Raw genomic sequence first — 55573 nt, 5'->3', positions numbered from 1 at the left:
GGTACGGGTTCGTGCACGCGGTTCCCGCGGTGGAACCGGACATCAGACTGGAGCACGGCCCGGGCTTGCGGTCCGGCAGACCCAGGATGTGCCCAAGTTCGTGGGACGAGATGCGGACCGTGTTGTAGCCCTGGTCGACGGCCTGGCGCCCGATGTACACGGTGCCGTTGCCCAGGGTGGTGGGCAGGGCGCGCGGCCAGCCGTTGTCCGCGAGGACCCGGATGTTCGCGCGCTGACCGGCGGCGACCGGCCGCAGTTCGACGGCGTCGACGCTCTCGTTCCAGATCGCCGCGCCCCGGTCGACGGCGCTCTTGAACTCGGCTGAGCCACTGGCGTCGTAGGTCACGACGCGGGCGGCCAGAGGGGCGTCCGGGGCCTGGGGAGCGGCGGACGCGACCTGTCCACCCGTCAGGGGCAGGGACATCAGAAGGGCAGCGGCGGCGCTGCCGGTCAGCAGACGGACGTGCATGATCGACCTCCTTGTGGGGGAAGAGGGGTCGTGCTCATGACATTCTCTAGCCCCTTGCCCAACCGGGTCATCATTGAATCCGTCAACCGGAGTACACCGACGGCCGACTCGCCCCCGGCCCCGCGGCACCGGACTGGGGCGAACCATGTGCGAGCGGTGTCATGACCGCGAGGCGATCGGTGCCCCCCTCGCCGGCCTGGCGGGCGCTGCCGGACGAGGGAGTCGACGCGATCGTCGTACATCCGGACCCCAGGCTGCGGTCGGCGTTCGCCGCGAACCCCTCGGCGACACCGACGACACCGTACGCCGGGGCGACTGTCCTACTGGGGGCCGGCGAAGGGCGGGAAGGCCGTGGCGGCCGAGGGGTGGCCGTGTGCGGCCTGGAGGAACGTGGCGGCGCCGCGGACCGCCGCGGTGTGCGGGGCCGGGACGATGCGCAGCGGCGCCTTGAGGCGAGCCGAGAGGGGGTGGGTGATGTCCGGGTGCAGGGCTCCCCCGCCGGCCAGGAGGAGGCCGCGCCGCAGGGCTTCGGCGGTGAGCGAGGTGCGGTCCTGGCGGCGCATCGCCGTCAGCATCGCGGCCACCGCCTCGACGAGTTGCCCGGGCGTGGTCGTCTCGTCGAGGTCGCTGGTGCCCAGGGCCGTGCGGTGCGCGTCGGTGACGGCGCCGTCGCACAGCAGGACCGCTTCGGTGAGATGGGCGCCGATGTCCACCACCACCAGCGGCCCGGACAGGTCCGCGTCGGCGGCCAGGGCGATGCTCCGGGCGCTGGGCACGGTGAGGACGCTGCGCGGCCGAAGCACCTCGACGGCGGCGCGGGCCCGGGTGCGGTAGGCGACGCCGTCCAGGACCGGAGTGGTGACGATGACCATGGGCCGGGTGAAGCGGGGCAACCGGTGGCCGAGCAGACGCTCCAGCATCCGGGAACACCCCGCGGTGTCGATGATGGTCCCGCGCTGCACGGGGTGGATCGCACCGGCGCCGGGGAAGGTGACGGTGGGCACGTCGACGACCGTGCCCTTGCCGGCGAGCCAGACGCGGGTGCGGGCGCTGCCCATGTCCAGCGCGACGCCGCAGCAGCGCCGGCACAGGGGCCACGGCCGGTGCCGGGCGACGTCCCCGGACAGGTTGGGGGCGTCGGTCATGGCTGTGCCTCCTTGACCTGCTGGCAGCGGGCGCAGTAGCGGGCCTGCGGCACGATCATGAGGCGTTCCCGTTCCACCGGGCGACGGCACAGGTGGCAGGTGCCGTAGGAGCCTTCGTTCATGCGGGTGAGGGCTGCTTCGACGTCGGTGAGCACCATGCGGGCGGAGGCGGCGAGTTTGACACGGACCTCGATCTGCGCGGCGGCCCGCTGCCGGATCCGGTCCTCGGCCCGGGAGGTGACCGGTCCGGCGAGCATGCGCAGTTGCTCCTGGCGGAACAGTCGCTGCTCGTGGAGGTTCTCGCGCAGCGCCGCGAGGTCCTCGGCCGACAGCTGCGTCGTGCTCTCGTCGATGGTCTGGTGGTTCACCATGTCACCCCTTTGCGGCAGGGCGTAGGAGGCCGATACAGGAGGGTCAGGCGGTGCGCCGCTGGCAGGCGACGCAGTGGCGGGTGTAGGGCAGGATCTCGAGCCGCTCGGCGGGAACGGGCTTGGCGCAGCCCACGCAGATGCCGTAGCTGCCGTCGTCGATGCGGGCGAAGGCTTCCTCGATCTCTTCGAGGACCCGTTCCATCGCGGTCCTCTGCACGGACCGCAGGTGGTCGTCCGCGCCTTGCTCGGTCTCGTCGAGGGCACGCAGCTGGGCCAGCCGGGAGGTGCGGGCGTGCGCCAGGCGCCTGCGGGCCTCGTGGGGGTGGGGTTCGGCCCGGGTGACATCCAGCGGCATGGTCGTTTCCCTTTCTCGGCGGCGTACGGCGGGTCGGTCATGCGCGGCGGGCGGCCCGGCGGGGTCGCCGGGCCGCCCGTGCGCTGCCGGGTGGTCGTGTGTTCTCCACCCTGGCCGGTCGCGCGGCGGAAACCCATCGGGCGCGGGCCCCATTCGCACCGGGTCGAGGGACCCATACGGCCGCGCCGTGGGTGCGTGGTGCCCGCCGAAATGGGGACCAGGTCCCATGGACGAGAGGCGCGGTGGGGGGACAGTGTGAACGTCGGCTTGCCCATGTGCCCGTGCCGCGTACGCGGTCCGGCTCCGCGATGGCCGACAGTGGAGGTGAGACCGAGCTTGTAGAAGGAGAAGGGGAGGCGCAGGGACTGTGTCCTTGTTCTGGCGGATCTTCGCCCTCAACGCCGTGGTACTGGGCATGGCCACGGCGCTGCTGCTGTGGGCTCCGGTGACCGTCTCCGTGCCGGTGCTGCTGACCGAGGCCATCATCCTGGTCGGTGGTCTGGCCGTCATGCTCGTCGCGAACGCCGCGCTGCTGCGGCTCGGGCTGGCCCCGCTGGACCGGCTCACCAAGCTGATGACCACCGTGGACCTGCTGCGTCCCGGTCAGCGTCTGCCCGCTTCCGGTGCCGGTGGCGTCGCCGAGGTGATCCGCGCGTTCAACGCCATGCTGGAGCGGCTGGAGCAGGAGAGGGTCGCCAGCAGCGCCCGGGCCCTGCTGGCCCAGGAGGCGGAGCGCCGGCGCATCGCCCAGGAGCTGCACGACGAGGTCGGCCAGAGCATGACCGCCATCCTGCTGGGGCTCAAGCGCTCGGCGGACGACGCGCCGGAGCCGCTGCGCGAGGAACTGCAGGAGTTGCAGGAGATCACCCGGGAGAGCCTGGACGAGGTCCGTCGTCTGGTGCGCCGGCTGCGGCCCGGGGTGCTGGACGATCTGGGCCTGGTGAGCGCGCTGACCTCGCTCACCGAGGACTTCGCCACCCACACCAGGCTGTCGGTCACGCGCCGCTTCGACGCCGCTCTGCCCGCTCTCGCGCCGGAGACGGAGCTGGTCCTCTACCGCGTCGCCCAGGAATCGCTGACCAACGTCGCCCGCCACGCGGACGCCGGGCGGGTCACGGTCGCGCTGAGCCGTGCCGACGACAGCGTGGTGCTGACGGTGACCGACGACGGCAGCGGTATCGGGGCGCCCCGCGAAGGCGCCGGCATCCGTGGTATGCGTGAGCGGGCCCTGCTCGTGGAAGGCAGCCTGGAGATCACCCCGGCACCGCACGCCGGCACCCGCGTCCAGCTCACCGCGCCCGTTGCAAGGAAGCAGCCCTGACGATGCCCGACACGACCCCGCCCGCCCCGACGACGGCGCAGCCGATCCGCATCCTGCTCGCCGACGACCATGCACTGGTCCGGCGCGGTGTGCGGCTCATCCTCGACCAGCAACCGGACCTCGAAGTGGTCGCCGAGGCCGGTGACGGGGCCGAGGCCATCGAGCTGGCCCGCACCGGCGAGATCGACCTGGCCGTGCTCGACATCGCCATGCCGCGCCTGACCGGACTCCAGGCAGCCCGCGAACTGGCCGCCCTCAAGCCGGGCCTGCGGATCCTGATGCTCACCATGCACGACAACGAGCAGTACTTCTTCCAGGCTCTCAAGGCGGGCGCGAGCGGGTACGTGCTGAAGTCCGTGGCCGACCGGGACCTGGTCGCCGCCTGCCGGGCCGCGATGCGCGACGAGCCCTTCCTGTACCCCGGCGCGATCACCGCTCTGATCCGCAACTACCTCGACCGGGCCCGGCACGGGGACGAGACGCCCGAGCAGATCCTCACCCCCCGCGAGGAGGAGGTTCTCAAGCTGGTCGCCGAGGGCCATTCGTCCAAGGAGATCGCGGACCTGCTGTTCATCAGCGTCAAGACCGTCCAGCGCCACCGCGCCAACCTGCTGCAGAAGCTCGGCCTGCGTGACCGCCTCGACCTGACCCGCTACGCCATCCGCGCCGGCCTGATCGAGCCCTGACGGTGCACCACGCCAGGCGCTCGGCGCCCGCCACCGGCACCCCCCGGCGCTCCTCCCGCGTCGCCGCCGTACTGGCGGTCGTCGTGCTGGCGCTGGTGACCACACTCGGCGGTGTCACCCCCGGGCCCGGCGCATCGGGCGCGGGGCCGGCGGCCGCACCCGTGGCGGCGGACCATCACCGGTACGACGGGACACGCGCCGACGACGGATGCGACGCCGTCCGCGTCGTCCGGGCGGCCATGCGCCACGACCACCCGCCCGGTGAGCACCCGGCCCCGCGTGCGCACCTCGGCACCTGCGGCCGGGGCACGCTTGCCGCCCCGGGTCCGGTTCCGGGCCCGTACGCCGCGCGGACCGGGCACGTGCCGTCCGCACAGCCGCCCGCGGCCCAGGACCAGGAGCGGGCGCCCCCGCTGTTCTCCGGCATCTGACGTCTCTTCCCTGCTCCCTTCACCCGCCCCGCGGCGGCCCGCGACGGCCGCCGCCGTGGCGTGCCTGCCGGAGGCTCCCGTTGAACCGTTCCCTGCGCGTGAGGGCGCTGCTCGCCCTCGCCGTGCTCGCCCTGTCCCTGTACATCGCCGCCACCGTGCCGGTCCGGCTCGGACTGGACCTGCGCGGCGGAACGCAGATCGTGCTCGAGACCCGCTCCACCCCGACCACCGACGCCGACAGCGCGGCCACCGACCGCACCCTTGAGGTCCTGCGCGGCCGTATCGACGCGCTCGGCGTCGCCGAACCCACCCTGGTGCGCTCCGGCGACCACCGGATCATCGTCGAACTGCCCGGTGTGCAGGACCCGAAGAAGGCCGCCGCCGTCCTGGGCCGTACCGCGCAGCTCACCTTCCACCCGGTGCTCGGTGCCGCGGACGAAGCCGACGGCACCTCCCGGCCCCAGCCGAAACGGCCCCGGGAGCACGTCCTGCCCGACGAGTCGGGCACGCCGCTGCGCCTCGGGCCCGCTTCCCTGACCGGCGAGGACGTCAAGGAGGCCGCCGCCCGGTTCGACCAGCAGGGCGGTGCCGGATGGCACGTCACCGTCGGTTTCGAGGGCGCCGGTCGCGCCGGCTGGGCCGACCTGACCGGTGCGGCCGCCTGCAAGGCTCCGGGCGATCCGGCACGGCGGGTCGCGATCGTCCTCGACGACAAGGTCATCTCCTCCCCGCAGGTCGACCCGTCCCTCACCTGCGGGACCGGCATCCGCGACGGCGCCACGCAGATCACGGGCTCCTTCGGCCCCGAGGAGGCCCGCGAACTCTCGCTGCTCATCAACGGCGGTGCCCTGCCCGTGCCCGTCGAGACCGTCGAGCAGCGCACCGTCGGCCCCACCCTCGGCGCGCAGGCCATCACCGCCAGCGCCTGGGCCGCGGCCATCGGCACCGCACTGACCTCGCTGTTCATCATCGTCGTGTACCGGCTGATGGGCGGCCTGGCCGCCTTGGCGCTGGCCTGTTACGGCCTGGTCTCCTACGCCGCCCTGGCCGCTGTCGGCGCCACCCTGACGCTGCCGGGCCTGGCCGGTTTCGTGCTGGCCATCGGCATGGCGGTCGACGCCAATGTGCTGGTCTTCGAGCGGGCGCGCGAGGAGTACGCCGTGCGCCGCCGGCCCAGCATCCGCTCGTCGCTCGCGGCTGGCTTCCGCAACGCCTTCAGCGCGATCGCCGACTCCAACATCACCACGCTGATCGCGGCCGCCCTGCTGTTCTTCCTCGCGTCCGGGCCCGTGCGGGGCTTCGGCGTCACCCTCGGCATCGGAGTGCTCGCCTCGATGTTCAGCGCCCTGGTCGTAAGCCGGGTGCTCGCCGAGTTCGCCGCGAGCCGCCCCGGCGTGCGGCGCCGCCCCCGTCTCACCGGTATCGCCACCATCGGCGCGGTCCGCGAGCGCCTCACCCGTCGCAACCCGCGCCTGATGCGCCGCCCGCGCCGCTGGCTGGTCACCTCCGCGGCGGTGCTGGCGCTGGCCGGTTCGGGCATCGTGGTGCGAGGCGTCGACCTCGGTGTGGAGTTCACCGGGGGCCGTCTCATCGAGTACACCACCAGTGCCCCCGTAGATCCCGGCCGGGTCCGTACCGCGCTCGCCGACGCCGGATTTCCCCGGGCGGTCGTGCAGTCCTCCGGCGAGACGGGTCTGACGGTGCGTACGGATCCGCTGACCGACGCCGAGGAGGCCGAGGTCACCGGCGCCCTGCGAGACCTCGACCGCGGGGCGGACAAGGTCCGCGACGAACTGATCGGCCCCAGCCTGGGCAAGGAACTGCGCCAGGGTGCCCTGATCGCGCTGGCGGTGGCCCTCGGCGCGCAGTTCGTCTACCTCGCGGCACGCTTCCGCTGGATGCTGGGCTCGGCCGCGGTCGTCGCCCTCCTCCACGACGTGGTCATCCTGCTGGGGGTCTTCGCCTGGCTCGGCAAGCCGGTCGACGGGGTGTTCCTGGCAGCCCTGCTCACCGTCATCGGCTACTCCGTCAACGACTCCGTCGTCCTGTTCGACCGCGTCCGGGAACTGACCCGGCGGGACCCGGGTTCGCCGTTCGCCGGCACCGTCGACCAGGCGATCCTGCAGACCTTGCCCCGCACGGTGAACACCGGCATGGGCGCGGCGTTCATGCTCACCGCCCTCGCCGTGCTGGGCGGTTCCTCGCTCACGGACTTCGCCCTGGCCCTGCTCGTCGGCCTCGCCGTCGGGACGTACTCGTCGGTGTTCACCGCGGCCCCCGTCGCCATCGGGCTGCACCACCGCTTCCGGCCCACCGAGCCGTCCCGGGAGGGCGGAGCCGTCATGAAGTGAGTCGGTGCCGGGTCCTGCGCCACTGCATGGTGAAGGACCCGGCTCCCGGTGGCGCGGTGGGTCAGGAGGACTGGGCGCTCTGGTACAGGTTCTGTGCGTCCGCGCCGAAGTACGGGCCGTACATGGCGTTCGGCAGGAAGTTGTACTTGAAGCTGTTCACCGAGGACTGCAGGCCGGTCCCCGTGGTCTCGCTGAACTGGGTGAACCAGGGGCCTCCACTGGAGCCGCCGGTCATGTTGCAGGTCAGCCCGTGGTCCTTGGACAGCAGGAAGTCGCGGGTGGTGTTGCCGCTGCAGTAGATGAACTTCTCCCCGTCGTAGGGCGCGGCGGCGGGGAAGCCGAAGGAGTACATCGCCTTGTTGTAGCCGGTGTTGAAGGCCAGGCCCTGGCCGCCGACGACGTCGGTCAGCTTCTGCCCGTCCAGCGGGGCGACCACGGCCGCGCCGATGTCGTAGTTGATGTCCTCACTGGCCGTCCACTGCGGCGTGGAGAGGGTCTTGGACGCCGTCCAGGTGCCGTACGGGCGCTGCCCGTCGTGGTAGCCGGGTACGAAGACCCAGTTGGTGTGCCAGGCGCCCTCCAGCTTCACGCAGTGGCCCGCGGTGATCACCGTGCTCTTGTTGGCGCTGGTGACGGCGTTGCCGGAGCAGGACGCGGTACGGCCCTGGTAGCTGAAGAAGACCCGTCCCGCGGTCTTGGTGACCGCTCCCCCGCCGGACCAGGGGCCGCCGGAGTGCGGGAAGGCCAGGGGGCCCACGGCGGCCGCGGCGGAGGCCGGCGCGCTGGGGGCCACGACCGCCGGCTTGCCCTCGCGGGGTGCCGGTGTCCGTACGTCGGAGCGGTCGACGGTGAGGAGGTCGAGCGGGGTGGCCTCGCGCATCCGCTGCGGGGTCCAGAAGGCCAGGGCGCGTTCCCGCGCCGAGGGGGTCGTCACACCGGGGTCCGGTGCGGCGCTCGCCGGTGCGGCGGTGACGCCGGTGGCCAGGAGCGCGGCGACGCCGGCGAGCGCGCCGAGGACGGAGCGGCGGACGCGGGTGTCGCCGCCGGTCGAGCGGGCGCTGCGGGGTTTGCCCATCACGCGGTCTCCTTCTGCTGTGGGGGCCGGGTGGCGGGAAGCCCGTGCACCCGGTCAGGCAGGGGTCTCACTGCGGACAGTCAGGGGGCAGCGTGCCACCGGAGAAGCGAAATGGACAGGTGCATGTCAGGACGTTGGCCGAAAGTTCACGTCTCTCCGCCTGGAGCCGGCACCCGGGCACGGAAGAACCCGGCCTCACAGGAGGCCGGGTTCGGGGTGCGGCTGGTGTCAGAGGATGGGGCCGGGGCCGCCGGGGCTGTCGCCGGGCTGGACGCGGCCGCGCCATGAGCCGGATTCGATTCCGCGCTCCTCGATGTACTGCTTGAAGCGCTTCATGTCGCCCTTCACCCGGCGGTCGATCGTGCCCATCATGTCGCCGGCCTTCTCCACGGCTCCACTGGGCTCGACATCCATCACGAGCTCCACCCTGGTGTGGGTGTCGTCCAGGCGCTCGAAACGGACGGAACCGCGCTGGTGGGTGTCTCCGCTGGTCGTGCGCCAGGTGACCCGCTCGTCGGCCAGCTGGTCGACGATCTCGGTGTCGAACTCGCGCCGTACCCCGCCGATCTTGGTGGTCCAGTGGTTGTGGCGGTCGTCCAGTTGCCTGACCTCCTCGACGCCCTCCATGAAGTTCGGGAACTCCTCGAACTGTGTCCACTGGTTGTAGGCGGTGTGGACGGGGACGTCGACTTCCACGGTTTCCTTGATGGTGCTCATCTGAATGCCTCCGTATTCACTGATCGACTGCAGGAGGCCCATCGGCCCACTCAGGTCCGGGCCCGTGGAGCTCGGGTACCCGGGAAGCCCCGGATGCCACCTCGGATGTGATCAGACGGTGCTTCGCGCCGTCTCGGAGCGGAAGCCGTGGCCGATCTCGGGGGCCAGGGCGTGGTAGTGACGGAAGTTGTAGATGAGCGGGCTCCAGGCGGCGGGGTCGATGTGCTGGGTGCCGGGCCGCTTGGCCTCCGGCACGGGATCGGCACCGGTCAGCGGTGCGAGCCGTTCCACGTGCGCTCTCGCTGCCGAGCCCCAGGACGATGTGCCGCCCCAGGGCCCACGCGGAGGAGATGGGGCGAGATTGCTGGTGCCGTCGGCGTTCTCGGTGGTCAGCAGGACCACGGGCGTGCCGAAGCGTCGACCCCCGGTGTCAGAACCGGTCCTGCTGCTGCGGCTGCCCGTACGCCTGGCCGCTCGGGCCGCTCGTGCTCTGGGTCTGCAGGTGATCCGCCTGCTCCTTGGTCACCTTCTGCTCCGCGCCGCAGAAGGTGCACTGCGTCAGGTACTTCGTCGAGATCGGGAACAGCGGAACGAAGAACAGGGTGAACTTCGTGACGCGCTTCCTGAGCGTGTGGGCGGCGGGGTTTCCGCACTGGCCGCACACCAGCGTCAGTATCGCCAGCTGGTACAGGTATCCCTTGGTGCCGAAGATGATCACGTGTCGGTCCTTCCCGGTCGGATCTTCACCCAGTGTCCTGTATCGGGCCCGTGCCGGGCGCGCGGACCCCTCGATCGTGTGGCCGGGCCGGCGGCGGCTGGGCCACTCGGGTGACAGGGGACCGGGTGCCGCGAGGTGCGCCGATACGGTGCCGCGGTGACCTCGATCTCACCCGAAACGCAGTCCGTGTCCACCGACGACCTCGGTTCCCTCGTCGTCCAGTCCTGGCGGGGCACGACCCCCGAGGGGAACGACGTCCCCTATCTGCTGGCGTGCTCCCTCGGAGACGGGGCGAACGGTCCGCAGGGCACCGCCAAGGCCGTCGAGCAGTTGCTGCTCGGCGCCGGACTCCCGCTGGGCGAGGGGCTCGTCGACGCGGCCCAGCGGCCCAGTCTGCCGGTGAGCCTGCTCGTCGTGCCCGGGTCGGCCGTCCTCACCGTGCAGCACCTCAAGTCCCAGTTCGTGCCGCCGCAGACCTGGCTGGAGACGGTCGGCGAACTCGGCTTCGCCTACCTCATCTTCGCCACCCGGCCGTGGCCGGAGGGCGCCGAGCCCGGTGACGCCGAGGCCCTCGCCGCCTTCACCTCGGACGAGGACGCGATGGCCTCGGCGGCGCATGTCGTCCTGCCCGCCCGCAGCCTGCGCGGCTGACGCGCGAGCGGAACAGCCCGGGCCCCTCGCGGTGGCCCGGGCTGTGGTGTGTCCGAGGTCAGCCGGACAGGGCCGCCAGCACGACGGACTTGGCCTCCTCCTGGACCCTGCCGAGGTGGTCGGGGCCGAGGAAGGACTCGGCGTAGATCTTGTAGACGTCCTCGGTGCCCGAGGGGCGGGCGGCGAACCAGGCGTTGCCGGTGGTCACCTTGATGCCGCCGATGGCCGCGCCGTTCCCGGGGGCCTCGGTGAGCACCGCCGTGACCGCGTCCCCGGCCAGGGTGTCCGCACTGACCTGGGCCGGGGAGAGCTTGGCCAGCAGGGCCTTCTCCTCGCGGGTCGCGGGCGCGTCGATGCGGGCGTACGCCGGTTCGCCGAAGCGGGCGGTCAGCGCCGCGTAGTGCTCGGAGGGGGTCTTCCCGGTGACCGCCGTGATCTCGGAGGCGAGCAGCGCCAGGAGGATGCCGTCCTTGTCGGTGGTCCAGACGGATCCGTCCCGGCGCAGGAAGGACGCCCCGGCGGACTCCTCCCCGCCGAAGCCGATGGTGCCGCCGGCCAGCCCGTCCACGAACCACTTGAAGCCGACGGGCACCTCGACCAGCTCGCGGCCCAGGTCGGCGGCGACCCGGTCGATCATGGCGGAGGAGACCAGTGTCTTGCCGATGCCGGTGGTGGCCGGCCAGCGGTCGCGGTGGGCGAACAGGTAGGAGATGGCGACGGCCAGGTAGTGGTTGGGGTTCATCAGGCCCGCGTCCGGGGTGACGATGCCGTGGCGGTCGGCGTCGGCGTCGTTGCCGGTGGAGATCCGGAAGCGGTCGCGCTGCTCGATGAGCGAGGCCATGGCGTAGGGCGACGAGCAGTCCATGCGGATCTTGCCGTCCCAGTCCAGCGTCATGAACCGCCAGGTGGGGTCGGTGTGCGGGTTGACCACGGTCAGGTCGAGGCGGTGCTGCTCGGCGATGCGGCCCCAGTAGGCGACCGACGCCCCGCCGAGGGGGTCGGCGCCGATCCTGAGACCGGCCGAGCGGATCGCGTCCAGGTCGAGCACCTGGGGCAGGTCGGCGACGTAGGTGCCGAGGAAGTCGTAACGCCCGGTGGTCGGTGCGGCGAGGGCACGCGCGTGGGAGACGCGGCGTACGTCCTTCAGGCCGCCCCGGATGATCTCGTTCGCCCTGTCCTGGATCCAGGAGGTGGCGTCCGAGGCGGCGGGGCCTCCGCTGGGCGGGTTGTACTTGAACCCGCCGTCGGCGGGCGGGTTGTGGGAGGGCGTGACGACGACGCCGTCCGCGAGGCCGTCGGTGCGGCCGCGGTTGTGGGTGAGGATGGCGTGCGAGACGGCCGGGGTGGGCGTGTAACCGTCCGCGTCGTCGATCAGCACGGTCACCTCGTTGGCGGCGAACACCTCGAGGGCGGTCACCCGCGCGGGCTCCGAGAGGGCGTGGGTGTCGGCGCCCAGGAAGAGGGGACCGTCGATGCCCTGGTGTGCGCGGTACTCGCAGATGGCCTGGCTGGTCGCGGCGATGTGGTCGTCGTTGAACGCGGCCGCCAGGGACGATCCGCGGTGTCCGGAGGTCCCGAACGCGACGCGCTGCCCCGGGTCGTCCAGGTCGGGCCGGCGCGCGTAGTACGCGGTGACCAGCCGAGCGACATCGACGAGATCCTCGGGTCCGGCCGGACTTCCCGCTCGCTCGTGCTGCATGGGCCCGCTCCTCCGCATGGGTTGATCCTTCGTTTGCGGGTCTCATCCTTCCTCGTCACGGCGGTGCCGCGCGAGGGGGGCACCCCGGTGAGGGACGGATGTGCGCCGGGCCGTGCGCCGGGGAGCGGTTCGGAGCACGACGGTGCCCAGAACCCGGAGCGGCACAAGGCGGCGCCACGGGCCACCGGATGTCCGGTGGCGCGTCGCGCCGCCTTCTCCCTCGTGCCGGCACGTCCATCGCGCCGGCCGTGCTCAGATCCGTCCGCCGGTCAGGCGGGTGAGGGGGCCGTGCGCACCGCGTTCCGCGCGGCGTCCGACGGCGTAGGACGCGGCGCTCAGGGCGGTCAGGCCGGCTCCGACGCCCGCGGCCACCAGCTTGCGGTGGGCGATGACCGTCCACGCCGTCTTCGCCGTGGTCGCGACATGACCCGAGGCCGTGGCGACCGCCTGGCGGCCGGCCTCGACGCCCTTGGCCGCGGTCTGTGCGGCGGTCTTCGCCGTCTCGGCGGAGCGCTCCGCGCCGGACTTGGCCGCTGAGGCCGCCTCACCGGCCTTGCCCGCGGCGCCCTTCGCCGCCTGGGACGCGGGTGCGGTGGCCTTGTCCGCGGCGCCGCGGGCCTTGGAGCCCGCGGTCCGTACGGTGGACGTCTTCTGATTCGTGCGCTTGTTCTCTTCAGTCATGGACACCGACTTGCCTCTGACCGCGGCCGCAAACACATTCGGTCGCGCGCCGAGCGGGCCACAGCGTGCCTGAGCACGTCGCCGGCCGGGTAGGCGGCAGTACGGACAAGCGACAGCACGACAGGAAGGACGGTGTGTCATGGCCGGAATGCTGGACCGCCTCAAGCAGTTCGCCCGGAGCCCGCAGGGGCAGCGGGCCGTGGAGCAGGCGCGGCGTGCCGCGGCCGATCCCCGCAAGCGGGCCCAGGCCCAGCGTCTGCTCGGCAAGCTCAGGGGCCGCCACTGACCCTGACGCCCGACTCTCCCGGAATCCAACTCCTCGGCCTCTCAGGTGTGTTCATGCCCGGCTTGGGCACCTGGGTCGCACCACACACCTGAGAGGAGCTGATTCGATGGGCAGGGCGGGGAACGGCAGGCGGGTCTGCGCCATGGGCGTCGCCGGAGTGCTGGCGGGGACGGTGCTGGTCGGCTGCGGCGACGACGGCGAGTCCGGCGACGCCGCGCGGGGCACCTCGGCGGACGCGGGCACCGGCACCCGGGAGCAGGGCACGCGGGCGGTGCGCTCGGCCTACGACAGGACGGCCGAGGAGGACACCGCGAAGGTGCGGCTGCGGGTGCGGACTTCGGCCGGGGACGCCTCGCAGACCGCGAACGGGCAGGGCGCGGTGGACCTGGACGACGGTGACAGCGTCATGACCCTCACCATGCGCGGGCAGCGGATCGAGCAACGCGTGATCGACCGGGTCCTCTACCAGAAGATGCCCGAGGGCCAGGCGCCGGGCGGCAAGCCCTGGATCAAGATCGACCTGGGGAAGGTCGCCGCGGGGCAGGGCACGGACGGCCGGTCCATGAGCGATCCGGCGCAGTCCGCGGCGTACGCCAAAGCGATCACCGACCAGGACGTGACGAAGAAGGGCCCGGCGACGGTCAACGGGGTGAAGACGACGCACTACCGCGTCACCGTCGACGTCGCCGGGCTTCCGAACGGCGACACCCTGCGCGAGCAGGTCGGCCCGACCCTGCCGATGGACGTGTGGCTGGACGACGAGGGCCGGATGCGCCGTCAGCAGATCGACATGACTGTCCAGTCGCCTCAGGCCACGCGGCAGTCCTCCTCCGGCGGCTCGTCGAGCCCCTCGTCCGCGCCCGAGAAGGTCACGGTGCGCACGGTCATGGACTTCACCGACTTCGGCACCGAGGTGGAGGCGGACGCACCGCCGGCCGGGCAGGTCACCGACATGACCGGCGAGGCGCTGGAGCAGGGCAAGAAGAAGAACTGACCCGGGCTCAGCCCGCCGCACGGCCGCGGAGACGTCGTACGAGGTCGTCCGCGGCCTGCGGCCACTCGGGGCGCTCGAAGGCGAAGCCCGCGTCGAGCAGCCGCCCGGGGACGACGCGACGGCTCTTCAGCAGCAGTTCGGTGTCCGAGCGCAGGACGAACGCGCCGATCTCCGCCATCCCGCGCGTCGCGGGCAGGCCCACCGGGACACCCGCCGCGGCGCGCAGGGCGCGCATGAAGGCGCGGTGCGGGAGGGGCTCGGGGGCGGCGAGGTTGACCGGGCCCTCGATGTCGTCCCGTGCGACGAGGAACTCGACGGCCCGGGCGAAGTCCCGGTCGTGGATCCAGGACACGTACTGGGCTCCGCCGCCGACCGGGCCGCCGAGGCCGAGGCGGGCCATGCGCAGCAGGACGTCGAAGACGCCGCCGCGGTCCGGGCTCATCACCATGGCGGCGCGCAGGGCCACCTTGCGGGTGTGCGGGGTGCCGGCGTTCCGCTGCTCGCGTTCCCAGGCCTTGGCGATGTCGACGCTGTAGCCCCAGTAGCCGGGAACGCCGGGTTCGGTGCCGCCGATCAGGCCGGTGGCCTCGTCGTTGGGCGCGTCGAAGCGGTGCGCGTAGACGGTGGCGGTGCTCATCTGGAGCCAGACCCGGGGCGGCCGGGCGGCTGCGGCGATCACCTCTCCCACGACCCGGGCGGAGTGGACCCGGGAGTCCATCATCTGCCGGAGGTTGGCGGGGGTGTAGCGGCAGTTCACGCTCCGGCCGGCCAGGTTGACCACCACGTCGCTGCCGTCGATCTCGGCGGCCCAGGGTCCCGGGGTCTTCCCGTCCCAGTGCACTTCACCGGGTCCTGACGGGTGTCTGCTGAGCACGACGACGTCATGTCCCGCCGCGCTCAGCGCGCGCTTGAGGACCGTGCCGACCTGGCCGGTGCCGCCGGGCATCACGAACTTCATGAAGGTCTCCCCCTCGGTGTGTGGAAGTGACCCTAGCCCATTTTTGAACACGTTCAATAGTCGGTGGAGCCGTAGGGCTCAGCCTGCGCGGATGTGCCATCGGGCAAGATGGGCGCATGAGCGTAGTCAAGATCAACGTGCTGACCGTGCCCGCCGAGCAGCGGGAGACGCTGGAGAAGCGGTTCGCCTCCCGTGCGCACGCCGTGGAGAACTCCGACGGGTTCGAGTGGTTCGAGCTGCTCCGCCCGGTCGAGGGCACCGACACCTACCTCGTCTACACGCGGTGGCGTGACGAGCAGTCGTTCCAGGCCTGGATGGAGGGGCCGATGAAGAGCGCGCACCAGGGCGGCGGCGAGGGCGGCGAACGGCCGAAGCCCGCGGCGAGCGGTTCGACGCTGTGGTCCTTCGAGGTGGTGCAGCAGGCCGGACCCAAGGAGGCCTGAGACTCAGAGGTCCCCCACGCCACTGGCGTGGGGGACCTCGTGCGTGCCGACCGTCCGACGCTCAGCCGCGCCCGGAGCGCGTGGGTACGGCCGTACGGCCGACCGCGGCGGCCAGTTTGCGCAGCCGTCGCCAGTCCAGGCGCGGGGGCGCCTCGGGGACTCCGGGACGGTTGCGGGGCACGCGGACGCGCAGGGCGCGGCGCGCGATACGGCAGTGGACGGGGGCGGGCATGGTGAGTGCCTCTCCGTCGAGGCCGACGTCCAGCTGCGGTGCGTCGGCGTCGACGACGACGCGCTGGGCGGTGAGCACGGTGAGCCCCTCCGGGCGCGGGGACAGCAGCAGTTCGGCGGCCTCCACGGCGCTGTCCACACGGACGGCGAGCACGCCGAGCCGCCCGGAGTTGAGCCGCTCGCGCCGTCCGAAGCCGAAGGGGTCGTCCATGCGGTAGGCGTTGTTGCTGACCAGGATCGCCTGCGGGTCGGCGATGGTGGTGCCGTCGGCGGTGGCCGTCAGTCGCGGCCCGCTCTGCCGGGTGAGCAGGTCGGGCAGGCGTTCCAGGGCCGCGCCCACCTTGTCCTCGCGATAGCCGGGGCTCTGGACGACGGCGCCGTACACGCCGAACGAGGCGTTGTTGACGAACGGGCGGCCGTCGGCGAACCCGAGGTCGACGCGGAGTTCCACGCCGTCGGTGAGGGCGTCGAGGCAGGTGGCGGGGTCGTCCCGGTCCAGCCCCAGGTCCATGGCGAAGTGGTTGCGGGTACCGGCGGCGATGACGAGGAACGGCAGGCCGTGTTCCGCGGCGACGGCGGCGACCAGGGCCTGGGTGCCGTCGCCGCCCGCGACGCCCAGGAGGTCGGCTCCGTCGGCCACGGCCGCCTTGGCCAGTTCGGTGACGTCCTGCTGCTGCTCCGGGTCGAGCAGGACGACCCGGGCGCCCAGGGACTCGGCCTTCTCCCGCAGGTTGAACTTCTCGACCTTGCCGCCGCCGGAGCGCGGGTTGAGCAGCAGGAAGGGGCGCAGGGGTGGCGGCGTGCGGTACTCCCTGACCCGTACGCTCCGCAGGCCCGTGCTGCGCAGGGCGTAACGGCCGCTCCAGACCGCCCCGCACCACAGGACCAGGGAGACGAAGACCACCCAGAGCAGGTTCGCGGCGGCGAAGAGGGTGATCAGACCGACGGGCGCGACGACGGCCAGCGCGGCCGACGCGATGCGGACCGCTCCGCGCCGGGACAGCACCCACCAGAGCGCGGCCGCGGTCAGGGCGAGTCCCGCGAGGCCCGCCACGAGCAGGAGCAGCCCGCGCAGGCCGCCGGAGACGAGCGGCAGCAGCGCCGCCAGGGCGGCCGCGGCCAGGGCGCCCCGGGCGGCCCATCTCTGCCGGCGGTGAAACCGCTCGTCCATCGCCGATCCCATGTCGTCCTCCGCTCGAAGGCCGGCGCGGGCGGACTCCCGCCGACCGTGCCCGCCGTGACCATGGTGCCCGCCGACGCGTCGGCACGGCCACCACCATCCTGGATGGCTCCCCCGCCGCCGGGCCCGTCAGACGTGAAGATCCCTCGGGGCGGAGCCATCGGTAGCGTACGCGGCCCGTTCGGCACGGCCGCGCGCACCGGGGCACCTGCCCACGCCCCTCACCTCACCCGACCCGAAGCGGTCTTGACCTGGTGAGTCTCATGGCGACTCTGCGGCTGGGCTCGGCAGGACGATCGAACTGGTCCACGCGACCTGACGCCGAGGCGAGCGGGTAAGCTCCCCTGCTGATCATCGGCCGACACGATCAACAGGGGGCTCCGTGCGGGCCATGGCTACCATGACGACGACCGCGCTCTGCCTGCTGGCGAGCGCGGCCCTGGCCGGTTGCGGGGCCGGCGACGACGGCAGATCCGCCGGCGACATCCTCGACGAGGCCAACGCCCGGATGCGGAAGCTGGATTCCGTCACCGTCGACATCACCAACCGCACCACGGGCGGCGGCACGGTCACCAGCCACCTCGTGACCGACCTGGACGGCCGGTGCCGGTCGAAGACGACCTGGTCCAGGGGCGGGACCTTGGAGCAGATCCGCCTGGACGGATCCGACTACGTCCGCCCGGACCGGGCCTACCTGCAGAAGTGGAAGAGCAAGCCGGGCGTCACCGCCGAGCAGCGGCTCTGGGTGAGGACACCCGTGCAGCAGGCCGCCGCGGGCGGCACCGGACTCACCTCCTGCGAACGGCCCTTCGACTCGTTCGGCACCGCGAAGAAGGGCGGATCCACGCGCGTCGGAGACACCGAAGCGATCGAAGTGATCGTCACCGACAAGGCGGACAAGGAAGGCACGTACACCTTCTACGTGGCCCAGGAGGGCGAGCCGTACCTGCTGAAGACGGTCTACAAGAGCGCCGCCCAGCAGACCACGACGTCCTTCAGCGGCTTCGACAAGCCACTGAACGTACGGGCGCCGAAGGCGGATGAGGTGCTCAGCGCGGGCGGCGACGGCGACTGACCTGTTCAGGGGCGGATGCTGATGGCAGCGCTTTCTGTTGGTTTTGCGGTGACATCCGGCCGAGTGGGGTGAATCGTCACACCGGGGCTTGACGGGGTGGAGTCGGGATCGGCCTACTGGAAGGCGCGGCCGGACGTGTCGGGGGGCAGGGCCGACGTCGGCCCTGGGGTCGGACTCACTCCGTGTTCCCCCGCCGGAGCGCAGGTCAGGGGTCTGATGGTGCGGCGACGTTGGACAGCGGTGGTGGGGCTGGTGGCCTGCCTGCTGGTGCTGCACCTCGCCCTCCCGGGACTCGCGGGCGAGGGGCGCGCGACGGTCGTGGCCGCGATGGAGTCGGACGCGGCGGCGTCGGCCCCTGCGGGGAGTGCCGGGGCCGAAGGGGCCAGGGAAGCCGAGGAGCCGTGTCCGTGTGAGGGGGAGCCGTCCGGGCGCCAGCTCGCGGCGCGGGCTGCGCGGACCGGCGCGGGGGCGGCCGGAGTGAGCCCGGCGGTGGCCGGGGCGGACGTGCCGGGGCGGAACGGGCCGGGCCGCCGTGCGGTGGGGACGGGACCGTGTCCGAAGGTGGCCGGATCGGCCCCGAGCGCTGCCCGGTTGCAGACGTTTCGCTGCTGAGTGACGGCGGTACCGACAACGGCCTGCGCCGTGCGGTCTGCGTACCGCCTGGTGCCGCCTCGCGGTGATGCGCAGGCCTTCGTGTGTCCCCATGCCGATGACACTGGAGGCAGAGTTGCCTGGACAGCGTGTACTGGTTCTGAGGCCGGACGAACTCGGTCCGAACGACCTCAAGATGTGGCGGGAGATCCGGACGGAGTCCGGCGCTCCGGCGAATCCCTTCCTCGATCCGGCGTTCACCGTGGCGGTGGGACAGGTCAGGCCGGGAGTCAGAGTGGCGGTGCTGCTGGAGGACGGTACCCCGGTGGGGTTCTTCCCGTACGAGGTGGGGGTGCTGGGGCGGGGCCGGGCCGTCGGCCTGGGGGTGTCCGACAGTCAGGGGGCCGTGCTGCGGCCGGGGATCCGGCTGGACGCGCGCCGGCTGTTACGGGTCTGCGGGCTGTCGTCCTGGGAGTTCGACAATCTGGAGGCCGGTCAGGGGGTGTTCGTGCCGCACGCGGTCGAGGAGCTCGCCTCCCCGGTCGTCGACATCGGCGAGGGCTTCGAGGCGTACACGCGGCGGCTGCGGGCGCGGTCGCCGGGGTTTCTCAGACAGACCCTGGCGAAGGAGCGCAGGCTGGTCCGGCAGGTGGGCCCGGTGCGGTTCGTGTACGACGCCCGCGATCCCGACGCGCTGCGGGCGCTGATGGAGTGGAAGTCGGCGCAGTACCGGCGGACCGGGCGGCGGGACCGGTTCACGCAGGACTGGATCACCCGGCTGGTGGAGCTGCTCGGGGAGAGCGAGGAGCCGGAGTGCCGCGGGGTGCTGTCCGTGCTGTACGCGGCGGACCGGCCCGTCGCCGCGCACTACGGGCTGCGCTCGCGCACCGTGCTGTCCTGGTGGTTCCCTGCGTACGACCGCGCGTACGCCAAGTACTCCCCCGGTCTCGTGCTGCAGTTGAGGATGCTGGAGGCCGCGGCGGCCGACGGCGTCGAGACCGTCGACCTGGGCAGCGGGCCGGCTCGCTACAAGGAGTCCCTCAAGACCCGCGACCTGCGGGTGTACGAGGGAGCGGTGGTACGGCCGGTCCCGGGCGGAGCGGCCCACTGGCTGTGCCGCGAGCCCGCCCGCGCCGCCCGCCGCTACGTACGCAACCGCCCCCGCCTGGCCGGCGCGGCGGCACGAACGCTCGGGCAACTGGGCCGGTTGCGCGGCGGCTGAGGTGAGCGGCCACCGGGCGATCGGCTCGTGACGCCGGTGCCTTCGGCTCGTGCGGCACGCGCTCGGCCCCTGGGGGCCGACGCCCTGCAGCGCCGTGGACGCTCGACCCGTGAGCATGCCCCCACCGCGTCGATGACGCTCGGCCCGTGGACCGCCGCCCCCGGGCGCTCGGCGCGCAGGGTCGCGGCCCTACCTTCGGGCCATGGGCGACCTGGGCCACCGGGCCACGCAGGCACCCGGCTACCGGGCCACCGGGCCACCGGGCCACCGGGCCACCGGGCCACCGGGCCACCGGACCAGGTCACCGGCCCGGTGGTCCCGGCGGCACACATCACCCCGTGGCGTTCCAGCTGTGGGCGACGTCCACGACCACTCGGTCGTCCAGTTGCTGTACCCGGAAGGGCAGGCGGGCTCGGACGCCGAGGCCCAGCTGGGTTTCGCCCTCGAAGCTGCCGGCGAAGCGGGTGTCCCGGAAGGTGCGGTAGCCCGTGAGGTCGACGCCCGGCAGCGGGCGGGCGACCCGGCCGGGGTAGGTGGCCGCGCCGGTCTCCGGGTCGTACGCGGGCGCGGTCACCCGGACCTCGATGACGGCGCCGCCGGCGACCGCTATCTCGCGGCCCGAGCCGTCCTGGTACAGCCGGTCGACGTACTGGACCCGGTAGCCGACGCCGGTGCCCGCGCCGGGCACGTCGACGACCATGCGGTCGAAGCAGGTGTGCCGGCCGGTCCTGACGTTCGTCAGCGGCGCGACCGTGGCGTCGGCGCCGGTCTTGGCGAGGCTTCCCCAACCCGTCGGACACGTCGTGGCACTGGCGGTGGACTGTGCGCCGGCCGGGACCGCCGCCACGCCCACCATGGCGCCCACGAGTGCGAGAGTCGCGCATGCTGTTCTGATTCGTACCATTGCCGCCCCCGAGGCTCGCATTGTGCTGGTACCGGGTGAGACGACCGGGCGGACCGAAAGGTTGCGCTTGCCGCGCCGGACCGCCGACCATGGCACATCCTGGTGGGAAGCGATGGGTGTCCGGTGCGTCCGTACCGGGAGGACGCGACATGGATGAGGGAGCCGCCGTACCGGACGGGCCGCGGTCCGCCGCCGGCCGGAGCCGGGACGGGGCCGACGGCCGGGTCCCGGCCGGGGACACGAGCCGGATCGAGGATGCCCTCACGGACCCGCTGGTGGAGGCCGTGCGGGACCTCGACGGCTACGGCGGACTGGTCTATCTGCGCTCCCGCGACCGGCGCTCGCTGGTGCTCGCGATGGTCACCGGGGTGCCCCGCTCGCTGCTGAAGAGCTGGTGGCGGGTGCCGGTGGGCGGCGCCCTGCCGATGGCGGAGGCCTACCGGCGTGACGCGACGCTGTGGCTGCCCGACGAGCGGGCCACCATGGTGCGCTTCCCGCACTTCACCGCCGGGCTGCCGTACTCCTTCGGCTCCGCCTACCAGCCCGTCCGGGCCGGCGGCGAGGCCGTGGGCGTCCTGGTCGTACTGCGCTCGGCGGCCCGGCCACCGATGGAGCCGGAGGCGGTGGACCTCGCGCTGCGCCCCGCGGAACGGGTCATGGAGCAGCGCCTCGACCACCTCGCCGCGGGCCGCCCGGGCCCGGACGCCTCCCCCTGCCGCGTCGAGTACGACGACGAGCCGATCAGCGTCCGGCTGCCCACCTCCGCCGCCCGCACGGTCCGGGTCGGGCTCATCGACTGGGACCTGGACAGCGACCGGTGCTCGGCGGACGACGAGGCCCTCGAACTGCTGGGGATCGACCGGGCGGACTACGGCGGCACCATCGCGGACGTGGAAGCCCGGGTCAGCCCCGACGACCTGCACGAACTGCGGGAGAGCCGGTACGACGCCCTCGCCGGTGGCCGGGTCAGGTCGCGGCACTTCCGGGTGCGGGACGAGTCCCGGGGCGAGGAGCGGACGGGATACCGGCCGGTCGAGCTGTGGGGCCACCTCGTGCACGGCGGCGCCGGCTCTGAGCGGATCCTGGTGGGCGCCCTCGTCGACGCGGGCGGCGGGCTCACCGCGGCGGAGGCGGCCGAGCGGCTGCCCGACGGGATCTTCTCGCTGGACCAGGACGGCCGTCTGACGTACGCCAACCGCCGCTGCGAGGAGCTGTTGGGCTCGGGCCGCGAGGACCTCTTCGGCCGCTACCCGTGGGAGGTGATCACCTGGCTCCGGGATCCCGCCTACGAGGACCGCTACCGGGCGGCGATGCTGTCGCAGGAGCAGGTGTCCTTCCTCGTCCGGCATCCCGACGGGAACTGGCTGAGCTTCGTGCTGTACCCGGACGTGCACGGGCTGACCGGCCGGGTCTTCCCCACGGGCCCGCCGCCCACCGGGGCCGAGCAGGGGGCGGAGGCCGGTGCCGCCGCCGGGCCCGATCTCACGGCCGCCGTGCCGCCGCCGGGGCCGGTGGCCGCCGCCCGGGCCGGGGCGCTGTACCACGTGGTGCAGATGGCGAGCGTGCTCACCGAGGCGGTCACCGTGCAGGACGTCTGCCGGGCGGTGGCCGAGCAGCTGCTGCCCGCCTTCGGCGCCCGGGAGCTCGCCCTGTACACGGTCCGCGACGGCCGGATGTACCTGCTGTGGGAGTCGGGCTACCCGGAGGGGTTCCTGACCCCGTTCGAGGGCGTCACCCTCGACACCCAGCTGCCCGGCGTCCACGCGCTGACCACACGGCTCCCGCTGTTCTTCGAATCACCCGAGGACCTCTCCGTCGCCTATCCGGGCATCACCCTGGACCGCATGAGCGCCTGGTCGTTCCTGCCGCTGATCGCCTCCGGCCGCTCGGTCGGCTCCTGCATCCTCGGCTGGGACGCCCCGCACCGGTTCACCCCCGACGAGCGCTCCGCCCTCACCGCGCTGAGCGGCCTGACCGCCCAGGCGATGGAGCGGGCGCGGCTGTACGACTCGGAGTCCGCCGTCGCCCGCGGCCTCCAGGAGGGGCTGCTGCCGCACCGGCTGCCCGCCGTCGAGGGCCTGCGCACCACCGGCCGCTATCTGCCCGGTACGCAGGGCATGGCGATCGGCGGCGACTGGTACGACGTGATCACCACCGGGCGCGGGGTGGCGCTGGTCATCGGGGACGTCGAGGGGCACAGTGTCGGGGCGGCCGCGGTGATGGGGCAGTTGCGCAGCGCCGTGCACGCCTTCGCGGCGAGCGAGCGGCCGCCGCAGGAGGTCATCACGCACACCAACCGGCTGCTGACCGAGCTGGAGTCGGACGTCTTCGCCACCTGCTGCTACATCGAGCTCGACCCGGCGACCGGGCGGGCCCTCGCGGTGCGGGCCGGTCATCCCCCGCCGCTGCTGCGCCACCCCGACGGGCGGGCCGAGACGCTGGATCTGGTGGGCGGTGTGATGCTGGGCGTGCAGCCCGACTCGGTGTACCCGGTCACGGCGCTCACCCTGGCCCCCGGCAGTGTTCTCGCCCTGTACACCGACGGGTTGGTGGAACGGCCGGGCGACGACATCGAGACGGGCATCGACGCGGTCCGGCGCCGGCTGTCCGAGACCCCGGCGGACTCGGTGGAGCATCTCGCCGACCGGTTGGTGGGGGCGGCCCGCCGGGCCCGGGAGCGGCCGGACGACGTGGCGCTGCTGCTGACGGCGTTCCGGTGAGTCGCGGCGCCCGGCTACGGGCACGCCGCCCGCACGCACGGCCCTCCTGAGCGAACGGCCGAGCGAAGGGGCGCGCAGTACGGTGGGCGAAACCGGCCCTACGGGGTGCCCGGTTCGCGGATGGATGCGCAGGCCCGGGGTGTCAGCACGGGTGGGGCCGTTTCCCGCGGACGGCCGTGAGCGCGGGCACCGGCCGGCAGAATCGGGAGCCCTGGACGGCATCGGGAGGCCGCCTTGCTGACACTGACCTCGCGGGACCCGCTGGCCGTGGCCGTCACGGAGGCGATCCGGGCCGGGGACCTGCCCGGGCTGGGCCGGCTGCTCGCCGAGCACCCCGGTCTTGCCACGGCGCGTATCACCGAGGAGGGCGAGGACGGCAAGGGCACCCGCACCCTGCTGCACATCGCGGCGGACTGGCCCGGTCACTTCCCCCGAGGTGCGGAGGTCGTCGCGGCCCTGGTCGCCGCCGGAGCCGACCCCGGGGCCCGCTTCGAGGGCGCGCACGCGGAGACGCCGCTGCACTGGGCCGCGAGCAGCAACGACGTGCCCGTGCTGGACGCGCTCGTCGCCGCGGGGGCCGACATCGAGGCGCCCGGGGCGGTGATCGGCGGTGGCAGCCCGCTCGCCGACGCCCGGGGATTCGGCCAGTGGCGCGCGGCGCACCGGCTCATCGAGCACGGAGCCCGTGTCACCCTCCAGGACGCCGCCACGCTCGGCCTGCTCGACCGGGTCCGGGCCTTCGCCGAGGCGGACCAGCCACCCTCACCGGACGAGATCACCAGCGCCTTCTGGGGCGCCTGCCAGGGCGGGCACCTGCCCACCGCGCAGTACCTCCACGACCGGGGCGCGGACCCCCACTGGTGCGGCTACGACGGGATGACGCCGCTCGACATCGCCCGCGCCCAGGACGCCGACGACGTCGTGCGGTGGCTGCTCGGCCTGGACGCGCAGGGGGCGGCCTCCGGAGGGGCCCCTCACAGGCAGTAGCGCACGAGCCATTCGTCCTGGTTGTAGGCGGTGCGCGCCGGATCCGGCACGCTCGCCGCCCGCTCCTCGACCATGTCCTCCACCCGCACCGGCTCCGGCAGTGTCCCGAAGCGGGCCCGGCGGGCGGCGCCCTCCGTCTCGCTCCCCTGCTGCGACGTCGCCTCGTCCACGGCGATTCCCCTCTCCGGCTGGTCGGTCCGACCCTTCGGCCCTTGGTAGGCAAAGAGTGGACGTGTGACAGGGGCAGTTGGTTCCCGCCGCGTCGTTTCAGCCCGACCGCCTTGTTCGACCCTACGAACTTTCAACTCGGTTGTTCTCCCCGCGCCTTCACAGTGATAGGAAACCTTCCTATCAGTTCTGCACGGCCGCTCTTCCCACCCCCCACTCCACTCGGAGGCACCGTGAGACACCCCTCGGCCCCGGCCACCCGCCGCACCGCGCTGGCGCTGTTCGGCGCGGCCCTCGTGGCCACCCCGCTGCTCCGCCCCGCGCACGCCACGGCGTCCGCACACGCGATCGGGCTCGACGACCCGGCGAAGAAGGAGATCGCCATGCAGCTGGTGTCGAGCGCGGAGAACTCCTCGCTCGACTGGAAGGCGCAGTACCAGTACATCGAGGACATCGGAGACGGCCGCGGCTACACCGCCGGCATCATCGGGTTCTGCTCCGGCACCGGCGACATGCTGGACCTCGTCGAGCTCTACGCCGCCCGCAGGCCCGGCAACGTCCTGCAGAAGTACCTGCCGGCCCTGCGGGAGGTCGACGGCTCCGACTCGCACGACGGGCTCGACCCCGGCTTCCCCGGCGACTGGCGCCGGGCGGCGCGGGACGCGGAGTTCCGCCGGGCCCAGGACGACGAGCGCGACCGGGTCTACTTCGGCCCGGCGGTCCGGCAGGGCAAGGCGGACGGGCTGCGGGTGCTGGGCCAGTTCGCCTACTACGACGCCATCGTCATGCACGGCGACGGCGGCGACCCCACGAGCTTCGGCAGCATCCGCAGGCGGGCGCTGCGGACGGCCGCGCCGCCGGCGTGGGGCGGTGACGAGGTGACGTACCTGCACGCGTTCCTGGACGCGCGGGTGTGGGCCATGAAGCAGGAGGAGGCGCACAGCGACACGAGCCGGGTCGACACGGCCCAGCGCGTCTTCCTCAACCGGCGCAACCTCGATCTCGACCCGCCGCTCGACTGGAAGGTCTACGGCGACAGCTACCACATCGGCTGAGGTCCCGGCCCGGGAAGTGGTCCACCGAGCAGGCACGGAAGTGGACTCCTTCCCGGGCCGCCCGGCTGCCTAGCGTCGCTCCCATGAACGCCACCACCACGCGCGGAGCCCTGCTGGCCGCGCTCGCCTGCGTCCTCGTCGGAGGGTCCTTCACCGCCAACAGCGTCCTGGGTGACTACCCGTACGCCGGAGGCCAGTTCCTGCGCTACGGGCTGGCCTGTCTGTTACTGCTCCCCACGGCCGGGAAGGGCGCCACCGGCCGGTTGCGGGCCCTGACGCCCCGCCAGTGGGGCCGTCTCGCCCTGCTCGCGGCGGTCGGCATGGTCGGTTTCAACCTGGCCGTCCTCGCCGCCGAGCGCACGGCGGAACCGGCGGTGCCCGGCGTGTTCGTGGGCTGTGCGCCGGTGGTCGTCGCGGTGCTCGTCCCCCTGCTCGACGGACGCGGGCCGCAACGGGCGGTGCTGTACGGGGCGTTGCTCGTGGCCGTCGGTGCGTTCACGGTCCAGGGCTGGGGGCGCACCGACGGCGTGGGCATCGCCTTCTCGGTCTGCGCCCTGGCCGGGGAGGTGGGGTTCGCCGTGCTCGCGGTCCCCGTGCTGCGGCCGCTCGGGCCCAGGCTGCTGTCGGCGGCGGTGTGCGCCGTCGCCGCGCTGGAGTCGGCGGCGATCGGGCTGCTGGTCGACGGGGGCGGGTGGCTGCGGCGGCCCGACGGCGTCGAGACGGCCGCGCTGCTGTGGCAGGCGGTGGTCGTCACCGTGGTCGGCTTCGTGTGCTGGTACATGGGCATGCAGCGGATCGGCGCGGAACGCGCCACTCTGTTCTCCGGCCTCATCCCGGTCGCGGCGGCCTGCACCGCACCGCTCGTCGGCACGGGCTCCTACGGACTCCCGCAGGCGGCGGGCAGCGCGCTGGTGGGACTCGGGGTGGCCCTCGGGTCCGGCGTGCTCAGGCGCCCTGAAGGCGGGCGCCGCGCACGGGAGCGGGCCTTTCGGGGGAACGGGCGCCCGGAGTACCGCGGCGTCCGCGTGCCCGAAGGGCCGCAGTGATCCCGCGCGCATCTAATGGACGGCACTGACCTCCCGGCCGACACAGGAGACGACGTCCATGCCGCACAGCCGCACCGGTGCAGGGGACCAGAAGGCCGCGCGCGGGGGCGTACTGCGGCGGCTCGGCGAGTGGTGCGCACGCCACTTCGTCGTCGTCATCATCGCCTGGCTGGTGGCACTGGTGGCGCTGCAGGTCATCAGCCGTGAGTTCGGGGGCGCCTACTCCGACAACTTCAGCCTGCCCCAGGCGCAGGCCCAGAAGGGCCTGGACGTGCTGAAGGCGCACGACCCCCAGGCCGGCGGCTACAGCAGCCAGATCGTGATGCGCGACGACCAGCAGCCCCTGACCGCGCTGAGCTCCCAGCTGTCGACCACGATCGCCGATCTGGAGAAGCTCCCGCACGTGCTGTCCGCGCAGAACCCGCTGTCCGCCCCGGCCACGCCGAGCGGGCAGCAGAACGTGGGACCGCTGTCGGACGACAAGAAGACGGCCTACATCACCGTCCGTTTCGACGTGCAGCCCTCGACCCTCGGCGACGACTACCTCGACGGCGTCGACAGCGCGGTGCAGCCGTTGCGTTCGGCCGGGGCGGAGGTCGAGTACGGCGGACCGCTCGGCGAACTCGCCCGGCCGGCCGCCGACGACCGGGTGAGCGAGCTGATCGGCTTCGGCGTGGCGATCATCGTGCTGCTGGTCGGGTTCGGAAGCGTGATCGCCGCCGTCGTCCCGCTGCTGAGCGCGCTGATCAGCGTCGTCGGCGGGCTGGCCATCCTCGGACTGCTGGCGGCGGCCTTCACCTTCGCCACGGTCTCACCGACCCTGGCCACGATGATCGGCCTCGGTGTCGGCATCGACTACGCCCTGTTCATGCTCACCCGGCACCGGCAGGACCTCATCGACGGCATGGACCCGGTGCGGGCCGCGGGCCAGGCCGCGAGCACCAGCGGTCACGCCGTGCTCGTCTCGGGCTGCACGGTGATCATCGCGCTGGCGGGCCTGTCCGCCTCCGGAGTCTCCTTCATCTCCCTGCTCGGCCTCGCCGCCGCCGTCACCGTCGTCTCGGCCGTCATCGGCGCGCTCACCCTGGTACCGGCCCTGCTCGGCTTCATCGGCCGGCACATCGACCGCTTCCACGTGCGCCCGCCCATCGCCGAGACCGAACCCGGCGCCGGGGACACACCACAGGGCACCTGGCACCGGTACGCACAGCGAGTGGAGCGCAGGCCGCTGTCGTTCCTGTCGGCGGGTGTCGCCGTGGTCGTGATCCTGGCGATCCCCTTGTTCTCCATCCAGCTCGGGCACATCGGCGACGGAGCCGACCCGACCTCCTTCACCGACCGGCGGGCGTACGACCTGATGGCCGACGCCTTCGGGCCCGGCTCCAACGGCCCGCTCACGGTCGTCGTCGACCAGACGGACGTGCCTCAGTCACAACGCTCCGACCTGGCCTCCAAGGCCCAGCAGTCGCTCGACAAGGTGCAGGGCGCCGCCGTCGTCACTCCTCTGACGCCCACGCAGGACGGCGACCTGCTGGTCGGCACGGTCTACTCGACCAAGTCCCCGCAGAACTCCGCGACCACGGACCTGACCAACCGTCTCGTCGACGACACGCTGCCGGACGTGGTCCAGGGCACCGACGCCAAGGGGTACGTCACCGGGACCACGGCGACACAGGTCGACTTCCGGGACATCGTCGCCTCCCAGCTGCCCGTGATCATCGCCGTGGTGGTGGGACTGGCGTTCCTGATCATCCTGGCCGTGTTCCGGGGACTGCTCGTCGCCGTCAAGGCCGCCGTCCTGAACGTGCTGTCGATCGCCGCTTCGTACGGCGTGGTCGTCGCGGTCTTCCAGTGGGGCTGGGGCGGTCCCGCTCTCGGCGTCCACGGCAAGGTGCCCATCGAGAGCTATGTGCCGATGATGATGTTCGCCATCGTCTTCGGCCTCAGCATGGACTACGAGATCTTCCTGCTGTCGCGTGTCCACGAGGCGTGGCTGCGCACCGGGGACGCCAAGGCGTCGGTCGCGCACGCCCTGGAGATCACGGCCCGGGTCATCACCTGTGCCGCGCTGATCATGGTGAGCGTGTTCGCGGCGTTCATCGTCAGCGACAACATCGTGGTCAAGATGCTCGGGCTGGGGCTGGCCGTCAGTGTGCTCATCGACGCGACCGTCGTACGGCTGCTCATGGTGCCGGCCGTGATGACGCTGCTCGGGCGGCACGCCTGGTGGATGCCGCGGTGGCTGGACCGGATCCTGCCGCACATCGACGCCGAGGGGTCCAAGTCCGAGGCGCGCCCCGCCTCCTGACGGGCCCGGGGGTCAGTGCAGCACCAGGTTGACCAGGGCGACGGCGCCCACCGACACGATCAGCGTGCGCAGCACGGCCGGGCTGAAGCGGCGTCCCGTTCTGGCTCCGATGAGGCCGCCGAGCGCCGATCCGGCGGCGATGAGCAGGACGGCCGTCCAGTCGAAGTGGGCGAAGAACAGGAACAGCACGGCGGCGACGGTGTTGACGACGGCGGCCAGCACGTTCTTCACGGCGTTGAGCCGCTGGAGCGTCTCGTCGAGCAGCATGCCCATCAGGGAGACGTAGATGATGCCCTGCGCGGCGGAGAAGTAGCCGCCGTAGACGCTGGCCAGCGTCAGCCCGGCGAACAGCAACGGCCCGCCGTCGCGGCGCACGGGGCCGCTGTCCCTCTCGCGACGGCGGCGCACCCGCTTGGCGATCCACGGCTGGCACGCGACCAGGACGAGGGCCAGGCCCACCAGGACCGGCACGATCCGTTCGAACGCCGACGCGGGCAGGGTCAGCAGCAGCACGGCGCCCACGAGACCGCCCAGCACGGCGCCGGTGCCGAGCAGCAGGACGCGCCGCCGCTGGCCGCGCAGTTCCTCGCGGTAGCCGACGATCGCGGTGAGGGAACCGGGGACCAGCCCCAGGCCGTTCGACACGGTGGCCGTGACGGGGGGCATGCCGGTGGCGAGCAGGACCGGGAAGGTGATCAGTGTCCCCGAACCGACGACGGCGTTGACGGCCCCGGCGCCCGTGCCCGCGGCGAGCACGGCGGCCATCTCCCACGGTGTCACGCCGCCGCCCCTCCGTCGCCTGTGCCGTTCCAGGTGAGGTTCATGGGGCCACGCTAGAGGGTGGGTGTTTCGGCGACGGTCGAAGGGTGCCGGAGCGCGCGGCCTCCTCCACGCGACGGCGGCGGGATCCGGTGGATCCCGCCGCCGTCACCGCCTCACGCCGGGGCGTGTTCAGCCGCCTCACATGTGGCTGCGCCTCACCCGGCGGAGGACGACGAAGCCCGCGATGACCAGCACGGCACCCGCCGCGGCCGGCCACAGCTGGGCGCCGGTGTCGGCCAGGCCGCCCTCGCCGACCGCCTGCGGCTCCGTCCGGGACGGGGCCGACGGGGTCGGGGCGGCACTGGTCGCCTGGCCGACGGCCTGGGAGTCGCCGAGGCCGTCGCCGTCCTCGGCGTCGCCGTTCTTCGAACCGCCGCCCTGTCCAGCGGCGTTGCCGGCGTCGGCGGAGGCCGTCGCCTTCACCTCCGGCTCGGCGCCACCGGGAGCCGTGGAGGCGTCGCCGGGCTGCGGCTTGCCGTCCGGCCGCTCCGCCGGGGGCTTCGCGGCACCGTCCTTGCCGTCGTCACCGTTGTCACCGTCGTCGCCCTGGTCGCCGGGCTTGCCGCCGCCGTTGCCGTTCTGCGGGGCCTCCGGCGCCTTCGTCGGCTCCTCCTGGGGGGCCTCGGGGGACTTGCTCGGCTCCTCCTGGGGCTCCTCGCTCGGGGCCGGGTTCTGCCCGCCGTCCGCTCCGGCGCCGCACTTACGGCCCTCGTTGATGCAGTCGACCATCTCCCCCATCAGATCCTCGTCGAAGATGTTGATGAAGTCGCCGTGGTCGGTGATCGGCTTGTGCAGCTGCTCCGGAAAGGAGTCGACCGCGAACAGCGGTGTCGTACGGCCGCCGTCCTGGAGGCTCGGCGCGTCGATGTCGTAGACGATGCGCTGGACCAGCTGCGGGATGGGGCGGAAGCCGGACGGGCAGTTCCCCGCGTCGTCCGTGAACGCCACGTGGGTGCGGTGGTTGGCGCTGTCGATGTTGCGGCCGTCCCAGCAGCTCTGGAACTTGAAGGTCCGTACGACGTCGCTGCCCTGCGGGCACAGCGGGTACTTGTCCTTCAGCTGCCGGTCCTCGAAGCCGGTGCAGCTCCACGAGGCGTTGGCGTTGGCGGGGCCGTTGACGAACGACTTGGCGTCGCCGGTGATGATGCGCAGCAGCCGCGGCATGGCCGTGACCTTCTCACGCGGGTTGCCGACGAACGTCAGTGTGACCTGCTTCGGCGTGACGATCTCGCCGGCGTTGCCCTCGATGCCGCCGCCCGGCTTCTGGGCGTCCTGTTCCTGGGTGCCGTTCTGCAGGCGTATGACGGGCCAGTAGTAGGACGACTTGTCGCCCTGGTCCTCACAGCTCGTCCCGGCCTTCGCGAGGTCCTGGTCGCTGGCGAAGGCGTTGTTGCCCTGGTTGCCGACGTAGTCGTGGAAGTGGTGGGCGCCGTTGGTGACGCCCGGGGCCGCGATGATGTTGTCGGAGTTGAACAGGCCGTTCTCGTTCACGCCGCAGCTGGTCGCGAAGGAACCGCCGGACGCGCCGGCCTTGTCGTTCGCGTTGGGCTGGACGCTCTTGATGTCCGCGAAGTCGGCGGCGACCGGGCCGTTGCCCGCCTGACCGCCGTTGGCGCCCTGGCCGTTGCCCTGCTCCTGGCCGGCCTGGCCCTGCTCCTCGGCGGGCTGTCCGTCGCCGCCGTCCTGGTTCTCGCCCTGCGCGGGCGCCTCGTTGCCGGCCTCGACGGTGCAGGCGGCCAGGGCCTCCAGCCCTTCGGGGCGGTCCCCGACGCGGTCGATGGCGATCGCGATCCGCTCGAGGGTCGCGGCGCGCTTCTCCTTCAGCGGGTTCATGACCGCGTTGTCGGCGAAGCCGGGGTCCTGCCGCACCTGCTGGGCCGATTCGCTCAGCCGCTGGTAGGCCTTGGCTATCTGCTCGTCGAGGAGGGCGAGTTCCTTGTCGACCTCCCCCCGCGCCTGTTCGGGGACCGAGGTCAGCTTGCTGCCGACATCCGGGCAGTCGATCGTCGCGCCCGCGGTACGAACCCCAGCGCCGGACCGCGTCTGGGCGGAGTCACCGCCCGAACCTCCGTCCGTGGCCGAGGCATAGACATTCGCGGCCATCAGGCCGCCTCCGCCCAGGATCAGTGCGAATGCGGCGAAGGTCGCGCGTCGTGGTCCGGTAGGGCGTCTTCGCGTGTTGCGTGCCAAGGGTGCTCTCCTGCGCTTGTGGCGTGCCGGGCATGAAAATCCCCTCGCCCCATACGTACGGGAGCACCGGTGTGTTCACCCGGCTCGAAAACTTTCGGAGAACTCTCATGGAACCCGCGCCTGACCGGGCCCCGCCGGACGGTGCCGCCCGGCGGGGAGGCGCAGGTCAGCGGAAGTTCACGTCACTGCACAGGAAGTAGGTCTGGTCCATGTGCGAGGCCTGCCAGATCGTGTAGACGACGTGCCGGCCGCTGCGTCCCGAAGTGCTCACCGGGATCTCGTAGTTCTGGCTGGGCGCGTACCTGCCGGTGCGCTTGACGAGCTGGAGGTCGTTCCAGGTGAGCGGCTGGGTGGTGGGGTCGAAGCCCTGCCGCGTGACATAGACCAGGAAGTAGTCGGCGCCGTGACTGGCCTGGTCGTACAGCTTCACCGTGAAGTCGCCGGTGATGTCCGTGGTCTTCCAGGCGCCGACCGTGTCGAGGGAGTTGTACCTGCCACCCTCGGTACGGCCGCCGCTGCACAGCTGCCCGTCCGGGACGGCCGCGGGGAAGTTCCCGCCGGAGCCGTTGCGGTACAGGCCGTTCCAGTTCCACATGGCGTTGGCGTCGGCCCGCCACGCCTGCCAGCACATGGGGTCCTGCTGGGCCATCGCGGGGTTCAGGTGGTCGCTGCCCCAGCGCAGCCAGCAGCCGTAGTTGCGGGAGGCCGGGTCGACGACCGAGCCGTGGGCGACGGCGGTGCCGCTCCAGGGGATCAGGCTGAGCAGCGCGGCGACCAGGACGCTCAGGGCGAGCGTCAGCCGGGTCCTGAGTACGGGACGATTTAGATCATGACCATGACAATTCATGATCTCATTCATGATCTCTCGCTTTCGGGTGTGGGGGTGTGGCGCGCGCGGTCGCGCTTTCGATCATGTTTCGAAGCGGGAGCGTTGTGGGAGCGCTCCCACTCTTCTCCAGGCTGCACCCGATGACATGCGTCGGCAACGCTCGAATCGCGCCACTTCCGTCTCGGTCAGAGCCGTTCGAGGTCCTTGGTGGTGCGTCCGAGGCAGGTGGCCTCGCCCGGTTCGGGGACGGTGATCTCCTCGAAGCCCATCCGGTCGTAGAAGGCCCTGGCCCGGGTGTTGGCGCTCGCCATGGAGAGGTGCACGGCCGGCACGCCTCTGTCCTGGAGGGCCCCCAGGAACGTCCGCATCAGACGGCGTCCGTGGCCGCGGCCCTGCCGGTCGGGCAGCAGGTCGATGTGCAGATGCGCGGGATGGGCGGCCAGTTCGGGCAGCACCATCCGCTCCGGGTGGTGCAGCATGGCCGCGATCGCCTCGTCCGGGGTGCGCGGCGGCCGGGGCGGTTCGGGGTAGCGGTCGGCGACCAGGGGCAGCCAAGTGGTGCGGAAGGCCTCGGCGAAGCGTGGGGTGTCGGCCGTGCCCAGGATGTAGCCGACCGCCTGCCCGTGCCCGTCTTCGAGCACGAAGGCCAGGTCCGGTTCCAGGTGCACGTACGGCGCGGCGAAGGTCGCCGGGAAGATGCCCGGGTCCGCGTAGTGGGGGCGGCTGTCCTCGCCGTGGTGCGCGGTGCGGATGCAGATGTCGTCGAGGGCGGAGCGGTCTTCGGGGCGGTACGGGCGGATGGCGGGCGTTGCGGTCATGGCTGCATCGTGCCGGGCATGGGAGCGCTCCCTCAACCTCATTCCGAGCGGCGAGGACGTCCGGCTCGAACGGACGCGGCTTAAGGGGGCGGGCTGGGGTTACCCGGCTCACATGGTGAAGCTGCATATTCCGGGACGTAAAGAGCACGACGAGGCCGAGGCACCACGCTCGCGGGAGCCGCGCTCCGGGGCGGGGGCGGAGCGCCGGGTGTCGCCGGAGGCGGATCGGCGGGTGTCGCCCGACGCCGATCGCCGGGCGTCGCCGGAGGCGGACCGCTGGGTGTCGCCCGACGCCGATCGCCGAGTGTCGGCCGAGTCGGACCGGCGGGTGTCGCCGGAGTCGGACCGGCGGGAGGCGCCCGGGTCGGACCGCCGTGTCACGCCCGACGCCGATCGCCGAGTGTCGGCCGAGGCGGACCGGCGGGTGTCGCCGGAGTCGGACCGGCGGGAGGCGCCTGGGTCGGACCGCCGGGTGTCGCCCGACGCTGATCGTCGGGGGTCCCCTCCCGGCGCCGAGCGGGGTGACGGGCCCGATTCCGTCGCCGAGGAGCCCGGGCCGGGACCCGAGGTGGAGCGGGCGGCGCCGGACTCGCCGACCGAGATGCCCCGGAAGTCGTGGGGCGCGGTGCTGAAGGGCAGTCTGCGGGAGTTCAAGGACGACGAACTCACCGACCGGGCGGCCGCGCTGACGTACTACGGCGTGCTGGCGCTGTTCCCGGCGCTGCTGGTGCTGGTGTCGATGCTGGGCCTCACCGGCCGTTCGACCACGGACAAGGTCACCGAGAACGTCCGCGAACTCGTGCCCGGCTCGGCGGGCGACATCATCACCCGGGCCGTCGACCAGTTGCAGGGCAACGCCGGTGTCGGCTCGCTGATGGCGATCCTCGGTCTGGTGCTGGCCGTGTGGTCGGCGTCCGGTTATGTGGGGGCGTTCATCCGCTCCGCCAACGCCGTCTACGACATGCCCGAGGGCAGGCCGGTGTGGAAGCTGCTGCCGATGCGGGTGGGCGTGACGGTCCTGCTGCTGGTGATGGCCGTCATCAGCGCGCTGATCGTGGTGTTCTCGGGCGGGCTGGCGCAGCAGGCCGGAGACGCCCTGGGCATCGGCGACACCGCGCTGACGGTGTGGTCGATCGCCAAGTGGCCCGTGCTGGTCCTGCTGGTGGTTTCCATGATCGCGATCCTGTACTGGGCGGCCCCCAACGCCAAGGTGAAGGGGTTCCGCTGGATCACCCCGGGCAGTTTCCTGGCCCTGCTGATCTGGATGGCCGCCTCCGCCGGTTTCGCGGTCTACGTGGCCAACTTCGCCTCGTACAACAAGACCTACGGCACCATGGCCGGTGTCATTGTGTTCCTCATCTGGCTGTGGATCACCAATCTGGCGATCCTGCTGGGTCTGGAGTTCGACGCGGAGACGGTGCGGCAGCGGGCCATCGCCGGTGGGCATCCGCCGGAGGCCGAGCCGTACACCCAGCCGCGTGACACCCGGGCGTGGGACGAGCAGGACCGGCGCCGGCTGGAAGAGACCTGACCCGGCCCGGCTCAGCCCATGAGCCCGGCGGCGACGGTCGCGCCCAGTTCCCAGCACCGCTGGAGGTCGCCCTTGTCCGGCTCGCCGGTCACGGTGACGGCCTCGGCGGCCCGGCGCCAGCCGAGCCCGGTGGTGACCGACTCGATCCCGCGCACCGCGCCGGTGACGTCGTTGCCGCCGTGCACCCAGTAGCCGAAGGGGCGTCCGCGCGTGGCGTCCAGGCACGGGTAGTAGACCTGGTCGAAGAAGTGCTTGAGGGCGCCGGACATGTAGCCGAGGTTCGCGGGTGTGCCGAGGAGGAAGCCGTCGGCGGCGAGGACGTCGGAGGCGGTGGCGGACAGCGCGGGCACGCGCACGACCCGGACGTCCTCGATGTCGGGGTCCGTCGCCCCGGAGACGACGGCTTCGAACAGTGCCTGGCAGTTCGGCGAGGGCGTGTGATGGACGATCAGCAAGGTGGCCACGGCACCCGACCTTGCCGTCCGGGCCCCCGTCACGCAAGCCGGGGCCCCGTCACCGTGTGTGGTGACGGGGCCCGGGTGTCGCTGTCGTCGCCCGGCCGTCGCCGTGACAGCGGATCGGTGGGCAGGTTCAGCGGCTGCCTCGGCGGCGGATCAGCAGGCAGGCCACGAGAACGGCGCCCGCGCCCGCCAGCAGGGCGGCGCGGTGGTCGCGTACCTGCCGCGGGGCCTTGTCCTGCCAGACCTGATCGGCCTGTGCGGCTTTCTCCCTCGCGCCCTGGGCGGCGGCAGCGCTCTTCTGCTTCACCGGCTCGGGCAGCCTCCCCTCCACCGTGTGGGCGAGCTGCGTGGCCTTGGCCCTGGCCTGCTCACCGACCGCCACGGCCTTCTCCCGGGCGCGGGTCCTGACGTCGGCCCGGTCCGCCAGGGCCTGGACGGTGTCGCCGAGTTCCTGGCGGGTGTGCTCGACCTGCTCGCGCAGCTCCTCCTGGCTGCGGGCGGTCGGCTCGTCGTGCGGGGGCTGGGTCATCGCTGTGCACTCTCCTTGATCTCGGCCATGTCGGCCTTCACGCTGTCGATGGTGTGCCGCGGGGCGGGCGCCGTGCGGTGCGTGTCCGTCATGGCCATCGCCTCCCGTTCCGTGGTTCGGGGCCGGGTACCAGCGACAGCGGAAAAGACACCTGGTGGGACGAGTCGCGATGACCAGGAGTGAACCGCGCGAGATCCGGTACCCGTTCGCCGCTCACGTACGAGAGAGGGAGGCATCGCCTTGTCGCAGGTAGAGGAATCCATCGAGGTCCGCGTGCCGGTGCACACCGCGTACAACCAGTGGACGCAGTTCGAGTCCTTCCCCCAGTTCATGGACGGTGTCGAGCGCATCGAGCAGCGCACCGACACCCTGACGCACTGGGTGACGAAGGTCGGCGGCCAGGCGCGGGAGTTCGACGCGGAGATCACCGAGCAGGTCCCGGACGAGCGTGTCGCCTGGACCACCGTGGGCGGCGAGGCGCGGCAGGCCGGTGTGGTGACGTTCCACCGGATCCAGGACGACACGACCAAGGTCATGCTGCAGATGGACTTCGACCCCAGTGGTGTGGCCGAGACCGTCGGCGACAAGCTCGGTTTCGTGAAGCGGCAGGTCTCCGGTGATCTGGCGCGCTTCAAGGAGTTCATGGAGTCCCGCGGAGCGGAGACGGGCGCCTGGCGTGGCCAGGTCTGACCAGGTGTGAGCCGGTGTGAGGAGGCCGCCGTCCCGGCATGGGGCGGCGGCCTCCCGCTGTGCCCGCCCGCTACGCCACGGGGGCGGCGATGCCGCTGCGGAGGAGCTGCCGGGCCTGCTCGCCCAGGTCGCCCAGGCGCGAGGCGAGTTGTGCCGCGGCGTCGTAGAGGGCGTGCACGGCGCGGAGCCGCTCCAGGCGCGGGGCCAGGGCCGACAGGGTGATGGCCAGGGCGACGCCGGACCAGGCGACGGGGCCGAGCGGGGTGCAGCCGAAGAAGTGACTGACGCCGGGGGTCTGGACGAGGGCGGCGAGGACGGCGGCGGAACCGAGCGCCGTGACCCACACCAGGGTGCTGTGGCGCCGCCCGGAGAGGGTCTGGACGAGCTGGGCGCCGACCACACCGCACAGGGCCATGGTGGTGGACCGGCGTTCGGTGCCGGGGGTGAGGCGCCCGATGAAGTACGCCGCGACCGCGCCGAAGCAGGTGGTGATGCCGCGGCGGCGGATGGAACGCAGCAGGGGCGCGCCGAGGGCGTCCAGTCCCATCGGGCCGGTCGCGGCGTGCTCGGCGGTGGCGGGGTCGCTGCTCGGTGTGACGGCCACGGCCATGGCCGGGAACATGTCGGTGAGCAGGTTGACCAGCAGCAGCTGACGGGTCGACAGGGGTGAGGCGCCGGCGAGCAGGGTGCCGAGGACGCTGAAGCCGACTTCGCCGGCGTTGCCGCCGATGAGGATGCTCACCGCGTCGGCGACGCTGCGCCACAGGGCCCGGCCCTCGGCGACCGCGTCCACCAGGACGGACAGGTCGCCGGTGGTGAGCACGAGGTCGGCGGCGTTGCGGGCGGCGGCGGAGCCGCGGGACTCGACGCCGACCCCGACGTCGGCGGCGCGGATGGCGGCGGCGTCGTTGGCGCCGTCGCCGGCCATCGCCACGACCCGCCCGGCCTGTTGCAGGGCCTCGACGACATGCAGTTTCTGCTCGGGGGCGACCCGGGCGATGACACCGGCGCCGCGCAGCACCCGGACGCGTTCGCGGCGTTCCATGGCGACGAGTTCGTCGCCGGTCACCGCCTCGGTCTCCTTCGGCCAGCCCAGTTGCAGGGCGATGGCGCGGGCGGTCTCCGGGTGGTCGCCGGTGAGCATGACGGGCAGGATGCCGGAGCGGCGCAGCTCCGCGAGCAGGGCGTGGGAGGTGTCGCGCGGGACGTCGGCGAGGGCGACGAAGCCGCTGAACTCCAGGTCCGCGAGCGGCAGGTCGAGTTCGGCCTCGGCGTCGCCGGCCCGGCAGGCGCGGTGGGCGACGGCGAGGACGCGCAGTCCCTGCCCGGCCAGTTCGTGAGCGGTGTCCCAGGCGTGGCCCGGCAGGTCCGGGCAGGCGGGCAGGATCGTCTCGGGAGCGCCCTTGACGACGAGCACCTCCCCGCTGTCCGGGTCGCCGTCGCGACCGACGGCGGCGGCGTAGCCGCGGCGGGTCTCGAAGGGCAGTTCGCCGGTGGGGGTCCATCCCGGGTCGGGTGGGGCGACGTCGAGGACGGCCTCGTCGGTGGCGTGCGCGACGCGGCGGCCCTGCCCCGTCTCTTCCTGCGGGCAGGCCCGCGCGGCCAGGCGTACGACGGGTGCGGCCGGTTCGTCGCCGGTGGCGACGACGGTGCCGTCGGGGGCGGCGACGCGGACCAGGCGCAGCCTGTTCTCGGTGAGGGTGCCGGTCTTGTCGAAGCAGACGGTGTCGACGCGGCCGAGCGCCTCCAGGGTGCGCGGGGTGCGGACCAGGACGCCGCGGCGGGAGAGCCTGCGGGCCGCCGCCATCTGGGCGACGGTCGCGACGAGCGGCAGCCCCTCGGGGACGGCGGCGACGGCGACGGCGACACCGCCGCTGACGGCGCGCCGGACGGGGCTGCCGCGCAGCAGGGACAGCCCGGTGACCGCCGCGCCGCCGGTGAAGGTCACGGGCAGGGCCTTGCGGGTCAGTTCCTGGAGCCGGGCCTGGACACCGGCGGGGGGCGGGGTGCGGGCCGCGAGGGTGACGGCCCGGCCTGCCTCGGTCTGTTCGCCGGTGTCCACGACGAGGGCGGTGGCCCGTCCGGCCACGACGGTGGTGCCCTCGAAGACCATGCAGGTGCGCTGGGCCACCGGCAGGCCGGGGGTGGCGTCTACGGACTTGGTCACCGGCAGGGACTCGCCGGTGAGCGCCGACTCGTCGACCTCCAGTCCGTCGACGCCCAGCAGCCTGGCGTCGGCGGGGACGACGTCGCCCGCGCCGAGGCTGATCTCGTCCCCGGGGCGCAGCCGGGCGGCGTCGACGGTGACGGTGTGTGTGCCGCCGTTCTGCTTGCGGGCCTTGGGCTGCTGGCGGGCGGCGAGCCGGGCCAGGGCCTGTTCGGCGCGCAGCCGCTGGAGTCCGCCGGTCACGGCGTTGAGGTCCATGGCGCCGACGACGAGCAGCGCGTCGACGACCGAGCCGAGCAGCGCGGAGGCGACGGCTCCGGTGGCGAGGACGGGGGTCAGCGGGTCGTCGAGTTCGCGGCGTACGGCGCCGGCGGCCTGCCACGTCCAGCGGGCGGGGGCGACGGCCGGGTGCCGGGTCAGGCGGGTGGCCTGCTGCCTGGAGCGGTCGGCGAGCAGGGCGAGTCCGCGGGGCTCGCCGTCGCGGTCGGCGCGCCCGAGCCGGTCACGCGCCTCCTGGGGTTCCAGGGCGTGCCAGGGAATGTGCAGCCGGGGCGGCGGCGGGGTCGCCCGGGCCACCCGGGCGGCTTCGTACCAGCCGGTGAGCAGGGCGCCCGCGGCGGTGATGTTGACCGGGGCGTGCCGGGTGAGGGGCCACAGGAGGCGCCGGCCCGGGGGGTGTCCGCCGCGGGCGACGAGGAGCCCGGAGAGGGCCGCGCCGGCGCGGGCCAGGGTCTGCGAGCGGCGTCCGACGCGCCGGGCGGCGGGGATCGCGGCGAGCAGCCGCCACACGTCGGCGAGGCCGCCCGGGGCCAGGACGTCGACGTCCCAGGAGACGGCCGCCCCTCCGTCGGCGAGGGCCATGGCCACGTCTCCGGCGGGCAGTCCGGCCGCGACGTGCCCGTCGCCGGACTCGTGCGGGCGGGCGACGGTCACGACGACGCGTCCCTCGTCCTGGAGGGCCCGTACGACGTCTCCGAACGGCTTGGTGCTCGGGGCGACCTCGTCGGCGAGGCGGGTGATGTCCTTCAGGTCGGTGCCGCCCGCGATGACGACGTGCAGTCCGGCCCTGCGGGCGGCGTCCAGCACGGCCTCGGCGAAGGGATGGACCGGGTCGTCGGGCGGGCCGTCGCCGGTGTCGTCGGGCCGCGGGCTGCGCAGGGCGTCGGCGTGCAGGACCAGGGCGTCGGCGATCTCCAGCTGCCGCAGGCGTTCCCCGTTGCGCAGGAGGATCCCGGCGTGGGCGAGGAAGGTGCCGAGGGTGGCGCCGAAGGCGGCGGGGCCGTACCGGGCCGCCTTCGGGGATCCGGCGAGGACCGCTTCGGCCGCGTCTCCCGCGTTGTGGGTGACGAGGAGGGTGGCGGCGGCTCCGGCAAGGCTGCCGGTGCCGGCATGGGAGGCGTACTCGGCGGCGGGGGTCACCCTGAGCGGCGGCCGGCTGCCGACGGGACCGGGCAGGCTGGTGCGCCGGTGGTGGCAGACGTCGTCGTGCAGCGTCTCGAAGGCCGCGGCCCTGGCCACGGCTTCGGTGAGCTGGTTGCCGCGCAGCACACCGTCGAGCACCAGGGCGAGCGGGGTCTGGCCGATGCCGTGGGCGGCTGCGTTGGCCGCGGCGAGGACGAGTTCCATGCCGGCCGTGCCGAACCGCTGCCGGAGCAGGGCTCTGAAGCGCGGGTTCTCCCGCAGCAGCGTGACGGTGGCGGTGATGACGCGCGAGGTGGGCGGCAGCCGCAGGGACCGGCCGGCCAGGGCACCGGCCGTTCCCGCGGCGTCCATCAGGATCGCCGCGGCGGTGACGCGCACCTCGGTGGGGTCCCCGGGGTGGCTGGTGTCCCGGGTGTTGGGGTCGGCTCCTTCGGCCAGGCCGAACCGGGTGGCGAGCTGGGTGGCCCGCTCGGTGACGCGGTCGGTGGCGGCGTCCTCGGCGACGGTGACCACCAGGCGGGACAGTCCGCCGTCCCAGTACGCCGTGAGCACGTCCGGGTGCTCGACCAGTTCCTCGGCGACCTGGCGGGCCAGGGCCCCGGCCTCGCCGTCGGGTCCGCGCAGCGCGAGGTGGAGGCGCTGCCCGGCCTTCCAGTGCGGTCCGCCGGCCAGGGCGCCCCGCGCGACGTTGCGGACGCGGCGCGTGGTGTCGTAGGCGGACGTCATCGAACGGGCCGCGCCGCGCAGGGCGCCCGCCGCGGCCTCGGCCATGGCTCCGGTGAGCGGGGTGACGTCGAAGAGTGCGAGCATCTGCCGGCGTCCCGGCTCAGCCGGTGGGGCGGCTGTCGCGCGCGGGCCCGTGGGGGTGCTCCTCGCCGTGGTGCGCGGTGGCCTCGGCGACCTGCTTCAGCGCGGAGGCGGTGGCGGTGTCGCCGACCTTGGCGGGCTGTTCGTGGACGTGCTGTTCCGGCCGCTCGTCGCGGCGGCGGGAGGGGGTGAGTCTGCCGCCCGGGCCGTGCGCGGAGGTGTCCTCGTCGTCGCTGCGGGCGGGGCGGTGGTTCCCGGTCTGGGCCGTCCGGGTGCCGCCGTCGGTCGGCGCGCTGTCGGGCCGCGGCCGGGTCAGCCAGGCCACGGCCGCGCCGGTCACCGCCACCGGCCACTCCACGACTCCGGCCACGCCGAGCACCCCGGCGCCCGCGTAGACGGCCATCCGGCGGCCGCGTGGGGAGACCGCGCCGATCCTGTCCAGCGCGTCCGTGGCCACCTTGCCCACCTGTTCCGCACCGGGCAGGTGTTTCAGGCCCGAGGCCACGGCCCGCAACGGCTGCGGAAGTCCGGACGAGCGTGATGTCTCCTGGTCCATGCCGACCTCCACAATCGCGTCACCCAGTGGCTTCATCCGGTTTCCTGCACCTTTGCCCCATATTCCGTCGTCGTGAGGCTGTGCGCTTGTCTTGTTCGGCCGAGGTGTGAGAGGTACGGCAGGGCCTGTGACCGCCCGCCTCTTCGGAAGCCGTCCGTGTCGGGGCGGGCGCGCCGGGTACCCAGTGCAGGCACACAGGCCGTCTCGGTCCGGGCACCGCACGGGAGCGGAGTGCCCGGTTCGGCGAAGGAGTGGTCATGACGCAGAACGGTGATGACGCGACGCTCGTCCGGCGCCCGGGGATCCCCGACCTCCGGGCGGCACCGGACGGCGACGAGCCCGCGCCACCACAGGACCCGCAGGCGGACCAGCCTCTGCGGGAACTCCCCCAGGACCGCAACCAGGCGCTCCTGGAGGCGGCCAAGCAGGTCGGCGCCCTGCTCAAGCGCGAGGGGCACCTGTTCGCGCTGGCCGGCAGCGTGGCCGCCTACGCCCACGGCGGCGAGAAGAACCTCCAGCACGACGTCGATTTCGCGATCCGGCCCGAGGACGCGGAAGCGGTGGCGGCCACCCTCCATGAAGCCGGGCTGACGGTCTACACCCCGCCGGAGGACTGGCTGATCAAGGCCACGTGCTTCGGCCAGCCGGTGGACCTCATCTTCGAGCTGGCCAACCGGCCGGTCGGCGCGGACATGCTGAAGCGGGCGCAGGAGCTGTCGGTCGACTCGGTGCGCATGCCCGTGCTGGCCCCGACCGATCTGCTGTGGAGCCTGACCGCCGCGTTCTCCGAGCACCACTGCGACTTCGGGGCCGCCCTGCCCATCGCCCGCGCGCTGCGGGAGAAGGTCGACTGGGAGCGGGTACGGCGCGAGTGCGGGGACGAGCCCATGCCGGCGGCCTTCTTCTTCCTCCTGGAGCGCCTGAACGTCATCTGACGTCCGCCCGGAGCGCTGACACGTCATCCGAAGGAGCACTCATGAGCACCCACGGTTCACAGGACGCGGGCGGCGGGCCACCGGCCGAGAACCTGGACTACCGCATCGCCCACCTTCAGGACCACCTCGCCTCCGGCGCGCTCGGCGAACTGGGCGTACGCGTCGAGGCCCGCGGCCGGACGGTGCTGCTCACCGGCACCGTGCCCTCGGCGCCCTGCCGCGACGAGATCCTGCGCACCGTCCATGAGGAGTTCGCCGGGTTCCCCGTGCACAGCGACCTCGTGGTCACCGAGGCGTCCTCCCCCGACCACGCGGAGGAGCTCTCATGATCCGCGTCGCAGCCGTCGGAGACATCCACATGGGGCCCGAGAGCCAGGGCGTGCTGCGCCCCGCGTTCGAGACCCTGCCCGAGTGCGCCGACCTCCTGCTGCTGGCCGGGGACCTCACCCGGCACGGCACGCCCGAGGAGATGCGGGTGGTGGCCCGGGAGATCGAGGGTCTCGCCGTGCCGGTCGTCGCCGTGCTCGGCAACCACGATCACCACGACGACCGGCCGGAGGAGGTCACGGCCATCCTCCGGGACGCCGGGGCGCACGTTCTGGAAGGGCAGGGGACGGTCGTCGAGAGCGGCGGTGCGCGGATCGGCGTCGCCGGGACCAAGGGGTTCGGCGGCGGCTTCGTGGGCCGCTGCGCCGGGGAGTTCGGCGAGCCGGTGATGAAGGAGTTCGTCCGGCACGCGCGCCGGTGCGCCGACGGCCTGCGGGCCGCCCTGGAGCGACTGGGCGAGGAGGGCTGTGACGCACAGATCGCCCTGACCCACTACTCCCCCGTCGCGGACACCCTGGCGGGCGAGCCGCTGGAGATCTACCCGTTCCTGGGGAGCTATCTGCTGGCCGAGGCGATCGACACGGCCGGGGCCGACCTCGCGGTGCACGGGCACGCGCACGCCGGCACCGAGCACGGCATGACGAGCGGCGGCGTGCGGGTGCGCAATGTGGCCCAGCCGGTCATCGGGCGGGCCTTCCACGTGTACCACCTGCCGGTCCGGGAGCCCGCCGCGACCGGGGCCGCCGCCCAACAGGCCCACTGAGCACGACCCCTGAGGTCACGTCAGGCCCATCGAGGGTCCCTGAGGACCCACTGAGACCACCTCTCCCCCTCCGCCGCCGGTGAACACCGGCGGCGGTTTCTGTTGCCCGCCGCCGCGCGCTTCGAGCCGCCCGGGTACCGCCTGTGGTGTGAACCCCCCGCACGTCGTGCCCGTTTCAGGCATTTTGTCTGCTTAGCATGCGAACTCCGCGCTCCGCACATCGGCGATGTCCCCACGCGTCCGTCCGGGGCGCACGTGCCCCGTACGAGAGGACATCAGATGGCGCTGACGGGCCGTCAAAGACCACCCTCCGAGCATGCCTTCTCCCCGCACGACGCCGTACTGCGCAGCGCGGCGCCGCATCTCGCCCGCCGTCGCTTCCTGACCGTCACCGCGGCCGCCGCGATGCTCGCGTTCGGCACCAACCGGCCGGCGCGCGGCGCTACCGCCACCCGTGAACTCCGCACGGCCCGGATCACCGACAACCCCTTCACCCTCGGCGTGGCCTCCGGGGACCCGCTGACCGACTCCGTGCTGCTGTGGACCCGGCTCGCGCCCCAGCCGTTCGCGGAGGACGGCGGCCTCGGCCAGGAGCGGGTCGCCGTCTCCTGGGAAGTGGCGCTGGACGAGTGGTTCGTCCTCGTCGAGCAGGAGGGCACGGCCACGGCCCACCCGGAGTACGCCCACAGCGTGCACGTCGACGTCAAGGGCCTGCTACCGGACCGTGAGTACTACTACCGGTTCCGGGTCGGTACCTGGATCAGCCCCGTGGGCCGCACCCGCACCGCCCCGGCCCCGGGCAGTGACGCCGACGGCCTGCGGCTGGCCGCCGTCGCCTGCCAGGCCTACCAGGACGGCTACTACACCGCCCACCGGCATCTGGCGCAGGAGGACGTCGACGTCGTCCTCTTCCTCGGTGACTACCTGTACGAGTACGCCGTGGACTCCGCCGGCGGGGCCCGCCGCTACACCGACCGCAAGCTGCCCGACGTGTTCAACCGCGAGGCGACCACCCTCGCGGACTACCGGCTGCGCTACGCGCTCTACAAGAGCGACCCGGACCTCCAGGCCGCGCACGCCCAGCACCCCTTCGTCGTCACCTGGGACGACCACGAGACGGAGAACAACTACGCGGGCGCCTACGACGAGAAGGGCAGCACCCCGGCGGACTTCCTGGTGCGGCGGGCCGCGGCCTACCGGGCGTACTGGGAGAACCAGCCGCTGCGCGCCGAGCAGTTGCCGAGCGGGCCCGACGCCCGGCTCTACCGGCGGCTGGCCTGGGGTTCGCTCGCCCAGTTCGACATCCTCGACACCCGCCAGTACCGCTCCGACCAGGCCTACAGCGACCGGCCGCACGCGCCGGGCCCCGAGTCGGACGATCCGGCCCGCACCCTCACCGGTGCCGACCAGGAGCGCTGGCTGCTGGACGGCTGGCAGAAGTCGGCCGCGCTCTGGCACGTGCTGCCCCAGCAGGTGTGCTTCTCCCAGCGCAAGTTCGACCTGACCGAACCAGCCCGGGTCTCCATGGACGCCTGGGACGGCTACCGGGGCTCGCGCGGCCGCGTCATGGCGGGCGCGAAGGCCGCGGGCATCGACAACCTGATGGTCCTCACCGGTGACGTCCACGTCGGGTACGCCTTCGACATCAAGGAGAACTTCGACGACCCGGACTCCAAGACGGTCGGCACGGAGTTCACCTGCACCTCCGTCGCCAGTGGCGGCAACGGCGCGGCGAAGCCCGCCGAGTGGGACACCTACATGAAGGCCAACCCCCACATGAAGCACTTCGACGGGCGGCGCGGCTACGTCCGGGTCGACCTGGGCCGCGACAACGCCCAGGTCGACTTCCGGACCGTCCCGGCCATCACGACACCCGGGGGCGGCATCTCCACGACCGCGTCCTTTGTCACGGAGGCGGGTTCGCCCGGCCTGAAGTCCGCGTGAGGCGTCCGCCCTACTGCACATGGCGCCGTTCCCCGCACCAAAGCGCGAAACGGGACGGCGGCGGACATCACCCCGGGCCGTTGCGGCTAGGCCCTCCGTGTCGAACCCCGTATCGAGACCCCTGTCGAACCCAGTGATCGAAGGAGACACATCGCATGGTCCACAGACATGCCGTGACCGGCCGCCGGGTGGCGCTGACCACGCTCGGCGCGCTCGTCGCCACCGGCATCCCCGCCGCCGTGGCGGCCGAACCGATCCCCGCTGCGGGCTCCGTGCCCTCGGCCGCCCAGACCCTCGGCGCCGACCGGCCGTCGGCCCCGATGCTGCGCGCCCTGGAGCGCGACCTCGGGCTGACGCCGGCCCAGGCGTCCCGGCGGCTGGTCAACGAGGCGGAGGCGGGCACCCGGGCGGGGCGTCTGCGCAACGCCCTGGGCGACCGCTTCGCCGGAGCCTGGCTGCGCGGCACGTCGTCGCAGGAGCTGATGGTGGCGACCACGGACGCCACGGACGTGCCCGCCATCGAGGCCCAGGGTGCGAAGGCGGCGGTCGTGAAGACGCCGCTGCGCGACCTGCGCGCCGCCAAGGAGAAGCTGGACGCGGCGGCCGCCCGGAGCGACACCGGCCGGACGCCCCTGTGGTACGTCGACATCCCCGGCAACCGGGTCGTGGTGGAGGCCGCGAGCAGGGCCGCCGCGGCCGCGTTCGTCGAGGCCGCCGGGCTCGACGGCAAGCGCGTGGGCGTGAAGGTCACGAAGAACCGGCCGCGGCTCATGGAGGATCTCACCGGCGGCGACGCCTACTACATCGACGGCACCGCCCGCTGCTCCATCGGCTTCTCCGTCACCAAGGGCGAGCAGGAGGGCTTCGCCTCGGCGGGCCACTGCGGCAAGCCGGGCGCCAAGACGACCGGGTACAACAAGGCGGCTCAGGGCACCTTCCAGGCCTCCACCTTCCCCGGCAAGGACATGTCGTGGGTCGCCGTCACCGACCCGTGGAAGGCCACGCCCCAGGTGAAGGGCGAGGGCGGGCAGACGGTGGAGATCACCGGCTCCGTCCAGGCGCTCGTCGGGGCGGCGGTCTGCCGCTCGGGCTCCACCACGGGCTGGCACTGCGGCGAGGTCGAGCAGCACGACACGAGCGTCAGCTACGCCGAGGGCCGGGTGGACGGGCTGACCCGGACGACGGTGTGCGCCGAACCGGGCGACTCGGGCGGGCCGTACGTCTCCGGGGTCCAGGCGCAGGGCGTGACGTCCGGCGGCACCGGTGACTGCGCGAGCGGCGGCACCACGTTCTACCAGCCGATCAACGCGCTGCTCAGCGATTTCGGCCTCACCCTGAAGACCGCCGGGGCGGAGACCCCGGCGCCGCAGGGCAACGCCGCGCAGACCTGGGCCGCGGGCCGGGTCTACGAGGCCGGGGTCACGGTGACGCACGCGGGTGTGCGCTACCAGTGCCTGCAGACCCACCAGGCCCAGGGCCCCTGGGCGCCCGAGGGCACCCCCGCCCTGTGGCAGCGGGTGTGACGAGGGGTCAGGGCTGTCCGGCGCCGCAGCGGCCTGTGCCGCCGGCGCCGGGCGGGCCCGGTCACTCCCCGGCCAGCAGCGCGTATGCGGCGGCGATGAACGGGTCGCGGGCGCGGAAGCGGCGGGTGCAGACGGCGGCCAGTGCCATGCCGGTGTCGGGGCGGAAACCGAGGAACGCCTGCTGGCCCAGGGTCGCGCCGCTGTGGAAGTACAGCGGTCCGCCGTCGGTGGGGTGACGGAACCAGGCGACGGTGTGCACGTGCCGGTGCGTCAGGCCTCTGCGGAGCACGGGGCGGCGCACCGCGCGCAGGGCGGGCGCGAGGTCCGGCGGCGCTTCGCCCGGGTTCAGCTGGGCCTCCAGGTAGGTGAGCAGGTCGTGCGGCGTGGCGCGCACGGCGCCGGCCGCCTGGAAGCCACCCGCGTCGATGGGGGGCACGGGTGTCTCGCCGTCCTTGCCGTGCCCGACGGCGTCGAGTCCCGAGTCGTCCGCGCGCAGGGTCGTGCCGTCGAGGCCGAGCGGACGCAGCACCCGGCCGGTGACGAGGTCCTCCCAGGGAGTGCCGGTCGCGGCGGCCAGGGCGTGTCCGAGGACGGCGACACCGTAGTTGGAGTAGTGCCAGCGGGTGCCGGGGCGGTGGTGGGGCGGGTGGCGCAGGAAGGCGTCGACGACCCGGTCGGCCGGGAAGCGGGCGTAGGGGTTGGTGCGCCAGGCCGGGAGGGCACGGCGGAGGAAGCCGGGCGGCAGGGCGGGCAGTCCGGAGGTGTGGGTGATCAGATGGGCCAGGGTCACGGGAGCCGTCCCCGCGGGCCGTCCGCGGTCCAGCAGGGCGAGGGCCGGTTCACCGCCGGTCAGTTCGCCTCGGTCGATCAGGTGGGCGAGGAGCAGGCCGGTGAACGTCTTGGTGGCCGAGCCCATCTCGTAGCGGAGGTCCTCGCGGGGCAGGGGCGGGGGCGGGTTGGTGCCGCCGCTGCGGATGGTGCGGTGGCCGTGGCGGGAGAGGGCGAAGACGACATCGGGGGCTCCGCAGGTGGTGACGGCCTCCTCCAGTCGTTCGCAGAGGTGCTCGTCGGCCGGGAGGGCATCGTCCCGGTGCGAGGTGTGCGGTGGCCTCTGCTCGTGCTCCCGGGTGACGCCCGGATCCGTGGTCTCCGCGTCGGGCGGTTCACCCGGCCAGCCGGTCGGCGGACGCCCCGTCATGACGCGCGGGACAGTTCGGCCAGGCACCGGGATGTGGCCAGTGCCGATGCGTACGCGGCGACCAGGGTGGGGTGGTAGACCATGTCGAACACCTCGTCCCGGTCTCCTTCGGGCATCGTTCGCTCCGCGGGCATGGCACCGTCGGGCTGCTGGGCGGCGGCGAAGGCGGTCCAGGCCCGTTCGTCCAGGGCGGGCTGGGGCAGGCAGGCGTCGACGGCCAGCAGTTCGCCCAGCAGATCCCAGCTTTCCAGATCGAGCCAGTCGTCGATCCAGGCCGGCAGCCAGGCGGAGAGATAGTCGGCGACGGCGGGCGGGATGCCGTCGAGGTTCTCGCCCCAGTCGGCCATGTGGAACACGGCGTGGGTGATGTCGTAGGCGAAGTGCCAGTCCACCGTCCAGGGTTCCGGCGTCCGCGCCAGCCAGGTGCCGCGCCGCACCTCGTCCTCGGGGTGCCGCGGAGGCAGGCCGAAGCGGCGCTCGGTCCCGCACAGTCCGAGGCGGCGAGTGGGGGTGAGTTCGGCGCCCGCCCAGCTGGTCAGCCGGTGGTTCAGGGCGATGGCCCGTTCCAGCTCGGGCTGGAGGTAGCCGAGTTCCTTGAACGGCTGGTAGACCTCGAAGGGGATCGGGGAGATCGGCTCCGTACGCTGCCCGCGTACCAGCATCCGGCCGCCGTCCAGTGTCTCCCGCCACGCGTGGTCGAGGAGCTGGTGGGCCATCCGCGTCTGGTGCGACCCGGCCACGCCCTCGCGGAAGAGGGTCCCGCAGATCACGGCCAGTTCCCCGATGGGCTTGAATCTCTGGAGGAAGCCGACTTCCGGGTCCACGTCGAGCTCCAGCCGGAACCCGTCGCGGTGGGCCCATAGCCATTCGAGGGCCCGGACCCCGACCGTGTGGATGAGACGCGTGTCGGTCATCCCAGCACTCCTTGTCCGTCGTGCCGCTCGGGCCGGTGGCGCGTATCGGGAGCGGGTTGCCCGTCGTCGAGCCGCCCGGCGGTCAGAGCCGCTGCGAAAAGGGCCATGAGGGTGGTGTGGTAGTGGCCCAGAAAGTCCTCGTCCTCGGTGTGCTGACCGCTCTGCCCCACCGTGGGTATCGCGCCCGAGGGGCGCTGTGCCGCGGCGATGCGCTCCCACGCGTCCTGGAGCACGTCGGGTTCGGGCCGCTTCGGCAGGGTGGCCGCAACGGCCAGCAACTCGCTGGCGAGATCCCACATCCGGGCGTCCAGGCAGGTGTCGAGCCACGGCGGCAGCCAGTCGTCCAGATAGGCGGCGAGGTCCGGCGGTACGGACCGGGGCCCGGCACGCCCCCAGTCGGTCAGGTGGAAGACCACATGGGTGACGGCGTACCCGGCGTGGCGTTCGAAGGTCCAGGGTTCCGGCAGCCCGCCCAGCCATGTACGGGCCAGCGCCTGTGCCCTCCCGTCAGGCCGACGCACACCGGCGCGTTCCTCGGCGTTGAGGACGGCGAGCCGCCGTGTCGGCTCCTGCTCGGTGAGCTGCCAGCCACGCGTGCGGGTGAGCACGGCCGCGGCGTCCTCGTAGCCGGCGTGCCGAACGTCGGCCGCGGAGGCCAGAGCGGCGTACACCTCCAGCGGGTAGGTGGCGAACGGTTCGAGGCACTGCATGCGCAGGAACAGCTCCCCCTGGCCGGTCTGCTGCCACGCGAAGGACAGCAGTTCCGCCGCCCGGGTGTGCAGCGGGTCGCAGGGCGCGGTGTGACGGGAGACGGCCGCACAGGTCACGGCGAGTTCGCCCAGCGGCTTCCAGCTGAGGTTCACCTCGTCGTCGGGTGCCAGGGCCTCCTCGCCGAGCGCGAACTCCCCGCGGTGTGCGAACACCCACTCCATGGCCGGATCGGCCACCTGCCGCAGCACCCTGCGCACGTCCATGGACGCCGTCACGCGCCGGGTCCCTTCTCCAGCAGCCGCGCCGCCCGCAGCTGGAGTTCGACACGCGGATCCTGACCGCCCATCAGCTCGACGAAGTCGAGGCCTCGTTCGAGGCCCAGCGTCTCCGGCACGCCGTCCAGCACGGTGAGCCAGCGTCCTGCGCCGGCGGCCTGAAGCCAGTCCCTGCGGCGCACCGCGCGGACGAAGCCACGGGCGACGTCGACCGGGCGGCTCCCGACCACGCGGACCACGGCGTTGTCCTCTCCGGGCAGGGCCAGGGACGCCAGCACGGCCAGTTGGTGCGTCAGGTGCTGCCAGCTCGCGCCGTCGAGCCAGGAGGCGTCGGGCGTTCGGTCGGAACTGTCGGTGTATCCCGGGTCGAGGCGCCTCAGGGCGCTGCGCATGCCCCAATGGCTCCACGCCACGGGCGGTGTCGCGTCGGGGGCCGGTGTGTAGGTCTCCACGACCTTGCGGAACACGGCGAGTTCCTTGTGCGAGGTCGGGGTGTGCAGCAGGGTGCTGGGCAGCAGCATGTCAGCTCCCAGCACACGTATGGCCGCGTATGCGAGGCCTCCCGCTTCCGCACCGGCCGTCGTGGTGACGGCCGCGTGGGCGTGGTCTCCGCCGCGGAGGGCGGAGACCACGCTGGAAGCGAGATCCTGCACCGCGCCCTGCAACGGGGTCGAGGTGCCTGACTGCTTCATGGGCTGCTCCTACCTCAACCCTTCTTCGGACGGGGGGTCGGCGGCGACAGCACCAGCCTGAAGTCGCCGGCGTTGAGCGCGGCTCCCAGGCACTCACGGCTGTCGCGGTAGACGCCGTCGACCTCCATCGGGTCGAGTGCCGCCTCGATGTCGACACTCGGGACGCCGGTCAGTTCCTCGGTGAACTGTTCCTTGGAAGGCATAGCACCATCTCCTTGAGCGGAAGCGAGTACCTTCACCTTCCGGATCACCGATATCGGGCAAAGCATGCCAACTTTCCCAGAATTCACTTAAGTCACTTCTTCAACATCTCACCCACGAGCCTCCACGCCGCGTGCCACCACGCGCAGGGTGCGCACCGAGGAGTCGGCGGCATCCGGGATCAGCACGCCGTGCTCGGCACCGCTGCGCAGGTAGTCCAGCACCGCGTCGGTGATGACCTCGCCGGGTGCCACCACGGGGACGCCGGGCGGGTAGGGGCTGATGGTCTCCGCGGCGATCCGGCCCGCCGCCCGCTCGGCGGGCACATGCTCGACCGGGGCGAAGAACGCATCCCGGGGCAGCATGGCCTGCTCCAGCTCCAGCGCCGACGGGTCGGGCAGCCGCACCGGCGGCCGGCGTTCGACGGAGTCCGCGTGCTCGACGAGCGCCCGCAGGGCGTCCAGCAGGACCTCCTCGGTCTCGTCGTCGTCCGCGTGGGTGATGGAGGCGCTGATGCGGCAACTGTCCGAGCCGCCGACGTCCACGTGACGGTGGGTGCGCAGCCACTCCACGGCCTGCATGCCGCTCATGCCGAGGGTGCGGACGTCGATCACGATCTTGAGCGGATCGAGATCGGCGGCGAGACCCTCCTCCACGATCTCCCGCCCCATGGGCCGCAGCCCCGGCAGGTCGGCGACCGCCGCCCGGATGCGACGGGCACGGCGGATCGCCCCGTCCAGGAGTTCATGTCCCTGTTCGACCATCTGGCGGCGCCAGCCGTCGAGCGTGGCGTAGACGAGGGAGGAGGCGCTGGTGGTGCCGAGCAGGTCCTCGCGCTGGGCGAGGGCCTCGGGTGACACGCGGTCGTACTGGAGGTGGAAGACCGAGCTCTGCTCCACCGCCCCGCCCATCTTGTGCACGCTGGTCACCACCAGGTCGGCCTCGGCGTCCATGCCCCAGGCGGGCAGGTCGGGATGGAACGGCAGATGGGCGCCCCAGGCCTCGTCGACGATGACCGGCACGTCGAAGGCGTGACACACCCGGGCCACCCCCTCGACGTCGGCGCAGGAGCCCCAGTCGGTGGGCGTGATGAGCAGCATGCCCTTGGCGTCCGGGTGTTCCTCCAGGCACCGGCGGACGTCCTCGGGCTCGGGCGGGTGGGCCAGATGGCGCTCGGGGTCGAATTTCGGGTGCACCCAGACCGGTTCGACGCCGTTGACGATGACGGCCGCCACGACGGATTTGTGCGCGTTGCGCGACAGCAGCAGCTTCTCCCCCGGACCGGCCGTGGCGAGCATGGCGGTCTTCACGGACAGGGAGCTGCCGCAGGTGGAGAAGAAGGCGTGTTCGGCGCCGACCGCGTCGGCCATCAGCTCCTGGGCCCGGCTCAGCACCCCCTGTGACTGGCGGCGGTCGTCGAGTCCGTTGAGGGAGAGCACGTCGGAGCGGAACACGTCGAGGCCGACGATCTCCGCGACCCGTGGGTCCGCTCCCCTGCCCTGCTTGTGACCGGGCGGTCCGTAGGCGATGTCGCCTCGGCGCCGGAAGTCCTCCAGCGCCTCCAGCACGGGCACGCGCGAGTGGTCCATGGTTCCTCCCGGATCCGGCCCGCGCGAGCCACCGCCGCGACGTCCACGCTGTCGTGCCCCCGCGGGTACACCGACCGTGTTGACCCCGGGCACGGGACGAAACGCGGTGGGTGGCATGGTGCCCGGGGCGTGTCAGGGCGCTCGGGTGTGAAACCCGGCCGGAACGAAGCGGCACCGGTGGCGGGGCCCGTCCCCCGCCCCGAAGCCGACCCGGCACCGGTACCGAGGAGCCCCGTGACCCGTACGACCGACGCCGTGCACCGGGCCGTCCGCGCACGGGTGTCGGCGCGGGCCGGCGCTCTGTGGGAGGTGGCCCGGCGCCTGCACGCCGACCCCGAGCACGCCTTCGCCGAGCACCGTGCGGCCGCCCTGCTCTCCGGCGAGCTGGAGCACGCCGGGTTCGACGTGGAGCGCGGCGTGGCGGGGATGCCGACGGCGTTCACCGCCCGCTCCGGCCGGGGCCGGCCCGCGGTGGCGCTGCTGATGGAGTACGACGCCCTGCCAGGCCTCGGTCACGCCTGCGGCCACAACCTGATCGCGGCCTCCGGACTGGGCGCCGCCCTGGCGGTGGCCGCCGTGCCGGAGGCCGCCGCCGGGACGGTGCTGGCGGTCGGCACGCCCGCCGAGGAGGGCGGCGGCGGCAAGGCCCTCGAGGTGGAGGCCGGGGTGTTCGACGACGTCGACGCCGCGCTGATGTTCCACCCCGGGGTGTACAGCTGGGCACGGGCGCCGCTGACCGCGCAGGTGCAGTACCGGGTGGCCTTCCACGGCCGGGCCGCCCACCCCACCGGCAGTCCCACGGAGGGCGTCGACGCGCTGGCCGCGCTCGTGGAGCTGTTCAACGTGCTGGCCGTGCTGGGCCGCCGACTGCCGGAGGGTTCGCATGTGCAGGGCATCGTCACGCACGGCGGCACGGCCACGAACATCGTCCCGGAGTACGCCGAGGGGCTGTTCGGGCTGCGCGCGGCGACGACGACCGCGCTGGCGGACCTGACGGAGCGGCTGCGGGTGTGCGCCGACGGGGTGGCCCGGGCCACCGGCACCACCGCCGAGGTGGAGCGGGCCACCGTGCGCTACGAGCACTTCCGCGACAGCGAGGTGCTGTCCGAACGGTTCGCCGCGCATCTGGCCCGGGACGGCATCGCGCTGTCGCCCCCGGCGCCCGGCGTGTTCCTGGGCTCGTCCGACATCGGCAACGTCAGCACGCGGGTGCCGGCCATCCACCCGTTCGTCGCGATCATGGGCGAGCACGGCTCCGACCACACCCCGGAGTTCGCCGAGGCGGCCGCCTCGCCCCGGGCCCGCGAGGTACTGCTCGCCGCGGCCCGGGCGCTCGCCTGCACCGCCGCCGACGTGCTGCTGTCCGGGGAACTGCGCGACGCGGCGTGGGCACGGCACCGGGCGGGGTGACTGGTTCGGCTCCGGATGGGGAACCCGTCGAGCGCTGTACCCACCGACTCCCTGGAGAGGGCCATGAGTCTGTTGCGTGTGCTCGGCCGCCCCATGCTGGCCTCGATGTTCCTCGCGGGCGGCATGAGCTCCGTCCGCGATCCGAAACAGGTCGCCGACGCCGCCGAGCCTGTCGTCCAGCCCGTCACCGAGCGCATCCCGGCGCTGCCGGACCGCACCGAACAGGTCGTACGGCTGAGTGGCGCCGTACAGGTCGTCGCGGGGCTGATGCTGGCCACGGGCCGTGTGCCGCGCCCGGCCGCGCTGGCCATCGCGGCCACGCTGGTGCCCACGACGCTGGCGGGGCACCGCTTCTGGGAGGCGGAGGACCCCGAGGAGCGGGCCCAGCAGCGCATCCACTTCTTCAAGAACATGTCCATGCTCGGCGGGCTGCTGATCGCGGCCGACGACACCGGTTCCCGCCCTTCGGTGGTGTGGCGCGGCACGCACGCGGCCCGCGGTGTGCGCCGCGACGCCGGTCTGGTGCGCCGCTCCGTGCGCGCCACCGCACGGCCGGCCGCCACGGCCGGGCGTCTGAGGGCCAAGCTGCCCCGCTGAACCGCCGGTACGGCCACCGGCCGGACGGCTGGACCGCACGTTACCCCCCGTGGGCCGGGGGGACCCGAGCGCTGGAGGTGAAGGACATGGGACACGGAGGAAACGTCATCGACGAGCTGGTGACCGATCACCGCGAGGTCGAGGAGATGTTCGGCAGGATCGAGGCCCTGCCGTCCGGCCACCAGGACCGCAAGGTGTACGCCGACCAGGTCACGATGGAACTCGTGCGGCACTCGGTGGCCGAGGAGGCCTACCTCTACCCTGCCGTACGCGAGCACGTGGCGGGTGGGGACGCCCTCGCCGACCAGGAGCTCAAGGACCACGCCACGGCCGAGCAGATCATGAAGGACCTGGAGGGCTGTGACGCGGGCGACGCCGACTTCGACCGGCTGATGGGCATGCTGATGAGCGAGATCCGCTCGCACATCGCCGACGAGGAGGGCAATCTCTTCCCGCGGCTGCGGCAGGCGTGTCCGATGGACGCGCTCAACGAGCTGGGCGACAAGGTGCGCAAGGCGAAGAAGACCGCCCCGACCCGGCCGCACCCGGCCGCCCCCGACAAGCCTCCGGCGAACAAGCTCCTGGCTCCGGGCGCGGGGATGGTGGACCGGCTGCGTGACGCGCTGAGCGGCCGGGGCAAGTTCGAGTAGCCCGGTCAGCGTGCTGTGCGGGGTCCGTCGCCGGAAGGTGACGGGCCCCGTTTCGCGCCCGTCGCCCAGGGAGGGCCGGCGGGCGTGCGTCTCACGACGTCAGTCCTGGGTGCCGGCCTCGCGGAACCAGGCGATGGTGCGCCGCAGCCCCTCCTCGGCACGCACCTGCGGCTCCCAGCCGAGC

53 protein-coding genes and 1 pseudogene (2 of these 54 running past the window's edge) are annotated in these 55573 nt (G+C 72.9%); 25 read left to right on the top strand and 29 right to left on the bottom strand.

All coding sequences use genetic code 11. The features are described 5' to 3' along the window. From ACFZDE_RS04115 to ACFZDE_RS04100, 4 genes are all read right to left on the bottom strand, one after another. Positions 1-469, bottom strand: partial view of a snapalysin family zinc-dependent metalloprotease gene (locus ACFZDE_RS04115; protein ID WP_390990144.1) — the 5' portion only. Its footprint begins 95 nt before the window's first position; the window shows 469 of its 564 coding nt (coding positions 1-469); the start codon lies at positions 467-469; its stop codon lies beyond the left edge, outside the window. A 320-nt stretch (positions 470-789) separates the two neighbouring features. Beyond that, positions 790-1614, bottom strand: coding sequence for a hypothetical protein (locus tag ACFZDE_RS04110; RefSeq protein WP_391197148.1), 825 nt, complete (start codon positions 1612-1614; stop codon positions 790-792). Further along, complete coding sequence (locus ACFZDE_RS04105; protein WP_390990149.1) at positions 1611-1985, bottom strand: TraR/DksA C4-type zinc finger protein; 375 nt, start codon at positions 1983-1985, stop codon at positions 1611-1613. The genes ACFZDE_RS04110 and ACFZDE_RS04105 overlap by 4 nt, the downstream gene beginning before the upstream one ends. 43 nt (positions 1986-2028) lie before the next feature. Further along, a complete protein-coding gene (locus ACFZDE_RS04100; RefSeq protein ID WP_390990152.1) occupies positions 2029-2340 on the bottom strand; it encodes a TraR/DksA C4-type zinc finger protein in 312 nt (103 codons plus the stop codon). A gap of 367 nt (positions 2341-2707) precedes the next feature. On the opposite strand from ACFZDE_RS04100, the gene ACFZDE_RS04095 reads away from it, so the two are divergent. The 4 genes from ACFZDE_RS04095 (at position 2708) to secD (ending at position 7129) form a co-directional block, all read left to right on the top strand. Beyond that, entirely contained in the window at positions 2708-3661 is a 954-nt protein-coding gene (locus ACFZDE_RS04095; protein WP_390990155.1) for a histidine kinase, read from the top strand. Between the two features lie 2 nt (positions 3662-3663). Beyond that, on the top strand, positions 3664-4347 hold the full coding sequence (locus ACFZDE_RS04090) for a response regulator (RefSeq protein WP_391197146.1): 684 nt from the start codon (positions 3664-3666) through the stop codon (positions 4345-4347). A 2-nt stretch (positions 4348-4349) separates the two neighbouring features. Then, on the top strand, positions 4350-4778 hold the full coding sequence (locus tag ACFZDE_RS04085) for a hypothetical protein (protein WP_391197143.1): 429 nt from the start codon (positions 4350-4352) through the stop codon (positions 4776-4778). A gap of 80 nt (positions 4779-4858) precedes the next feature. After that, a complete protein-coding gene (secD, locus tag ACFZDE_RS04080; protein ID WP_391197140.1) occupies positions 4859-7129 on the top strand; it encodes a protein translocase subunit SecD in 2271 nt (756 codons plus the stop codon). 61 nt (positions 7130-7190) lie between these two features. On the opposite strand, the gene ACFZDE_RS04075 is transcribed toward secD, so the two are convergent. From ACFZDE_RS04075 to ACFZDE_RS04060, 4 genes and pseudogenes are all read right to left on the bottom strand, one after another. Then, on the bottom strand, positions 7191-8204 hold the full coding sequence (locus ACFZDE_RS04075) for a trypsin-like serine peptidase (protein ID WP_391197137.1): 1014 nt from the start codon (positions 8202-8204) through the stop codon (positions 7191-7193). A gap of 228 nt (positions 8205-8432) precedes the next feature. Continuing rightward, positions 8433-8921 carry an SRPBCC family protein gene (locus tag ACFZDE_RS04070; protein WP_390990168.1) on the bottom strand — a complete coding sequence of 163 codons (489 nt, stop codon included), beginning with the start codon at positions 8919-8921 and terminating at the stop codon, positions 8433-8435. Positions 8922-9032: 111 nt separating this feature from the next. Next, positions 9033-9323, bottom strand: a pseudogene (locus ACFZDE_RS04065) (hypothetical protein). Between the two features lie 28 nt (positions 9324-9351). Further along, positions 9352-9639, bottom strand: a complete 288-nt coding sequence (locus tag ACFZDE_RS04060; RefSeq protein ID WP_390990171.1) for a zinc-ribbon domain-containing protein — start codon at positions 9637-9639, stop codon at positions 9352-9354. Positions 9640-9795: 156 nt separating this feature from the next. On the opposite strand from ACFZDE_RS04060, the gene ACFZDE_RS04055 reads away from it, so the two are divergent. Continuing rightward, positions 9796-10290 (top strand): DUF5949 family protein, encoded by a 495-nt coding sequence (locus ACFZDE_RS04055; RefSeq protein WP_390990174.1) that lies wholly within the window; start codon positions 9796-9798, stop codon positions 10288-10290. A 58-nt stretch (positions 10291-10348) separates the two neighbouring features. On the opposite strand, the gene pgm is transcribed toward ACFZDE_RS04055, so the two are convergent. Both pgm and ACFZDE_RS04045 read right to left on the bottom strand, forming a co-directional pair. Beyond that, entirely contained in the window at positions 10349-11989 is a 1641-nt protein-coding gene (gene pgm, locus ACFZDE_RS04050) for a phosphoglucomutase (alpha-D-glucose-1,6-bisphosphate-dependent) (RefSeq protein WP_391197135.1), read from the bottom strand. Positions 11990-12241: 252 nt separating this feature from the next. Beyond that, on the bottom strand, positions 12242-12670 hold the full coding sequence (locus ACFZDE_RS04045; RefSeq protein WP_390990179.1) for a hypothetical protein: 429 nt from the start codon (positions 12668-12670) through the stop codon (positions 12242-12244). A gap of 139 nt (positions 12671-12809) precedes the next feature. Between ACFZDE_RS04045 and ACFZDE_RS04040 the strand changes: the two genes are divergently transcribed. Together ACFZDE_RS04040 and ACFZDE_RS04035 are read left to right on the top strand one after the other, a co-directional pair. After that, positions 12810-12956 carry a hypothetical protein gene (locus ACFZDE_RS04040; protein WP_390990181.1) on the top strand — a complete coding sequence of 49 codons (147 nt, stop codon included), beginning with the start codon at positions 12810-12812 and terminating at the stop codon, positions 12954-12956. 106 nt (positions 12957-13062) lie between these two features. Beyond that, complete coding sequence (locus ACFZDE_RS04035) at positions 13063-13950, top strand: hypothetical protein (RefSeq protein WP_390990184.1); 888 nt, start codon at positions 13063-13065, stop codon at positions 13948-13950. A gap of 7 nt (positions 13951-13957) precedes the next feature. Here the strand turns inward: ACFZDE_RS04035 and ACFZDE_RS04030 are convergent, their stop codons facing one another. Continuing rightward, positions 13958-14908 (bottom strand): DUF1731 domain-containing protein, encoded by a 951-nt coding sequence (locus tag ACFZDE_RS04030; protein WP_391197132.1) that lies wholly within the window; start codon positions 14906-14908, stop codon positions 13958-13960. Between the two features lie 116 nt (positions 14909-15024). Between ACFZDE_RS04030 and ACFZDE_RS04025 the strand changes: the two genes are divergently transcribed. Continuing rightward, on the top strand, positions 15025-15351 hold the full coding sequence (locus ACFZDE_RS04025; RefSeq protein WP_391197130.1) for an antibiotic biosynthesis monooxygenase: 327 nt from the start codon (positions 15025-15027) through the stop codon (positions 15349-15351). A 61-nt stretch (positions 15352-15412) separates the two neighbouring features. Here ACFZDE_RS04025 and ACFZDE_RS04020 read toward each other — a convergent pair whose 3' ends face one another. Further along, the gene (locus ACFZDE_RS04020) at positions 15413-16765 is read right to left on the bottom strand and encodes a diacylglycerol kinase family protein (RefSeq protein ID WP_390990189.1); all 1353 of its coding nucleotides are present in this window, start codon (positions 16763-16765) and stop codon (positions 15413-15415) included. 388 nt (positions 16766-17153) lie between these two features. Here ACFZDE_RS04020 and ACFZDE_RS04015 point away from each other — a divergent pair, with 388 nt between their 5' ends. Together ACFZDE_RS04015 and ACFZDE_RS04010 are read left to right on the top strand one after the other, a co-directional pair. After that, positions 17154-17837, top strand: coding sequence for a hypothetical protein (locus ACFZDE_RS04015; RefSeq protein ID WP_391197128.1), 684 nt, complete (start codon positions 17154-17156; stop codon positions 17835-17837). A gap of 709 nt (positions 17838-18546) precedes the next feature. After that, on the top strand, positions 18547-19650 hold the full coding sequence (locus ACFZDE_RS04010) for a GNAT family N-acetyltransferase (protein ID WP_391197474.1): 1104 nt from the start codon (positions 18547-18549) through the stop codon (positions 19648-19650). A 331-nt stretch (positions 19651-19981) separates the two neighbouring features. Here the strand turns inward: ACFZDE_RS04010 and ACFZDE_RS04005 are convergent, their stop codons facing one another. Further along, positions 19982-20554 carry a hypothetical protein gene (locus ACFZDE_RS04005; protein ID WP_391197127.1) on the bottom strand — a complete coding sequence of 191 codons (573 nt, stop codon included), beginning with the start codon at positions 20552-20554 and terminating at the stop codon, positions 19982-19984. A 149-nt stretch (positions 20555-20703) separates the two neighbouring features. Between ACFZDE_RS04005 and ACFZDE_RS04000 the strand changes: the two genes are divergently transcribed. Beyond that, positions 20704-23274, top strand: a complete 2571-nt coding sequence (locus ACFZDE_RS04000; protein ID WP_390990197.1) for a SpoIIE family protein phosphatase — start codon at positions 20704-20706, stop codon at positions 23272-23274. Between the two features lie 234 nt (positions 23275-23508). Beyond that, positions 23509-24261 (top strand): ankyrin repeat domain-containing protein, encoded by a 753-nt coding sequence (locus ACFZDE_RS03995; protein ID WP_391197125.1) that lies wholly within the window; start codon positions 23509-23511, stop codon positions 24259-24261. Here the strand turns inward: ACFZDE_RS03995 and ACFZDE_RS03990 are convergent. Continuing rightward, positions 24249-24431, bottom strand: coding sequence for a hypothetical protein (locus ACFZDE_RS03990; protein WP_390990203.1), 183 nt, complete (start codon positions 24429-24431; stop codon positions 24249-24251). The genes ACFZDE_RS03995 and ACFZDE_RS03990 overlap by 13 nt on opposite strands. A 231-nt stretch (positions 24432-24662) precedes the next feature. Here ACFZDE_RS03990 and ACFZDE_RS03985 point away from each other — a divergent pair, with 231 nt between their 5' ends. The 3 genes from ACFZDE_RS03985 (at position 24663) to ACFZDE_RS03975 (ending at position 28838) form a co-directional block, all read left to right on the top strand. Beyond that, positions 24663-25484: a chitosanase gene (locus ACFZDE_RS03985; protein ID WP_391197123.1), complete on the top strand. Its 822-nt coding sequence runs from the start codon at positions 24663-24665 to the stop codon at positions 25482-25484. A gap of 83 nt (positions 25485-25567) precedes the next feature. Beyond that, positions 25568-26530, top strand: a complete 963-nt coding sequence (locus tag ACFZDE_RS03980) for an EamA family transporter (RefSeq protein WP_391197120.1) — start codon at positions 25568-25570, stop codon at positions 26528-26530. 58 nt (positions 26531-26588) lie between these two features. Then, positions 26589-28838, top strand: coding sequence for an MMPL family transporter (locus tag ACFZDE_RS03975; protein ID WP_391197118.1), 2250 nt, complete (start codon positions 26589-26591; stop codon positions 28836-28838). Between the two features lie 12 nt (positions 28839-28850). On the opposite strand, the gene ACFZDE_RS03970 is transcribed toward ACFZDE_RS03975, so the two are convergent. From ACFZDE_RS03970 to ACFZDE_RS03955, 4 genes are all read right to left on the bottom strand, one after another. Then, positions 28851-29618: a TSUP family transporter gene (locus ACFZDE_RS03970; RefSeq protein ID WP_391197116.1), complete on the bottom strand. Its 768-nt coding sequence runs from the start codon at positions 29616-29618 to the stop codon at positions 28851-28853. A gap of 180 nt (positions 29619-29798) precedes the next feature. Next, complete coding sequence (locus tag ACFZDE_RS03965; protein WP_391197114.1) at positions 29799-31763, bottom strand: DUF1996 domain-containing protein; 1965 nt, start codon at positions 31761-31763, stop codon at positions 29799-29801. Positions 31764-32016: 253 nt separating this feature from the next. Next, complete coding sequence (locus ACFZDE_RS03960) at positions 32017-32697, bottom strand: lytic polysaccharide monooxygenase (protein ID WP_391197472.1); 681 nt, start codon at positions 32695-32697, stop codon at positions 32017-32019. 167 nt (positions 32698-32864) lie between these two features. Continuing rightward, entirely contained in the window at positions 32865-33497 is a 633-nt protein-coding gene (locus ACFZDE_RS03955) for a GNAT family N-acetyltransferase (RefSeq protein ID WP_391197112.1), read from the bottom strand. Positions 33498-34065: 568 nt separating this feature from the next. Between ACFZDE_RS03955 and ACFZDE_RS03950 the strand changes: the two genes are divergently transcribed. Next, complete coding sequence (locus tag ACFZDE_RS03950) at positions 34066-35028, top strand: YhjD/YihY/BrkB family envelope integrity protein (RefSeq protein WP_391197469.1); 963 nt, start codon at positions 34066-34068, stop codon at positions 35026-35028. A gap of 11 nt (positions 35029-35039) precedes the next feature. Here ACFZDE_RS03950 and ACFZDE_RS03945 read toward each other — a convergent pair whose 3' ends face one another. Next, a complete protein-coding gene (locus ACFZDE_RS03945; RefSeq protein WP_390990221.1) occupies positions 35040-35492 on the bottom strand; it encodes an NAD(P)H-dependent oxidoreductase in 453 nt (150 codons plus the stop codon). 127 nt (positions 35493-35619) lie between these two features. Continuing rightward, positions 35620-36018: a DUF3618 domain-containing protein gene (locus ACFZDE_RS03940; RefSeq protein ID WP_391197109.1), complete on the bottom strand. Its 399-nt coding sequence runs from the start codon at positions 36016-36018 to the stop codon at positions 35620-35622. Positions 36019-36258: 240 nt separating this feature from the next. On the opposite strand from ACFZDE_RS03940, the gene ACFZDE_RS03935 reads away from it, so the two are divergent. Then, positions 36259-36708 (top strand): SRPBCC family protein, encoded by a 450-nt coding sequence (locus ACFZDE_RS03935; RefSeq protein WP_391197108.1) that lies wholly within the window; start codon positions 36259-36261, stop codon positions 36706-36708. 70 nt (positions 36709-36778) lie between these two features. Here ACFZDE_RS03935 and ACFZDE_RS03930 read toward each other — a convergent pair whose 3' ends face one another. Both ACFZDE_RS03930 and ACFZDE_RS03925 read right to left on the bottom strand, forming a co-directional pair. Continuing rightward, positions 36779-41107 carry an HAD-IC family P-type ATPase gene (locus ACFZDE_RS03930; RefSeq protein ID WP_391197107.1) on the bottom strand — a complete coding sequence of 1443 codons (4329 nt, stop codon included), beginning with the start codon at positions 41105-41107 and terminating at the stop codon, positions 36779-36781. 16 nt (positions 41108-41123) lie between these two features. Beyond that, a complete protein-coding gene (locus tag ACFZDE_RS03925) occupies positions 41124-41696 on the bottom strand; it encodes a hypothetical protein (RefSeq protein WP_391197106.1) in 573 nt (190 codons plus the stop codon). 221 nt (positions 41697-41917) lie between these two features. Between ACFZDE_RS03925 and ACFZDE_RS03920 the strand changes: the two genes are divergently transcribed. The 5 genes from ACFZDE_RS03920 (at position 41918) to ACFZDE_RS03900 (ending at position 47152) form a co-directional block, all read left to right on the top strand. Further along, entirely contained in the window at positions 41918-42595 is a 678-nt protein-coding gene (locus ACFZDE_RS03920) for a nucleotidyltransferase family protein (RefSeq protein ID WP_391197104.1), read from the top strand. Between the two features lie 41 nt (positions 42596-42636). After that, on the top strand, positions 42637-42924 hold the full coding sequence (locus ACFZDE_RS03915) for a hypothetical protein (RefSeq protein WP_391197102.1): 288 nt from the start codon (positions 42637-42639) through the stop codon (positions 42922-42924). Then, complete coding sequence (locus ACFZDE_RS03910) at positions 42921-43685, top strand: metallophosphoesterase (protein ID WP_391197100.1); 765 nt, start codon at positions 42921-42923, stop codon at positions 43683-43685. Before ACFZDE_RS03915 ends, ACFZDE_RS03910 begins: the two co-directional genes overlap by 4 nt. Before the next feature lie 279 nt (positions 43686-43964). Next, entirely contained in the window at positions 43965-45629 is a 1665-nt protein-coding gene (locus ACFZDE_RS03905) for an alkaline phosphatase D family protein (RefSeq protein ID WP_391197098.1), read from the top strand. Positions 45630-45784: 155 nt separating this feature from the next. Then, on the top strand, positions 45785-47152 hold the full coding sequence (locus ACFZDE_RS03900; RefSeq protein WP_391197096.1) for an alpha-lytic protease prodomain-containing protein: 1368 nt from the start codon (positions 45785-45787) through the stop codon (positions 47150-47152). A 61-nt stretch (positions 47153-47213) separates the two neighbouring features. On the opposite strand, the gene ACFZDE_RS03895 is transcribed toward ACFZDE_RS03900, so the two are convergent. The 6 genes from ACFZDE_RS03895 to ACFZDE_RS03870 form a co-directional block, all read right to left on the bottom strand. Then, positions 47214-48350 carry a serine hydrolase gene (locus ACFZDE_RS03895; RefSeq protein WP_391197093.1) on the bottom strand — a complete coding sequence of 379 codons (1137 nt, stop codon included), beginning with the start codon at positions 48348-48350 and terminating at the stop codon, positions 47214-47216. Beyond that, positions 48347-49264, bottom strand: coding sequence for a DUF6895 family protein (locus tag ACFZDE_RS03890; RefSeq protein ID WP_391197091.1), 918 nt, complete (start codon positions 49262-49264; stop codon positions 48347-48349). The genes ACFZDE_RS03895 and ACFZDE_RS03890 overlap by 4 nt, the downstream gene beginning before the upstream one ends. Beyond that, a complete protein-coding gene (locus ACFZDE_RS03885) occupies positions 49261-50238 on the bottom strand; it encodes a DUF6895 family protein (protein WP_391197466.1) in 978 nt (325 codons plus the stop codon). The genes ACFZDE_RS03890 and ACFZDE_RS03885 overlap by 4 nt, the downstream gene beginning before the upstream one ends. Before the next feature lie 8 nt (positions 50239-50246). After that, positions 50247-50942 carry a hypothetical protein gene (locus tag ACFZDE_RS03880; protein ID WP_391197089.1) on the bottom strand — a complete coding sequence of 232 codons (696 nt, stop codon included), beginning with the start codon at positions 50940-50942 and terminating at the stop codon, positions 50247-50249. 14 nt (positions 50943-50956) lie between these two features. Continuing rightward, positions 50957-51145 (bottom strand): hypothetical protein, encoded by a 189-nt coding sequence (locus ACFZDE_RS03875; RefSeq protein ID WP_390990256.1) that lies wholly within the window; start codon positions 51143-51145, stop codon positions 50957-50959. Positions 51146-51253: 108 nt separating this feature from the next. Beyond that, entirely contained in the window at positions 51254-52732 is a 1479-nt protein-coding gene (locus ACFZDE_RS03870; protein ID WP_391197088.1) for an aminotransferase class I/II-fold pyridoxal phosphate-dependent enzyme, read from the bottom strand. 234 nt (positions 52733-52966) lie between these two features. Here ACFZDE_RS03870 and ACFZDE_RS03865 point away from each other — a divergent pair, with 234 nt between their 5' ends. The 3 genes from ACFZDE_RS03865 to ACFZDE_RS03855 all read left to right on the top strand — a co-directional run bounded on the left by ACFZDE_RS03865 (position 52967) and on the right by ACFZDE_RS03855 (position 55389). Beyond that, the gene (locus ACFZDE_RS03865; RefSeq protein ID WP_391197087.1) at positions 52967-54142 is read left to right on the top strand and encodes an amidohydrolase; all 1176 of its coding nucleotides are present in this window, start codon (positions 52967-52969) and stop codon (positions 54140-54142) included. Between the two features lie 63 nt (positions 54143-54205). Continuing rightward, a complete protein-coding gene (locus ACFZDE_RS03860) occupies positions 54206-54739 on the top strand; it encodes a DoxX family membrane protein (protein WP_391197084.1) in 534 nt (177 codons plus the stop codon). Positions 54740-54825: 86 nt separating this feature from the next. Next, complete coding sequence (locus ACFZDE_RS03855) at positions 54826-55389, top strand: hemerythrin domain-containing protein (RefSeq protein WP_390990266.1); 564 nt, start codon at positions 54826-54828, stop codon at positions 55387-55389. A gap of 99 nt (positions 55390-55488) precedes the next feature. Here the strand turns inward: ACFZDE_RS03855 and ACFZDE_RS03850 are convergent, their stop codons facing one another. After that, positions 55489-55573, bottom strand: the 3' portion of a protein-coding gene (locus tag ACFZDE_RS03850) for an NAD-dependent epimerase/dehydratase family protein (protein WP_391197082.1). Its footprint extends 881 nt past the window's final position; only the last 85 of its 966 coding nucleotides appear in the window; the start codon falls outside the window, past its right edge; it ends in the stop codon at positions 55489-55491.

Source organism: Streptomyces sp. NPDC007929 (assembly GCF_042959065.1).
Lineage (GTDB): Bacteria > Actinomycetota > Actinomycetes > Streptomycetales > Streptomycetaceae > Streptomyces.
This window is presented reverse-complemented; position numbering and strand designations above follow the sequence as displayed.

Coding starts and splice junctions, on each gene's coding strand:
- ACFZDE_RS03860 (WP_391197084.1), top strand. CDS start 54,206: ATGAGTCTGTTGCGTGTGCTCGGCCGCCCCATGCTGGCCTCGATGTTC.
- ACFZDE_RS03960 (WP_391197472.1), bottom strand. CDS start 32,697: ATGAATTGTCATGGTCATGATCTAAATCGTCCCGTACTCAGGACCCGG.
- ACFZDE_RS03895 (WP_391197093.1), bottom strand. CDS start 48,350: ATGACGGGGCGTCCGCCGACCGGCTGGCCGGGTGAACCGCCCGACGCG.
- ACFZDE_RS04025 (WP_391197130.1), top strand. CDS start 15,025: ATGAGCGTAGTCAAGATCAACGTGCTGACCGTGCCCGCCGAGCAGCGG.
- ACFZDE_RS03920 (WP_391197104.1), top strand. CDS start 41,918: ATGACGCAGAACGGTGATGACGCGACGCTCGTCCGGCGCCCGGGGATC.
- ACFZDE_RS03930 (WP_391197107.1), bottom strand. CDS start 41,107: ATGCTCGCACTCTTCGACGTCACCCCGCTCACCGGAGCCATGGCCGAG.
- ACFZDE_RS03955 (WP_391197112.1), bottom strand. CDS start 33,497: ATGACCGCAACGCCCGCCATCCGCCCGTACCGCCCCGAAGACCGCTCC.
- ACFZDE_RS03890 (WP_391197091.1), bottom strand. CDS start 49,264: ATGACCGACACGCGTCTCATCCACACGGTCGGGGTCCGGGCCCTCGAA.
- ACFZDE_RS03875 (WP_390990256.1), bottom strand. CDS start 51,145: ATGCCTTCCAAGGAACAGTTCACCGAGGAACTGACCGGCGTCCCGAGT.
- ACFZDE_RS04090 (WP_391197146.1), top strand. CDS start 3,664: ATGCCCGACACGACCCCGCCCGCCCCGACGACGGCGCAGCCGATCCGC.
- pgm (WP_391197135.1), bottom strand. CDS start 11,989: ATGCAGCACGAGCGAGCGGGAAGTCCGGCCGGACCCGAGGATCTCGTC.
- ACFZDE_RS03940 (WP_391197109.1), bottom strand. CDS start 36,018: ATGACCCAGCCCCCGCACGACGAGCCGACCGCCCGCAGCCAGGAGGAG.
- ACFZDE_RS04100 (WP_390990152.1), bottom strand. CDS start 2,340: ATGCCGCTGGATGTCACCCGGGCCGAACCCCACCCCCACGAGGCCCGC.
- ACFZDE_RS04075 (WP_391197137.1), bottom strand. CDS start 8,204: ATGGGCAAACCCCGCAGCGCCCGCTCGACCGGCGGCGACACCCGCGTC.
- ACFZDE_RS04010 (WP_391197474.1), top strand. CDS start 18,547: ATGACACTGGAGGCAGAGTTGCCTGGACAGCGTGTACTGGTTCTGAGG.
- ACFZDE_RS04110 (WP_391197148.1), bottom strand. CDS start 1,614: ATGACCGACGCCCCCAACCTGTCCGGGGACGTCGCCCGGCACCGGCCG.
- ACFZDE_RS04070 (WP_390990168.1), bottom strand. CDS start 8,921: ATGAGCACCATCAAGGAAACCGTGGAAGTCGACGTCCCCGTCCACACC.
- ACFZDE_RS03870 (WP_391197088.1), bottom strand. CDS start 52,732: ATGGACCACTCGCGCGTGCCCGTGCTGGAGGCGCTGGAGGACTTCCGG.
- ACFZDE_RS03910 (WP_391197100.1), top strand. CDS start 42,921: ATGATCCGCGTCGCAGCCGTCGGAGACATCCACATGGGGCCCGAGAGC.
- ACFZDE_RS03855 (WP_390990266.1), top strand. CDS start 54,826: ATGGGACACGGAGGAAACGTCATCGACGAGCTGGTGACCGATCACCGC.
- ACFZDE_RS03885 (WP_391197466.1), bottom strand. CDS start 50,238: ATGGACGTGCGCAGGGTGCTGCGGCAGGTGGCCGATCCGGCCATGGAG.
- ACFZDE_RS04030 (WP_391197132.1), bottom strand. CDS start 14,908: ATGAAGTTCGTGATGCCCGGCGGCACCGGCCAGGTCGGCACGGTCCTC.
- ACFZDE_RS03980 (WP_391197120.1), top strand. CDS start 25,568: ATGAACGCCACCACCACGCGCGGAGCCCTGCTGGCCGCGCTCGCCTGC.
- ACFZDE_RS04005 (WP_391197127.1), bottom strand. CDS start 20,554: ATGGTACGAATCAGAACAGCATGCGCGACTCTCGCACTCGTGGGCGCC.
- ACFZDE_RS03900 (WP_391197096.1), top strand. CDS start 45,785: ATGGTCCACAGACATGCCGTGACCGGCCGCCGGGTGGCGCTGACCACG.
- ACFZDE_RS03915 (WP_391197102.1), top strand. CDS start 42,637: ATGAGCACCCACGGTTCACAGGACGCGGGCGGCGGGCCACCGGCCGAG.
- ACFZDE_RS03925 (WP_391197106.1), bottom strand. CDS start 41,696: ATGAAGCCACTGGGTGACGCGATTGTGGAGGTCGGCATGGACCAGGAG.
- ACFZDE_RS04035 (WP_390990184.1), top strand. CDS start 13,063: ATGGGCAGGGCGGGGAACGGCAGGCGGGTCTGCGCCATGGGCGTCGCC.
- ACFZDE_RS03880 (WP_391197089.1), bottom strand. CDS start 50,942: ATGAAGCAGTCAGGCACCTCGACCCCGTTGCAGGGCGCGGTGCAGGAT.
- ACFZDE_RS04045 (WP_390990179.1), bottom strand. CDS start 12,670: ATGACTGAAGAGAACAAGCGCACGAATCAGAAGACGTCCACCGTACGG.
- ACFZDE_RS03905 (WP_391197098.1), top strand. CDS start 43,965: ATGGCGCTGACGGGCCGTCAAAGACCACCCTCCGAGCATGCCTTCTCC.
- ACFZDE_RS04015 (WP_391197128.1), top strand. CDS start 17,154: ATGGCTACCATGACGACGACCGCGCTCTGCCTGCTGGCGAGCGCGGCC.
- ACFZDE_RS04000 (WP_390990197.1), top strand. CDS start 20,704: ATGGATGAGGGAGCCGCCGTACCGGACGGGCCGCGGTCCGCCGCCGGC.
- ACFZDE_RS04020 (WP_390990189.1), bottom strand. CDS start 16,765: ATGGGATCGGCGATGGACGAGCGGTTTCACCGCCGGCAGAGATGGGCC.
- ACFZDE_RS03975 (WP_391197118.1), top strand. CDS start 26,589: ATGCCGCACAGCCGCACCGGTGCAGGGGACCAGAAGGCCGCGCGCGGG.
- ACFZDE_RS04040 (WP_390990181.1), top strand. CDS start 12,810: ATGGCCGGAATGCTGGACCGCCTCAAGCAGTTCGCCCGGAGCCCGCAG.
- ACFZDE_RS04105 (WP_390990149.1), bottom strand. CDS start 1,985: ATGGTGAACCACCAGACCATCGACGAGAGCACGACGCAGCTGTCGGCC.
- ACFZDE_RS03965 (WP_391197114.1), bottom strand. CDS start 31,763: ATGGCCGCGAATGTCTATGCCTCGGCCACGGACGGAGGTTCGGGCGGT.